Source organism: Pedobacter sp. NJ-S-72, from assembly GCF_053890575.1.
Genome location: NZ_CM132681.1, coordinates 1,510,493 through 1,568,163 on the forward strand (window position 1 = coordinate 1,510,493; position 57,671 = coordinate 1,568,163).

50 protein-coding genes, 1 tRNA gene and 13 pseudogenes (2 of these 64 running past the window's edge) are annotated in these 57,671 nt (G+C 38.6%); 44 read left to right on the plus strand and 20 right to left on the minus strand.

Going from position 1 to position 57,671, the window contains the following annotated elements; genetic code table 11:
* The 4 genes from ACWYN3_RS10060 to ACWYN3_RS10075 all read left to right on the plus strand — a co-directional run.
* A protein-coding gene (locus ACWYN3_RS10060; protein WP_456221033.1) for an aminotransferase-like domain-containing protein crosses the window boundary here: on the plus strand, nt 1–1,073 show its 3' portion. It extends 355 nt beyond the left edge of the window; 1,073 of the gene's 1,428 nt are visible here — the last part of the coding sequence; its start codon lies off the left edge, out of view; the stop codon is at nt 1,071–1,073.
* Nucleotides 1,074–1,343: 270 nt separating this feature from the next.
* On the plus strand, nt 1,344–1,892 hold the full coding sequence (locus ACWYN3_RS10065; protein ID WP_456221034.1) for a M57 family metalloprotease: 549 nt from the start codon (nt 1,344–1,346) through the stop codon (nt 1,890–1,892).
* A gap of 533 nt (nt 1,893–2,425) precedes the next feature.
* Nucleotides 2,426–2,554, plus strand: coding sequence for a hypothetical protein (locus ACWYN3_RS10070; RefSeq protein WP_456222949.1), 129 nt, complete (start codon nt 2,426–2,428; stop codon nt 2,552–2,554).
* Nucleotides 2,555–2,718: 164 nt separating this feature from the next.
* Nucleotides 2,719–2,868: an agmatine deiminase family protein gene (locus tag ACWYN3_RS10075; RefSeq protein WP_456221035.1), complete on the plus strand. Its 150-nt coding sequence runs from the start codon at nt 2,719–2,721 to the stop codon at nt 2,866–2,868.
* A gap of 55 nt (nt 2,869–2,923) precedes the next feature.
* Here the strand turns inward: ACWYN3_RS10075 and ACWYN3_RS10080 are convergent.
* Nucleotides 2,924–2,996: transfer RNA gene (locus ACWYN3_RS10080), tRNA-Lys, on the minus strand.
* A gap of 199 nt (nt 2,997–3,195) precedes the next feature.
* Nucleotides 3,196–5,483: pseudogene (locus tag ACWYN3_RS10085) on the minus strand (GH92 family glycosyl hydrolase).
* A 184-nt stretch (nt 5,484–5,667) separates the two neighbouring features.
* Between ACWYN3_RS10085 and mnmA the strand changes: the two are divergent.
* Nucleotides 5,668–6,761 (plus strand): annotated as a pseudogene (gene mnmA, locus ACWYN3_RS10090) (tRNA 2-thiouridine(34) synthase MnmA).
* A gap of 5 nt (nt 6,762–6,766) precedes the next feature.
* Here the strand turns inward: mnmA and ACWYN3_RS10095 are convergent.
* The 3 genes from ACWYN3_RS10095 to ACWYN3_RS10105 form a co-directional block, all read right to left on the minus strand.
* On the minus strand, nt 6,767–7,660 hold the full coding sequence (locus ACWYN3_RS10095) for a bifunctional metallophosphatase/5'-nucleotidase (RefSeq protein ID WP_456221036.1): 894 nt from the start codon (nt 7,658–7,660) through the stop codon (nt 6,767–6,769).
* 25 nt (nt 7,661–7,685) lie between these two features.
* On the minus strand, nt 7,686–8,450 hold the full coding sequence (locus ACWYN3_RS10100) for a 5'-nucleotidase C-terminal domain-containing protein (RefSeq protein ID WP_456221037.1): 765 nt from the start codon (nt 8,448–8,450) through the stop codon (nt 7,686–7,688).
* Between the two features lie 127 nt (nt 8,451–8,577).
* The gene (locus tag ACWYN3_RS10105) at nt 8,578–9,087 is read right to left on the minus strand and encodes a glutathione peroxidase (RefSeq protein WP_456221038.1); all 510 of its coding nucleotides are present in this window, start codon (nt 9,085–9,087) and stop codon (nt 8,578–8,580) included.
* A 226-nt stretch (nt 9,088–9,313) separates the two neighbouring features.
* Between ACWYN3_RS10105 and topA the strand changes: the two are divergent.
* From topA to ACWYN3_RS10165, 12 genes and pseudogenes are all read left to right on the plus strand, one after another.
* Nucleotides 9,314–11,927 (plus strand): annotated as a pseudogene (gene topA / locus ACWYN3_RS10110) (type I DNA topoisomerase).
* Between the two features lie 3 nt (nt 11,928–11,930).
* Complete coding sequence (locus tag ACWYN3_RS10115; RefSeq protein ID WP_456221039.1) at nt 11,931–12,335, plus strand: hypothetical protein; 405 nt, start codon at nt 11,931–11,933, stop codon at nt 12,333–12,335.
* A gap of 55 nt (nt 12,336–12,390) precedes the next feature.
* Nucleotides 12,391–13,230, plus strand: a complete 840-nt coding sequence (locus ACWYN3_RS10120) for an Ig-like domain-containing protein (RefSeq protein WP_456221040.1) — start codon at nt 12,391–12,393, stop codon at nt 13,228–13,230.
* 5 nt (nt 13,231–13,235) lie between these two features.
* A complete protein-coding gene (locus ACWYN3_RS10125; RefSeq protein WP_456221041.1) occupies nt 13,236–13,763 on the plus strand; it encodes a hypothetical protein in 528 nt (175 codons plus the stop codon).
* A gap of 191 nt (nt 13,764–13,954) precedes the next feature.
* Complete coding sequence (locus tag ACWYN3_RS10130; protein WP_456221042.1) at nt 13,955–15,733, plus strand: alpha-2-macroglobulin family protein; 1,779 nt, start codon at nt 13,955–13,957, stop codon at nt 15,731–15,733.
* A 16-nt stretch (nt 15,734–15,749) separates the two neighbouring features.
* On the plus strand, nt 15,750–17,285 hold the full coding sequence (locus ACWYN3_RS10135; protein WP_456221043.1) for an alpha-2-macroglobulin family protein: 1,536 nt from the start codon (nt 15,750–15,752) through the stop codon (nt 17,283–17,285).
* A complete protein-coding gene (locus ACWYN3_RS10140) occupies nt 17,221–17,976 on the plus strand; it encodes an alpha-2-macroglobulin family protein (RefSeq protein WP_456221044.1) in 756 nt (251 codons plus the stop codon). Before ACWYN3_RS10135 ends, ACWYN3_RS10140 begins: the two co-directional genes overlap by 65 nt.
* Before the next feature lie 4 nt (nt 17,977–17,980).
* Complete coding sequence (locus tag ACWYN3_RS10145; protein WP_456221045.1) at nt 17,981–18,778, plus strand: transglycosylase domain-containing protein; 798 nt, start codon at nt 17,981–17,983, stop codon at nt 18,776–18,778.
* Entirely contained in the window at nt 18,775–19,245 is a 471-nt protein-coding gene (locus ACWYN3_RS10150; RefSeq protein ID WP_456221046.1) for a penicillin-binding transpeptidase domain-containing protein, read from the plus strand. Before ACWYN3_RS10145 ends, ACWYN3_RS10150 begins: the two co-directional genes overlap by 4 nt.
* 20 nt (nt 19,246–19,265) lie before the next feature.
* Nucleotides 19,266–19,796 carry a hypothetical protein gene (locus ACWYN3_RS10155; protein ID WP_456221047.1) on the plus strand — a complete coding sequence of 177 codons (531 nt, stop codon included), beginning with the start codon at nt 19,266–19,268 and terminating at the stop codon, nt 19,794–19,796.
* 5 nt (nt 19,797–19,801) lie between these two features.
* Entirely contained in the window at nt 19,802–20,233 is a 432-nt protein-coding gene (locus tag ACWYN3_RS10160; protein ID WP_456221048.1) for a hypothetical protein, read from the plus strand.
* Between the two features lie 44 nt (nt 20,234–20,277).
* Nucleotides 20,278–20,376, plus strand: a complete 99-nt coding sequence (locus tag ACWYN3_RS10165) for a hypothetical protein (protein WP_456222950.1) — start codon at nt 20,278–20,280, stop codon at nt 20,374–20,376.
* Here ACWYN3_RS10165 and ACWYN3_RS10170 read toward each other — a convergent pair.
* The 5 genes and pseudogenes from ACWYN3_RS10170 to ACWYN3_RS10190 form a co-directional block, all read right to left on the minus strand.
* Nucleotides 20,373–21,079: pseudogene (locus ACWYN3_RS10170) on the minus strand (lysoplasmalogenase). The gene ACWYN3_RS10165 and the pseudogene ACWYN3_RS10170 overlap by 4 nt on opposite strands.
* Nucleotides 21,080–21,188: 109 nt before the next feature.
* A complete protein-coding gene (locus ACWYN3_RS10175; protein WP_456221049.1) occupies nt 21,189–21,506 on the minus strand; it encodes an RNA recognition motif domain-containing protein in 318 nt (105 codons plus the stop codon).
* Between the two features lie 100 nt (nt 21,507–21,606).
* Nucleotides 21,607–21,750, minus strand: a complete 144-nt coding sequence (locus tag ACWYN3_RS10180; RefSeq protein WP_456221050.1) for a hypothetical protein — start codon at nt 21,748–21,750, stop codon at nt 21,607–21,609.
* Nucleotides 21,751–21,901: 151 nt separating this feature from the next.
* The gene (locus ACWYN3_RS10185) at nt 21,902–22,330 is read right to left on the minus strand and encodes a queuosine precursor transporter (RefSeq protein WP_456221051.1); all 429 of its coding nucleotides are present in this window, start codon (nt 22,328–22,330) and stop codon (nt 21,902–21,904) included.
* A 23-nt stretch (nt 22,331–22,353) separates the two neighbouring features.
* Entirely contained in the window at nt 22,354–22,572 is a 219-nt protein-coding gene (locus ACWYN3_RS10190; RefSeq protein ID WP_456221052.1) for a VUT family protein, read from the minus strand.
* Between the two features lie 192 nt (nt 22,573–22,764).
* Here ACWYN3_RS10190 and ACWYN3_RS10195 point away from each other — a divergent pair.
* The 7 genes and pseudogenes from ACWYN3_RS10195 to ACWYN3_RS10225 all read left to right on the plus strand — a co-directional run.
* Nucleotides 22,765–23,895 (plus strand): annotated as a pseudogene (locus tag ACWYN3_RS10195) (methionine aminotransferase); the annotation flags it as partial.
* 28 nt (nt 23,896–23,923) lie between these two features.
* The gene (locus ACWYN3_RS10200) at nt 23,924–24,730 is read left to right on the plus strand and encodes a nitrilase family protein (protein WP_456221053.1); all 807 of its coding nucleotides are present in this window, start codon (nt 23,924–23,926) and stop codon (nt 24,728–24,730) included.
* A gap of 112 nt (nt 24,731–24,842) precedes the next feature.
* The gene (locus tag ACWYN3_RS10205; protein WP_456221054.1) at nt 24,843–25,307 is read left to right on the plus strand and encodes an isoaspartyl peptidase/L-asparaginase; all 465 of its coding nucleotides are present in this window, start codon (nt 24,843–24,845) and stop codon (nt 25,305–25,307) included.
* Nucleotides 25,258–25,881 carry an isoaspartyl peptidase/L-asparaginase gene (locus ACWYN3_RS10210; protein ID WP_456221055.1) on the plus strand — a complete coding sequence of 208 codons (624 nt, stop codon included), beginning with the start codon at nt 25,258–25,260 and terminating at the stop codon, nt 25,879–25,881. Before ACWYN3_RS10205 ends, ACWYN3_RS10210 begins: the two co-directional genes overlap by 50 nt.
* 11 nt (nt 25,882–25,892) lie before the next feature.
* Entirely contained in the window at nt 25,893–26,633 is a 741-nt protein-coding gene (locus tag ACWYN3_RS10215; protein ID WP_456221056.1) for a copper homeostasis protein CutC, read from the plus strand.
* A gap of 30 nt (nt 26,634–26,663) precedes the next feature.
* A pseudogene (gene lepA / locus ACWYN3_RS10220) lies at nt 26,664–28,453 on the plus strand (translation elongation factor 4).
* A 28-nt stretch (nt 28,454–28,481) separates the two neighbouring features.
* Entirely contained in the window at nt 28,482–29,363 is an 882-nt protein-coding gene (locus ACWYN3_RS10225; protein ID WP_456221057.1) for a bifunctional 5,10-methylenetetrahydrofolate dehydrogenase/5,10-methenyltetrahydrofolate cyclohydrolase, read from the plus strand.
* A gap of 49 nt (nt 29,364–29,412) precedes the next feature.
* On the opposite strand, the gene ACWYN3_RS10230 is transcribed toward ACWYN3_RS10225, so the two are convergent.
* Nucleotides 29,413–29,781, minus strand: coding sequence for a Rieske (2Fe-2S) protein (locus ACWYN3_RS10230; protein ID WP_456221058.1), 369 nt, complete (start codon nt 29,779–29,781; stop codon nt 29,413–29,415).
* A 98-nt stretch (nt 29,782–29,879) separates the two neighbouring features.
* Here ACWYN3_RS10230 and ACWYN3_RS10235 point away from each other — a divergent pair, with 98 nt between their 5' ends.
* The 4 genes from ACWYN3_RS10235 to ACWYN3_RS10250 all read left to right on the plus strand — a co-directional run bounded on the left by ACWYN3_RS10235 (nt 29,880) and on the right by ACWYN3_RS10250 (nt 32,502).
* Complete coding sequence (locus ACWYN3_RS10235) at nt 29,880–30,503, plus strand: 7-carboxy-7-deazaguanine synthase QueE (protein ID WP_456221059.1); 624 nt, start codon at nt 29,880–29,882, stop codon at nt 30,501–30,503.
* Between the two features lie 108 nt (nt 30,504–30,611).
* Nucleotides 30,612–31,775 (plus strand): hypothetical protein, encoded by a 1,164-nt coding sequence (locus ACWYN3_RS10240; protein ID WP_456221060.1) that lies wholly within the window; start codon nt 30,612–30,614, stop codon nt 31,773–31,775.
* Nucleotides 31,772–32,275, plus strand: a complete 504-nt coding sequence (locus ACWYN3_RS10245; RefSeq protein WP_456221061.1) for a hypothetical protein — start codon at nt 31,772–31,774, stop codon at nt 32,273–32,275. Before ACWYN3_RS10240 ends, ACWYN3_RS10245 begins: the two co-directional genes overlap by 4 nt.
* A 56-nt stretch (nt 32,276–32,331) precedes the next feature.
* Nucleotides 32,332–32,502 (plus strand): OmpA family protein, encoded by a 171-nt coding sequence (locus ACWYN3_RS10250; RefSeq protein WP_456221062.1) that lies wholly within the window; start codon nt 32,332–32,334, stop codon nt 32,500–32,502.
* A 119-nt stretch (nt 32,503–32,621) separates the two neighbouring features.
* Here the strand turns inward: ACWYN3_RS10250 and kdsA are convergent, their stop codons facing one another.
* Nucleotides 32,622–33,437, minus strand: coding sequence for a 3-deoxy-8-phosphooctulonate synthase (kdsA, locus tag ACWYN3_RS10255; protein ID WP_068398138.1), 816 nt, complete (start codon nt 33,435–33,437; stop codon nt 32,622–32,624).
* A gap of 8 nt (nt 33,438–33,445) precedes the next feature.
* Nucleotides 33,446–35,634 (minus strand): annotated as a pseudogene (gene recQ / locus ACWYN3_RS10260) (DNA helicase RecQ).
* Between the two features lie 49 nt (nt 35,635–35,683).
* Here recQ and ACWYN3_RS10265 point away from each other — a divergent pair.
* The 3 genes and pseudogenes from ACWYN3_RS10265 to ACWYN3_RS10275 form a co-directional block, all read left to right on the plus strand.
* Nucleotides 35,684–36,301 carry a KpsF/GutQ family sugar-phosphate isomerase gene (locus ACWYN3_RS10265; RefSeq protein ID WP_456221063.1) on the plus strand — a complete coding sequence of 206 codons (618 nt, stop codon included), beginning with the start codon at nt 35,684–35,686 and terminating at the stop codon, nt 36,299–36,301.
* Nucleotides 36,302–36,309: 8 nt separating this feature from the next.
* Nucleotides 36,310–36,687, plus strand: coding sequence for a CBS domain-containing protein (locus ACWYN3_RS10270; RefSeq protein WP_456221064.1), 378 nt, complete (start codon nt 36,310–36,312; stop codon nt 36,685–36,687).
* Between the two features lie 12 nt (nt 36,688–36,699).
* Nucleotides 36,700–37,780 (plus strand): annotated as a pseudogene (locus ACWYN3_RS10275) (mannose-1-phosphate guanylyltransferase); the annotation flags it as partial.
* Nucleotides 37,781–37,813: 33 nt separating this feature from the next.
* Here the strand turns inward: ACWYN3_RS10275 and rlmB are convergent.
* Nucleotides 37,814–38,584 (minus strand): 23S rRNA (guanosine(2251)-2'-O)-methyltransferase RlmB, encoded by a 771-nt coding sequence (gene rlmB, locus ACWYN3_RS10280; RefSeq protein ID WP_456221065.1) that lies wholly within the window; start codon nt 38,582–38,584, stop codon nt 37,814–37,816.
* Between the two features lie 207 nt (nt 38,585–38,791).
* On the opposite strand from rlmB, the pseudogene dnaB reads away from it, so the two are divergent.
* A pseudogene (gene dnaB, locus ACWYN3_RS10285) lies at nt 38,792–40,368 on the plus strand (replicative DNA helicase).
* 20 nt (nt 40,369–40,388) lie between these two features.
* Here the strand turns inward: dnaB and chrA are convergent.
* Entirely contained in the window at nt 40,389–41,594 is a 1,206-nt protein-coding gene (gene chrA / locus ACWYN3_RS10290) for a chromate efflux transporter (protein WP_456221066.1), read from the minus strand.
* 8 nt (nt 41,595–41,602) lie between these two features.
* Nucleotides 41,603–41,902, minus strand: coding sequence for a tetratricopeptide repeat protein (locus tag ACWYN3_RS10295; protein ID WP_456221067.1), 300 nt, complete (start codon nt 41,900–41,902; stop codon nt 41,603–41,605).
* A 163-nt stretch (nt 41,903–42,065) separates the two neighbouring features.
* On the opposite strand from ACWYN3_RS10295, the gene ACWYN3_RS10300 reads away from it, so the two are divergent.
* The 7 genes and pseudogenes from ACWYN3_RS10300 to ACWYN3_RS10330 all read left to right on the plus strand — a co-directional run bounded on the left by ACWYN3_RS10300 (nt 42,066) and on the right by ACWYN3_RS10330 (nt 47,984).
* Nucleotides 42,066–42,803: an electron transfer flavoprotein subunit beta/FixA family protein gene (locus ACWYN3_RS10300; protein WP_456221068.1), complete on the plus strand. Its 738-nt coding sequence runs from the start codon at nt 42,066–42,068 to the stop codon at nt 42,801–42,803.
* Between the two features lie 44 nt (nt 42,804–42,847).
* Nucleotides 42,848–43,817, plus strand: a pseudogene (locus tag ACWYN3_RS10305) (electron transfer flavoprotein subunit alpha/FixB family protein).
* Between the two features lie 47 nt (nt 43,818–43,864).
* A pseudogene (locus tag ACWYN3_RS10310) lies at nt 43,865–44,483 on the plus strand (bifunctional nuclease domain-containing protein).
* A gap of 68 nt (nt 44,484–44,551) precedes the next feature.
* A complete protein-coding gene (locus ACWYN3_RS10315) occupies nt 44,552–44,812 on the plus strand; it encodes a Na+ dependent nucleoside transporter N-terminal domain-containing protein (protein ID WP_456221069.1) in 261 nt (86 codons plus the stop codon).
* Entirely contained in the window at nt 44,769–45,818 is a 1,050-nt protein-coding gene (locus tag ACWYN3_RS10320; RefSeq protein WP_456221070.1) for a NupC/NupG family nucleoside CNT transporter, read from the plus strand. Before ACWYN3_RS10315 ends, ACWYN3_RS10320 begins: the two co-directional genes overlap by 44 nt.
* 11 nt (nt 45,819–45,829) lie before the next feature.
* Nucleotides 45,830–46,807, plus strand: coding sequence for a DUF3667 domain-containing protein (locus ACWYN3_RS10325; protein ID WP_456221071.1), 978 nt, complete (start codon nt 45,830–45,832; stop codon nt 46,805–46,807).
* A 229-nt stretch (nt 46,808–47,036) separates the two neighbouring features.
* Nucleotides 47,037–47,984, plus strand: coding sequence for a ketopantoate reductase family protein (locus tag ACWYN3_RS10330; protein ID WP_456221072.1), 948 nt, complete (start codon nt 47,037–47,039; stop codon nt 47,982–47,984).
* Nucleotides 47,985–48,286: 302 nt separating this feature from the next.
* Here ACWYN3_RS10330 and ACWYN3_RS10335 read toward each other — a convergent pair whose 3' ends face one another.
* The gene (locus ACWYN3_RS10335; protein ID WP_456221073.1) at nt 48,287–48,643 is read right to left on the minus strand and encodes a hypothetical protein; all 357 of its coding nucleotides are present in this window, start codon (nt 48,641–48,643) and stop codon (nt 48,287–48,289) included.
* 75 nt (nt 48,644–48,718) lie between these two features.
* Between ACWYN3_RS10335 and ACWYN3_RS10340 the strand changes: the two genes are divergently transcribed.
* Nucleotides 48,719–49,351, plus strand: a complete 633-nt coding sequence (locus ACWYN3_RS10340) for a 2OG-Fe(II) oxygenase (protein WP_456221074.1) — start codon at nt 48,719–48,721, stop codon at nt 49,349–49,351.
* Nucleotides 49,352–49,443: 92 nt separating this feature from the next.
* Nucleotides 49,444–50,301, plus strand: a complete 858-nt coding sequence (locus tag ACWYN3_RS10345; protein WP_456221075.1) for a retropepsin-like aspartic protease — start codon at nt 49,444–49,446, stop codon at nt 50,299–50,301.
* A 497-nt stretch (nt 50,302–50,798) separates the two neighbouring features.
* Here the strand turns inward: ACWYN3_RS10345 and ACWYN3_RS10350 are convergent.
* Nucleotides 50,799–52,089, minus strand: a pseudogene (locus ACWYN3_RS10350) (citrate synthase).
* A 159-nt stretch (nt 52,090–52,248) separates the two neighbouring features.
* Nucleotides 52,249–52,749, minus strand: coding sequence for a DUF3347 domain-containing protein (locus ACWYN3_RS10355; protein ID WP_456221076.1), 501 nt, complete (start codon nt 52,747–52,749; stop codon nt 52,249–52,251).
* 355 nt (nt 52,750–53,104) lie between these two features.
* Here ACWYN3_RS10355 and ACWYN3_RS10360 point away from each other — a divergent pair, with 355 nt between their 5' ends.
* From ACWYN3_RS10360 to ACWYN3_RS10370, 3 genes and pseudogenes are all read left to right on the plus strand, one after another.
* Nucleotides 53,105–55,537, plus strand: a complete 2,433-nt coding sequence (locus ACWYN3_RS10360) for a TonB-dependent receptor (protein WP_456221077.1) — start codon at nt 53,105–53,107, stop codon at nt 55,535–55,537.
* Between the two features lie 10 nt (nt 55,538–55,547).
* Nucleotides 55,548–55,829 carry a hypothetical protein gene (locus ACWYN3_RS10365; RefSeq protein WP_456221078.1) on the plus strand — a complete coding sequence of 94 codons (282 nt, stop codon included), beginning with the start codon at nt 55,548–55,550 and terminating at the stop codon, nt 55,827–55,829.
* A 193-nt stretch (nt 55,830–56,022) separates the two neighbouring features.
* Nucleotides 56,023–56,418: pseudogene (locus ACWYN3_RS10370) on the plus strand (DUF4249 family protein); the annotation flags it as partial.
* A gap of 6 nt (nt 56,419–56,424) precedes the next feature.
* Here the strand turns inward: ACWYN3_RS10370 and ACWYN3_RS10375 are convergent.
* Nucleotides 56,425–57,671: the 3' portion of a PAS domain-containing sensor histidine kinase gene (locus ACWYN3_RS10375; protein ID WP_456221079.1), read on the minus strand. It continues 133 nt past the right edge of the window; only the last 1,247 of its 1,380 coding nucleotides appear in the window; its start codon lies beyond the right edge, outside the window; the stop codon is at nt 56,425–56,427.

Here is a 57,671-nt window from a genome sequence, read left to right on the forward strand (position 1 = left end):
CGTCCGGGGATCTGCTCCCATTGGCAAAACTAAAAAAAAAGGAGATCATTCAGGCAACTCGCGAGCTTAGGGAAGGTGGCACAGCATATGAGCCATTACAGGGCAATTTAAAATTGAGAAGAATGATCGCTATCCGTTCCTTATCCTGGGGAGGAGACTTACATGAAAATGATCTGATTACTACCAACGGTGCCATGAACGCAGTCTCCCTTTGTTTGATGGCTCTGGGAAAACCCGGGGATACTATAGCTATGGAAAGCCCTTGTTATCCCGGTACGTTACAACTAGCCATTAGCCTTGGATTTAAAATACTGGAGCTACCAACACATCCTACTACAGGCTTAGAGATCGCTGCCTTAAAGGAGGCTATTCCAAAAATCAATCTTTGCCTGCTGGTGCCCAATTTCAATACTCCTCTGGGAAGTTGCATACCTGATGAGAATAAAAAAGAAATAGTCGCACTTTTATCAATGCATAAAATTCCTTTAATTGAAGACGATATATATGGCGACCTGTATTTTGGTACGCAACGTCCAAAATGCTGCAAATCATTTGATAAAGAAGGGAATGTTTTATGGTGCAGTTCTGTTTCCAAAACCCTGGCACCGGGCTATCGTGTCGGCTGGGTTGCTCCGGGAAAATATAAAGAAAAGTTACTCCGGCTAAAGCTGATCCATTCTATATCTTCTGCTTCTATCATTCAGGAATCAGTTGCTAATTTCCTGAAGACGGGTAAATATGAAAATCATTTGCGTCAACTTCGCCGGACGTTACAGAGCAATTATCAAAATTATGTCCAGTCGATAGCCGAATATTTTCCGGAGGGGACAAAGACGAGCAGACCTCAGGGCGGACTTGCACTCTGGATTGAATTCAGCAAAGGAATTGATACTAAAAAGCTATATGATCTGGCCATTAAACATCAGATCAGCATTGCACCCGGACGAATGTTTACCCTGCAAAATCAATTTGGAAATTGTGTGAGGCTCTGCATTGGCTTACCCTGGTCGGAGGAGATAAATTTTAAGTTAAAACAGCTTGGGAATCTTGCGAAGATGATTCTATTGAAATAAAACAATGTATTTTATTTGATATATTAATACAGTAATTGTTAAATTACAGAATCATTACGATATGCCTAAAACCTAAACCATGAAAAACTTATTTAAAAACATTCACTTGCTGCATCATTCTCGATTTTAATTCTCTCGTGTTCAAAGAAAAATGAAACTCCTTCAAATCAAGACATTAAAACAGACAAAGTTCTTGCTTACATCAAAAATCTTGGCTTTACAGACTCACAAATAGTCCAGAGTGGAGATAAATATATCGTTGATGGAGATATGGTCTTTGACAAAAACATGCAAATTCCTGATGATAACGGGAAGCCAAAAACAGAGCAATATTATAATGGTTATCTTGTAACCAATAGTTCTAATATTACCGTTAAAGTTGACGCTTCTATAACAAGTATGGCTGCTGAAATTGATTCAGCAATTAAGCAGTGGAATACTGTACCTAACTCTAAAATTAAATTCGTCCTTACCACAGGCAGTACTTATGATATTTTGATAAAAGTAGATAATACTATTGGGAGCAGTACATGTGGACAAGCATATCTATCTACCTCAAATGGTAAAGCTGGTAATACGGTTTGGATTAATCAGAACCTGATCAAAAAAATTTTTTTTGCACAACGCCAAAGAACTATTGCACATGAATTTGGACATACTATCTCATTTAAACATACCAATCAATCTACTTCAACTGATGTACCAGGGGTTGGCGGAACTGATGCACTATCGTTAATGAATGGTGGCCAATGCGGAAGCGGAGCTTCTGTTTTATCAGCGAAAGATAAACAGGCAACTGCTGTATTATATCCTTTATAAAATAAAAAATCACTCATAAAAATCGTAATGTAAAAAGAAGCTGTCCTTTTGAGACAGCTTCTTTTTTGTTTGTACTTATACATTCTGTCTTAGTTCGTATTCAATGCTCTCATCGTCTAAATCTGCAATTTTAATGAAGTTAAGTCGCTCCAGAAGAGATTTTGTCACCAATGATATCCGGGAGAATGCTGTAGGGTGGTAATTTCATTTTGCGATCTTAATTGCCTGTTTAAGCAGATTGCTAAATTGTCAATATAGATTACAAGGTAGCATTTGCAAAGATTACAAGGTAGCATTTGCAAAAGAAATGTTTAAATTGATAAATATATTCTAAGCGTAACATTGATCAGGAGCATATTTTATTGATATGGGTTTGGAAAAGATTCAGCATATAATCAAATACATTGAAGAAAATTACAATCAGGATATTTCAATTCAAAAATTAGAACAATTATCTAATTATTCATATAGGAATGTTCAACGCGTATTTAAAAATATTTTCAATGAATCATTAGGAGCATTTCAAAAAAAGACTGAAGCTTGAAAATGTTTATAAAAAACTAATTTACACGTGTGACCCGATTACTAATATTTCTTATGCAGTAGGTTTTGATAATTTACAATCTTTTTCTAAATCATTTAAAAAACAGTTTAATGTCTAAACTGCTAAAGCCAGGAAGGAAAAGATAATTGTTTTCGAAAATTTTATTAGTAGCTATCGTGAAGAAAATAAAAATATAGATTACGAGGTAGTCTTTTTTAAAAAAAACAAGGTGTTTTATATTGGCATTCAAACAAAGGATTATAATAACGATGATATAGAGATTTGTTATGGGATAATGATCCTAATGATGAGGTAGCAAACAAAATTATACAAGGTCTATATCCTGATAGAACTGTAGTCAGGATAGATATAAGAAACCTGTATGCAAATGGCGGAATGATACATTGCATAACCCAACAACAACCTAAGTAAAAGAAAGGGGTGAAATGTATAAAAAAAAGCCTCACATCTTCCGTGAGGCTTTTCGTGATCCCGCTGGGATTCGAACCCAGGACCACTACATTAAAAGTGTAATGCTCTACCAGCTGAGCTACGGAATCAATTCCTTTTTTGAAGGACTGCAAAGGTAGAAATTAAATATTAGGATGCAAATCCATATCAAAATAAAATGCCTTTAAATAGTCAATATGCTGTTTTTCAACCTAATTAATTTATATCGCCCCCAAAACTTATTGCCTTTAAACTAAAACAGGGCAGGATAATACAACCCCCTGCCCTGTTCAAATCCTTTAACAAACCTTATTTTGCAGGTTTACTGCTCATATAAAATGTCAATTTTCCTCCATCAGTGATATCAGCATGTTTAATCGTATGTGTTGTTATCGCTTTACCATTTAATAAAACCTTTTGTACATACACATTTTTATCACTCTGATTAATTGCATCAACAGTAAACGTCTTCCCATTCTCCAATTTCAGGACAGCTGATTTCACAGCCGGGCTACCCAATGAATATTCATCAGAACCAGGTGATACCGGGTAAAAACCCAATGAAGAGAATAAGTACCAGGCACTCATCTGTCCGCAATCATCGTTTCCACCCAAACCATCAGGTGCATTCTTATATTGCATTTTTAAAATCATTCTGATTCTTGATTGTGTTTTCCATGGCTGATCAGTCCAGTTATATAAATAAGCCACATGATGTGCAGGCTCATTACCGTGTACATATCCTCCTACAATTCCTTCTCTGGTAATATCTTCTGTATCGGCAAAAAATTCATCAGGTAAGTGCATCGTAAATAAGAGGTGTCTAACCTGTTTGCAAATTTCTGCTTCCCTCCCATACGTTCAATCAGCAGTTTTGGGTTCTGAGGAACAAAGAAACTATAGTTCCATGAATTACCTTCAATAAAGCCCTGACCATGTGTACTCATTACATCAAATTTCTTTTGAAAAGTACCATCAGCCATTTTAGCACGCATAAATCCTGTAGAAGGATCAAAATTATTCTCCCAGTTTCCAGAACGTTTCATGTATTCCTGGTAAATATCTTGTTTATTCAGTTTTTTAGCCAGTTGGGCGATACACCAGTCATCATAAGCATATTCCAAGGTATTTGAAATAGAAACACCACTTTTTTCTGCCGGAATAAAGCCTTTATCGATATAATCTCCAATTCCTTCATAGTCTCTGTGATTAGATGTCGCTATACAAGCCGCAAGTGCCGCTTCAGGATCACCATTGTACACGCCCTTGATAATTGCGTCAGTAACCACGGATACGCTGTGATAACCGCTCATACACCAGTTGTCATTTGCATAATGTGACCAAATCGGCAACATTTTCAATGAACTCTGATCATAATGAGCCATCATAGATTTCACCATATCATTATTCCGTGAAGGCTGGATCAAGTTGAAGAAAGGATGTAATGCACGATAAGTATCCCAAAGCGAGAAAGTCGTGTAATTGGTAAAACCTTTCGCTTCATGTATTCCCTGATCCAACCCCTTATATTGACCGTTTACATCGGTATAAACCGTTGGGTTAATAAAAGCGTGATACATAGCTGTATAAAAATTCACTTTATCATCTTCAGAAGTGTTAACAGTGATTTTGTTCAATTCTTTATTCCACTCTGCTTTTGCCTGTGCTTTGACCTGGTTAAAATCCCATCCCGGTATTTCGGCACGCATATTTTCCAATGCATTTTCCTGACTTACCGGTGAAAGCGCAAATTTGATCTTCACTTTTTCCTGATCCTCAGTTTTGAAGTCAAAATACATTCTTAACTGCTTCCCGGCAATCTCTCAGGGAGTTTTTTTTGTCTGATCGAATTTACCCCAAAACCCTTTGTAAGCCTGTTTACGATCATAGCTTTTCTGTCCGTATTTGACAAAAGGCTTAGAAAATGACATTGCAAAATAGACTGTTCTTGTTCTTGCCCAGCCATTGGTCTGACGATAGCCAGTTACTAAAGAATCATTAACCACCCGCACATAAGTCCAGACGTTTTTGTCTTCGTAATTATAAATTCCAGACATTAAATCCAGAATAATATGCGATTGATCTGATTTAGGGAAAGTATACTGATGCATCCCTACCCTTTTCGAAGCCGTTAATTCTGCAAGGATCTGATCATCGTCCAATTTCACTTTGTAGTAACCAGCTTCCGCCACTTCATTCTGATGAGAAAATGCAGAGCGGTATCCGCTTTTTGGGTCAGAAGAAACACCTGGATTTAATTGCAGTTTCCCCTGTGTTGGCATAATGAGAAAATCACCGAGATCTGAATGTCCTGAGCCACTGAAATGCGTATGACTGAATCCAACAATTGTTTTGTCTTCGTAACGATAACCTGCGCAATATTTATAAACGTCACCGTTATATTTACCATTTAGTTCATAAGAAAGCGTATCGGTTTCCGGGCTTAACTGCACAGCACCAAAAGGCACGACTGCTCCCGGATAGGTATGCCCCATTTTTTGCGTTCCGATAATTGGCTTTACGTATTTAGCAAGATCTTGCTGCGCATTTGCCAGAAAAGGAATAAATAAAACACTGTAAAATAGAAATTTCTTCATTGATTGGTCTGTTTTGGTTTATTTTTTCAAAGCCCTAATATATCATATAAATATCGTAAAGCGCTGTAACGTATATGCTATATCGTTTAATCATAATTATCATTTGTCTTTTTACAAGGATCTGACGGCTTAAAAAATGAATCTTTAACTAAAATCAGTTATTTTTGTATCATATTAAAATACAATGAGTAAAAGGGGTAGAATTCTGGTAGCCATGAGTGGCGTGTAGATAGTTCAGTAGCGGCGGTAATGCTACACGAACAAGGGTATGAAGTTATTGGCTTAACAATGAAGACCTGGGACTACGCAACTTCTGGTAGCAGTAGTAAAGAAACCGGTTGCTGCAGTTTAGACAGCATCAATGATGCCCGTACATTAGCAGTAAATTATGGATTTCCACATTATATATTAGACATCAGAGAAGAATTTGGTGATTATGTAATTGATAATTTTGTTGACGAATATCTTGCAGGACGCACACCTAATCCTTGTGTACTTTGCAATACCCATATCAAGTGGGAAGCTTTGTTGAAACGCGCAAATAAACTGGACTGTGAATTTATTGCTACCGGTCATTATGCAAATGTCAGACAACATGAGAATGGCAGACACGTAATTTCTAAAGGACTGGACGAAAACAAAGATCAGTCTTATGTTTTATGGGGTGTTTCTCAGGAAAATCTTGCCCGTACGCAATTTCCATTAGGGTCTTTCGCCAAAGCTGACATCAGACAGACAGATGGCACTGGATATGGGACAGGAAGAACTGGCAAAAAAGAGCGAGAGTTACGAAATCTGTTTCGTTCCTGAAAATGATTACCGTTCTTTCCTTAAACATAAAGTTGAAGATCTGGAAGACCGTGTTGCAGGTGGAAACTTCATCACCAGTGATGGGATGATAGTCGGACAACATAAAGGTTATCCTTTCTATACAATCGGACAGCGTAAAGGCTTGGGTATCGCTTTCGGCGAGCCGATGTTTGTAACTCAAATCCTTCCTGAAAGCAATACGGTAATGCTTGGAAGAGCAGAAGAGTTAGAAAGAAGTGAAGCAATGGTACGTAACATTAACCTGATCAAATATGATAACATATTCGAACCAATGGATAATGTGATTACCAAAATACGTTATAAAGATGCAGGTATGTTAAGTACCATCGTTCAGGAAAAAGACAGAATGCGTGTGGTATTTGATCACAATGTATCTGCGATTGCTCCTGGTCAACTGCTGTTTTCTATGAAGGAAACGACCTTTTAGGTGGCGGTTTCCTTGTTTAAATAATTTAGCTATCCAGCTGATCTGAAATCATATAGGGTGAAGAAGTTAATAGTTTCTTTCCTCTATATGATTCAAAATAATAATCCACACGCCCTAAGTTTATCCCTGCGAAACCAACCTGGTTGATCGTGGTAATTCTGCCAGCCCTGTTTTTAACATCCTGTGGTTTAGCCATAAAAGTATGCGTATGCCCACCAATGATTAAATCGATGTTATCATTGTTCTGAGCTAATATCTGATCGGATACTTTATGATCTGAATATTTATAGCCCAAGTGTGAAAGACATATGATTAAATCACATTTATGCTCATTTTTCAATAAACCTGCAACTTCATTTGCTTTTAGAACAGGGTTCTGATAAATAGTATTTCCGTAGTTCTTCTCTCCTACTAAACCTTTTAATTCAATACCTATTCCGAATACGCCAATTTTCAGACCTCCTTTATTGAAGATCTTAAATGGTTGTGTCGATTTGTGCATAATGGTATCAGAGAAATCATAATTGCTGACCAGAATTGGGAAGTTAGCATGTGGAAGCTGTTTATAGAACCCTTCTACTCCATTATCAAAATCATGGTTGCCCATCGTCGCGGCATCGTATCCCATATCGCTCATGAGCTTAATTTCAAGTTCTCCGCCATATAATTTAAAGTAAGGCGTACCCTGAAAAATATCTCCGGCGTCAAGCAAAAGAACATTCGGCTGTTCTGCTCTGATCTTTTTAATCAGGGCCGATCTGCGGGCTACCCCACCCAACCCCTGGTTTCTTGATCCGTCCATAGGAAAAGGTTCAATCCGGCTGTGAACATCGTTGGTATGTAAAATAGTCAGCCGTTTCAAGCTTCCATTTGCAATCGCATCTAATGAATCAATACTTAATGCTGTGGCAACTGCCACTATACTTCCTGTTTTTATAAATTTTCTACGATTTATCATTGGTCATCCCCCCATCTAATTTTGAACTGATCTTTTTTCCCTGCTCCTTATTTTCTTTGATGTATTGAATTAACGCATCACGGATTTTAAGACCCAATACTTTACTGGATAAAGGGTTTTTGAAACTGCTGATCCCATCACCACCGCCTGCGATATAATCAGAAGTAAGGACATAGTAATTTTTAGTACGATCAAATGGCTGACCATTGATCATCACATCAACAGGTTTAGCTGCGATAATTTTCATGGTTAATCCGCCAACTGGCTGCCCGCCTGTACGTGAAATATAATCCAGTAAAATCTGGACTGCTGTTCCTTTAATCTCGAAAACAATCAATTCATTTTCAAATGGCATTAGCTCAAAAACGTTGGATAAAGTGATAGCGCCTAAAGGCAGATCGTTACGTAATCCGCCATTTGTACTCGGCATAGTGAAATCAATTTGCGGAACTTTTTTTCGGGCTTCAAACAAAGCTGCGTCAGAAAAAAAGTTCCCTAAAGAAGATTCTCCGCCTACCAGTTTTTTAGTCAGTTCATTTTCTGAATAACCCAAAACCTCATCCATTTGTGAATCAAGTTTCAATTTGTAAGGCTGATAAGTACGGATAATAGAACTGTCTGCTGCTATATCCTTCGTGACTGCATATTCAGCACGAGTTGATTTAACGAGTTGATAATTGCTGCTGCAAGAGCATAAAAAGAGTGAACCCAGAATAAAAAGAGCTGCTCTGAGCTGTGCTGAATTGTGCATAGTTGTAATTGAGTTGCAAATGTAAATCAAATCAACATCATTCAGAGGCAAAAAAAAGAGAAATCCCGTTTAGAAGATTTCTCTGAATATTGTATAAATAGCCCCGGGGGACTTTGTATGGTAATTGTTACAAGTTTTTAGTCAGCTCAGGACTCATAGGAGTAACCTTAGAACGGAAACGGTGAACCAGCTCTCCTTTTTCATTAATCAGGAATTTTTCGAAATTCCATTTGATATCTCCTGTAAAATCAGAATTACTCGCCGAAGTCAGGTATTTGAAAAGCGGATTGATATCATTTCCCTTTACACTTACTTTTTCACTTAATAAAAATGTAACGCCAAAATTCTTTTTACAGAAATCCTGGATCTCCGAATTGGTAGCTAATTCCTGACCGCCAAAATTACCTGCGGGAAAACCAATAAGGACTACATCCTTTCCATATTTCTGATGTAATTTTTCTAAATCTTCGTACTGTGGAGTATATCCGCATTTGGAAGCTGTATTTACAATAAGAATTTTCTTACCCTTGAATTTCGAAAGCTTAACCTCTTTACCGTCAATTGTTTTAACGGTAAAATCATAGATACTTTGTGGTGGGGTAAATAACAAACTGAATAAAATAAGTAGGGTATTCATAGTTTTAAAATTTATGTTAGAACGAATATAGGGACAATTTTTTTACACGTATATAATAGGAAGGTAAACTTAATCCATTACTATCTATAATTCACAGTATTTAAGCTCGCAGATTTAAGAAATTGGCAATATTTTCAACGTCCAAATTATTCTTTTTGATATTTATTCTTGGTAGAATTTTGATTTTAGGCTTATTTATAGTTTTATTTGCAGAAAAACCTTCTAGATGGCCAAAAATTTATTAATAGTTGAATCACCTGCAAAAGCGAAAACAATAGAAGGGTATTTGGGTAAAGATTTCCTTGTTAAATCGAGTTACGGACACATCCGGGACTTAGTCAAAGGAGATATGGGAATTGATACGAATAATGATTTCGCCCAAACCTATGAAGTACCCGCCGATAAAAAGCAGGTGGTAGCTGAACTTAAGAAATTAGCAAAGGAAGCCGAGATGGTATGGCTCGCCTCCGATGAGGACCGTGAAGGGGAAGCAATTTCCTGGCACTTGTACGAGACGCTGGGACTGAAAGAAAACAAGACTAAACGTATTGTTTTTCACGAGATCACCAAGCCTGCAATTTTAAAAGCGATTGAATCTCCAAGAACAATTGATTATAATCTGGTTAATAATGCACAACAGGCAAGACGGGTGTTAGATCGCCTGGTAGGTTTCGAACTTTCTCCGGTATTATGGAAAAAAGTTAAACCTTCATTATCTGCCGGCCGTGTACAATCGGTAGCTGTACGTCTTATTGTAGACAGAGAACGTGAAGTAAATAAGTTTAATGCTGCCGCTGCGTATAAAATCACAGCGAGATTCAGCACAGGAAAAGCAAGGGAATTTGTGAAAGCAGAATTACCTCAGCGATTTGAACAGGAAGCAGATGCAGAGAAATTTGTACGTGACTGTATCAATGCTGGTTTTAAAATCAGCAGCCTGGAAACAAAACCTGCTAAACGTAATCCTGCGGCCCCTTTTACGACCTCCACTTTACAACAGGAAGCTTCCAGGAAACTGGGGTTCCCGGTATCACGTACCATGCAGGTTGCACAGCGTTTATATGAAAGTGGAAAGATCACTTACATGAGAACGGATTCTGTAAACTTATCTGAAACAGCTTTTACAGCTGCAGCAAATGAGATCAATTCTGCTTACGGACAAAAATATCATCACCCAAGAACGTATAAAACTAAATCTGCGGGTGCTCAGGAAGCGCATGAGGCCATCCGCCCTACTTACTTTGATCAGCATACCGTAACCGGAGATAGTTCTGAGCAACGTCTGTATGAGCTTATTTGGAAACGTGCTATCGCTTCTCAGATGAGCGAGGCTTTATTTGAAAAAAAACAACTGCACAGATAGCTGTAAGTACACGCAGTGAAAACCTGGTTGCTGAAGGTGAAGTCATGAAATTTGATGGCTTCCTTAAAGTTTACCTTGAATCCAGCGATGACGAAGAAATTGAAGAGAAAGACAATGAAAACATTCTTCCTCCATTAGCTAATGGTCAGGAACTCTCTTTAAATATAATGAATGCAACAGAACGTTTCTCCCGTCCGCCTGCAAGGTATACTGAGGCAAGTCTGGTTAAGAAACTCGAAGAGTTAGGTATCGGCCGTCCGTCAACTTATGCACCTACTATTTCTACGATTCAAAATCGTGGTTATGTAGTCAAAGAAGACCGTGATGGGCGTACACGTTCTTTTGGTTCGATCATCCTTGAAAATGGTCAGGTAACTAAAGCTATTAAAACGGAAATTACTGGTGCAGAGAAATCTAAATTGTTCCCTACTGATATTGGTGAAGTTGTAAACGATTTCTTAGTAGAGCATTTTAAAGGTATTGTCGATTTTAACTTTACGGCTAAAGTAGAAAAGGAATTTGATGAAATCGCCCAGGGCTTACAGAACTGGACAAAAATGCTTCATGCTTTCTATACTCCTTTCCATAAAGAAGTTGAAGTGACTACTGAAACTGCCGACAGAGCAAACGGTGAACGCTTATTGGGTATTGACCCGGTGAGTGGTAAAAACGTGTATGCTAAAGTTGGTAAATTTGGTCCTCTGGTACAAATCGGTCAGAATGACGATGAAGAGAAGCCAAAATATGCAAGTCTGATGAAATTCAGTCAGTTGGTACGGTTACACTTGAAGATGCTTTAGAGCAATTCAGATTACCTTTCCAATTGGAAAACTATAAAGATAAAGAAGTTGCTGTGGGTGTTGGCCGTTTCGGACCTTATGTAAAATGGGGTGAGACTTATATCTCTATTCCTAAAAACGAAGATCCACTGACTGTTGATCAGAGCCGCGCCATTGTGATCATTGAAGAAAAAATCACAGCTGATGCTCCTGTAGCTCACTATGAGGGCTTACCAGTGACTAAAGGAACAGGACGTTTCGGACCATTTATCAAATGGAATGACTTGTTTATCAATGTACCTAAGGCTTATAATTTTGATGAATTATCTGATAGTGATATCACTGAGCTGATTTCTAAAAAAGTAGAGAAAGAAGCAAATAGATTTATTCAGCAATGGGCAGCAGAGAAAATAGCGATCGAAAATGGCAGATGGGGACCTTTCATCCGTTTCGGAAAAGATATGCTCAAACTGGGTAAAAACTGGGTAAAATACCCTGCCACTACAGAGAAATACACACCAGAAGATCTGGCTGTACTCTCACTGGAAGATGTTAAAAAACTGATTGTTGAACAGGTTCCGAATGCTTTTGAGCCAAAAGCGACAAAGAAAAAAGCAGCTGGTACTAAAGTTGCCGGAACTAAAAGCGCAGCCGCTAAAGCTCCTGCAAAGAAAAAAGCCCCAGCTAAAAAGAAATAATATATGAAGAAAGACCTGCCAGAAAATATAGTAGAAGACCTTGCCATGGCAGTCGTGCTGATCAGTGAAACACCAGAAGTTAAAAACTGGACTGTTTACCTGATCAACCTGAAAAATGTGCAAATCGACAATGTCCTGATCAGCTCTAAAGGATATGGTGAAAAGGATGGCAGATTAGTAAAAACCTCAGTATTGCGCCATTTTTTGGGCGATATCCCTGCTAACTCTTTTAAAGGAGTTGAAGCGATAGACACGGAAGTTTTCGGACTGACCAATGAGTATTGGCTGAGCTATTACATTGACGGTACGATATATGATAAAAAATTCATCTTTCTGCCGGAAAGTATAGTTGATGATAACCTGATCAGAATCCCGCTGGTTAATAAACCTGGGGTAATGATTAAATAGATTTCCAGTTCAATAATTTTTCGTAATTTCCCTCACATCACTTTGTAAAGGAAATATGAACACTGAACAAAACGTCTTCTTCAAAAATAAAAAACCAGTCTTAATTGGTTCAATTGCAGTTATTCTGATAGGAATAGCTGCTTTTTTTATTTTCAGAAAACACAAGCCAGCTGAAAATCAGCAAGTTTACGCTAAATATATTGAAGGATATACCTCTGGTACGGTCTCCAAAAAGAGCTTTATCAGGGTACAGCTGGCAAGCCAGGTAAAAACAATGGGTGAACTGGGTAAACCTGATGACCGCGATTTGTTCAGCTTCTCCCCTTCTGTGAAAGGAAAAACTTATTGGATTGACGCGCAGACAGTAGAATTCAGACCTGATGAAAAACTGGAATCCGGAAAAACCTATACGGCTACTTTTAATTTAGGTAAAGTAACAGAAACTGAGAAAGATCTGAATGAGTTTGATTTTGAATTCAGGGTGATTAATCCGGGATTGGTATTAAGCCAGAATGGATTGATCTCACAGAATAATACGTCTTTGGCTTATATGAAGCTAACGGGTGAAATCAGCACTGCGGATGAAGAAGACCCGAAACTACTGGAAAAATGTCTGGAACTGGATTTCAATCAGCACCTAAAGATCAAATGGCAGCATAATCCTCAGAAAAACTCTTCGACTTTCCTGATTGATAGTATCAAAAAAACATCAAATGAAGAAAAGCTGAGTCTTAAATGGTCTGGTGATCCGATAGATGCTAAAAATAAAGGAGAAGAAAACCTGGCTGTACCAGCTAGTGGTGTATTTAAGGTACTGGCCACAAAAGCGGTACAGGAGCTGGAAGATTATGCGTTGGTACAGTTTTCTGAACCGGTGGGTATCGGGCAGATTTAACAGGTTTGATCACACTGGGAACGGGATCAGATTTAAGATATACCATCGACGGCAGTCAGGTTAAAATTTATACTCCTGAACCCCTTCTGGGAAATTATACTTTAACAGTAAACAAAGGAGTTGTCAATAGTAATGAACGCATCTTGAATGCGGGGATGACAGCTAATCTGGTATTTGAAAACAAACTCCCTACGGTAACCATTGCAGGAAGTGGTACGATACTTCCTAATTCAGGAAAGCTGGTTCTCCCTTTTGAAGCGGTTAACCTGAAAGCTGTGGATGTCACTATTATTAAAGTATATGAGAATAACATCCCTCAGTTTTTCCAGAACAATAACTATAAGGAAGCAAATGAATTAAGACGCGTTGGTAAACCTCTGCTTCAGAAGAAAATCCGTCTGGATGAAGACAAGACACTTAATCTGCATAAAAAGAACAGGTTCGTACTTGATCTGGATAAGATTATCAAAGCTGAGCCTGGGGCTATGTACAGAGAGTTACATTCAGTTTCCGTCAGGCTTATAATATTTTAAATTGTGCGGAAGGGACTAAAGAAAAAGCAGAATCTGAGAATAGTGAATATTATGGGGAAAAGATAGATGAGGATGATGATTTCTGGCAAACCTATAATAACTATTATAGTGCTGGTTATAACTGGAGTGATAAAGATAATCCATGTACTCCATCCTACTATACGAGTGATAAATTTGCCAGCAGGAACCTTTTGGTATCTAATATCGGGCTGGTTGCCAAAAGAGGAAATGATAACAGCATGCTGATTGTCGCCACTGATCTGCTTACAGCTAAAGGAATGAGTGGCGTGACACTGGAATTATTGGATTATCAACGCCAGGTTATCCACACAGTAAAAACTGATGGGGACGGAATGGCTTCTTTTGATTTGAAAAAGAAACCTTTTCTGCTTGTTGCCAAACATGGTGAAGAACGCGGATACCTGAAACTGGATGATGGAAATTCACTTCCCTTAAGTCGTTTTGATGATGTTGGCGGTGATGTGGTACAGAATGGCTTAAAAGGATTGATCTATGGGGAACGCGGGGTATGGAGACCAGGAGATTCACTTTTTCTATCTTTCATCCTTGAGGATAAGCTAAAAAAACTACCTGCTGCTTATCCTGTTACTTTTGAACTATACAATCCACAGGGACAACTTGTTAAAAAAACTATCAGCGGTGCTTCTTTAAATGGATTTTACGCTTTCAGAACTACAACTGAAAGTACTGCACCTACCGGAAACTGGACAGCTAAAGTAAAAGCTGGCGGAGCTTTATTCCAAAAAACAATAAAAATCGAGACCATCATGCCTAACCGGTTGAAGATCGGTTTTGATATTGGCACCCGCAAATATTTAGGCACAGGTGCAGCAGCTACTGCCGCCCTCTCTGCGAACTGGTTATTTGGTGCCGTTGGAAAAAATCTAAAAGCTAAAGTGGATGTGAACCTGAATACCATGACCACTACATTCCCTGGTTTTGATGGGTATAACTTTGATAATCCGACTGTAAATTTTGTTTCACAAGTCAAAACCATATTTGAAGGCAGGCTAAACGAAAACGGAATGGCTTCGGTAAATACAAACCTGAATGACAACGCAACTGCACCGGGTGTACTGAAAGCTAATTTTACGACAAAGGTATTTGAAGCTGGCGGAAATTTCAGCATTGATAATTTCTCTATCCCCTATCACGTGTTTACCGATTACTATGGTATTAAAGCACCAGAGGGAGAAAAACTAAGTGGAATGCTGATGACTGGCAAAGATCATAACTTTGCTATCGTTAACGTCAACCGCGAGGGAAAACTGTTAAGCGGTTCTAAAACTGTTCAGGTAGAATTATATAAAGTACAATGGCGCTGGTGGTGGGAACAGGATACACAAAATTCTTTCGCCAATTTCACACAGAACGAATATAATAAGCTGGTTCAGAAAGAAAATGTGGTCTTGCAAAATGGTAAGGGTAACTGGACATTACGAATTGATGAACCTGAATGGGGACGTTACCTTGTTCTTGTCCGTGATTTAAATGGAGGTCACGTAACCGGAAAATCTGTTTATGTAGATTGGCCGGGATGGGCACAGCGTGAACAATCTGCTAATCCTACAGAAGCTTCCATGCTTTCTTTCACTGCCAATAAAACGAAATTCAAAGTTGGTGAAGACATCACATTAACCATCCCTACCGGTGAAAATGGCAGAGCTTTAATTTCTATAGAAAATGGCAGCAGGGTATTAAAAACCTATTGGACAGACACAAAAAAAGGTCAGACCCAGTTTAAATTCAAAGCTGAGAAAAACATGGCCCCTAACGTGTTTGCCAATATTACTTTATTACAACCGCATGCACAAACAGTGAATGATCTTCCGATAAGAATGTACGGAGCGATCCCATTAATCATTGAAGATCCGGAAACTATATTGAAGCCTGTAATCAAAATGGCTGATAAAATTAAACCGGAAACAGAAAATACGATTACTGTCTGAACAGAATGGAAAAGCAATGACTTATACCATTGCCCTGGTAGATGAAGGGCTACTGGACTTAACAAGATTTAAAACACCTGATCCACATGCTGTATTTTATGCACGTGAAGGTCTGGGGGTAAAAACATGGGATCTTTTTGACTATGTATTAGGCGCATGGGGCGGAAACCTGGAACGTATATTAAGTATTGGTGGTGATGGTAGTGCAAACCGTAACCTGAATCCTGCTAAAGCAAACAGGTTTACCGCAGTTGTGAAATATATGGGGCCATTTGCATTAGGTAAAGGAGGTAGTCAGACTCATAAATTTAAATTGCCTCAATATATTGGTGCAGTAAGAGCGATGGTCATAGCCGGACAGGATGGTGCTTACGGGTCTGCTGAAAAATCTGTGCAGGTAAAAAAACCATTAATGGTACTGGCTACCCTGCCGAGAGTAATCGGGCCAGGAGAAAGTTTCATTTTACCAGTAACTGTATTTGCGACAGAAAACAATCTCAAAAATGTAGCTATACAACTGCAAACACAGAATTTACAGGTAGCAGGGCTTAAAACCAGACAATTAACGTACGGACAACCGGGTGAGCAAATGGCTTATTTTGAAGTCACAGTTCCACAGATAACCGGAATTGCTAAAGTAAAGATTGTAGCCCAAAGCGGTGCCGAGAAAGCCGTATACGATCTTGAAGTGGATATCAGAAACCCGAATCCTTACGTGACGAATGTAGTTTCGGCTATTATTCAGCCGGGGCAGAGCTGGACAGCAGGTTATCTTCCGTTAGGAATAGCCGGAAGTAATTCTGGTAGTTTAGAATTATCGGCTATCCCTCCCGTTAATCTTAAAAAACGATTGAGTTACTTAATGCAGTATCCTCATGGTTGTGTGGAGCAAACGACGTCAGCTATTTTCCCGCAATTATTTCTGAATAAATTAAGTCCGCTAACTGAACAGCAAAAAGCACAGACAGATAAAAATATCAAGGCTGGAATTAACAGGTTACGTTCTTTCCAAACGCCGGAAGGTGGTCTTGCTTACTGGCCTGGTGAGCCTGCAGCTGATGAATGGGGAACAAATTATGCAGGACATTTCCTTGTAGAAGCACAAAACAGTGGCTATAATATCCCGGTAGGAATGCTGGATGAAGTATTGCGCTATCTTAAAGTTAAAGCAGCTGGCTGGGCTCCTAACAGTAATAACTTTTATGGTGGTGATCTTTCACAAGCTTATCGTTTATATGTACTGGCTCTTGCCCGTAAACCAGAAATGGCAGCAATGAACAGATTACGTGCTTTTGAATATTTGTCAGTAAGTGCGAAATGGAGACTGGCGGCAGCTTATCAGCTTGCCGGACAAGCATCTGCTGCCAATGCGCTGATAAAAGGTCTTGATATTACAGTTAAACCTTATATACAACTGGGTGGGACTTATGGTTCTGACAGCCGTGACCAGGCGATGATCCTGGAGACCTTAACGCTGATGGGACAAAATGGGACAAAAAGGAAAAGCTGCACAGGTATTACAAACTCTGTCAGCAAAATTAGGTACAGATGACTGGTACAGTACACAGACTACAGCTTATAGCTTGTTGGCTGTAGCTAAATTCTGCGGACAAAATTCTGCCTCTGCCAAATTGAACTATACCTATCAGCTTGATGGTAAAAAAGGTGCATTTAATGGGAATCAATACTTAAGCAGTTTGCCTATTAATTTTAAAGGAAAAACAGCAGCAGTGACCAACAACGGCCAAACTGTACTTTTCGCAAGGTTAATACTGGATGGACAGCCGGCTGCTGGTCAGAATAACTTTAAACCTAATAATCCGGATATACTGGATATGTCTATCAGTTATAAACTACTGAACGGAAAACCAATAGATCCGTCTGTATTGAAACAAGGTTTAGATTTTTATGCAGAGGTTGTGGTGAAAAACCCAGGTAAAATGGGCTTGTATGAGCAAATGGCGCTTACACAGATATTCCCTTCTGGCTGGGAGATTATCAATACAAGAGTAAATGATAATGAAAGTATCATTGCTTCGTCTCCTTATACTTACAGAGATATCAGAGATGATCGTGTATTTACTTATTTCAATCTGAGGGAGAATGAGACTGTGACTTATAAGGTATTGCTGAATGCATCCTATATTGGTAAATATTATCTTTCAGCGGTTCAATGTGAGGCAATGTATAACAATACAATTAGTGCGACGCAAGATGGGAAATGGGTGCAGGTGATTAAATAAAAAGATGAGCATAAAAATAAGTGCGGTATCAAAACTGCTTATTGGCGATGGTATAGTATGCCTGTTATTATGTTGGTTTTTGTTTGCTCTGCCTTCCAGACTGTTTGTATCACCCACTTCTTATGTGGTGGAAGCTGCAAATGGTGAACTTCTGAATGCTGCCATTGCCGCTGACGGGCAATGGCGTTTTCCTGCTGCTGATTCTGTTCCCGATAAGTTTTCGAAATGTATAATCGCCTTTGAGGACAAGCGTTTTTATCAGCACCCGGGGATAGATTTTTTAGCCATGGCAAGGGCTATGAGACAAAATTTCCGTGCTAAGGGAATTGTAAGTGGTGGCAGTACGCTGACGATGCAGACCATCAGACTCAGCCGCAGGCAGGATCGCACTGTAGCTCAAAAACTATTCGAAATATTCCTGGCTGTACGTTTAGAGGTTAGATGTTCGAAAAAAGAGATACTTAAATTATATGCTGCTAATGCTCCATTTGGAAGTAATGTAGTTGGATTAGAGGCGGCGGCATGGAGATATTTTGGGCGTAGCCCGCAATCTTTGTCGTGGGGAGAGATGGCTACGCTGGCTGTTTTACCTAATAGCCCCCGCTTAGTCCATCCGGGCCGCAATGTTACGCGCCTGATTACTAAAAGAAATAACCTGCTCGATCAGCTCGCCAGGCTAAAGCTCATCGATCAGGCTACTGCTAATCTGTCAAAACTGGAACCTGTTCCCGGAAAACCAAGACCGTTGCCACAAAATGCTCCCACCTGCTCAACAGATTCAAAACTGAACGGGCTGGTTTGAAAATCGCTACTACAAGGGTAAGATCAACTTTAGATGAGGCATTACAATTAAAAATCAATGGCTTATTAAAAAGATATAATAACCGGTACAGGGCTAATGATATTGACAATATTGCTGCATTGGTACTGAATGTCAGAACTGGTACTGTGATGGCTTATATTGGAAATATCTATCAGCCTGAAAATGCTGCACTGGAAAGTCACGTGGATATGATTAAAGCTCCCCGCAGTCCGGGCAGTACTTTAAAGCCTCTGTTATATGCGAGTATGCTCAATGATGGATTAATCCTTCCTAAAACCTTAATCCCGGATATTCCTACTCAAATAGGTAATTATTCACCGCAAAATTATGATCTCGGTTATGACGGTGCTATAGCTGCCGACCGTGCCCTGAGCCGCTCACTGAACATCCCTGCAGTTCGTTTATTGCAAACCTATAAATATCCTCGTTTTTATGATCTCAGCTGAAAAAATTAGGCTTTTCTACATTGAATCAGCCGGCAGATCATTATGGTTTGTCTTTGATTCTGGGTGGCAGTGAGGTCACCATGTGGGATCTTGCTAAAACTTATATGGGAATGGCCAGATCGCTCAATCACTATAATGATTATAAAGGGTATTATAATCCGCATGACTATGACGCTCCAAGCTATGTACAACAAAAACAATTAGAAAAACAGGACGAGAATGAGCTTCAGCGTAATTCCTTTCTTGATAATGGATCTATCTGGAGCACATTTAACGCGATGGAAGAACTGATGCGCCCTGGTGATGAAGGATTATGGGAACAGTTTTCATCTTCACAGCGTTTAGCCTGGAAAACAGGAACAAGTTTTGGTTTCAGAGATGCCTGGGCAGTTGGTCTTAACCCCGATTATGTAGTTTGTGTGTGGGTTGGAAATGCGGATGGGGAAGGCAGACCAGGACTAACTGGAATTGATGTTGCTGCGCCTGTATTATTTGATATTTCAGGCAGCTCCCGGCGGGTAAATGGTTTCAAACGCCTAAGAACAAATTAAAGAAAATGAGTATCTGCCGCCAAAGCGGCTATAAGGCTGGAGAATATTGTCTTGACCGCATTGATGAACTGGTTCCTTTTGCTGGAGAAAAAACTGTTGTTTGCCCCTATCACAAAATCATTCACCTTGATCGTAGCTCAAATTACAGAGTGACGGATCAGTGCGTAAGCCCGGCTGATATGATCCACCAATCCTGGTTTATCCTGCCCCCGGCAATAGAATACTACTATAAAGTAAAACATAGTGATTATAAGCCTCTGCCCCCATTTATGGAAGGATGTGCAGATGCGGGTAATAACTATGTAATGGACATGATTTATCCAAAAAACAATGCTGCGATCTATATTCCTTTAGAATTTGACGGTAAAAGAGGAAAGGTGGTTTTTACAGCGACTCATAAAAATTCTGCCGCTCAGATTTACTGCATATATAGATGATGAATATGTAGCTAGCTACAACCGCGCATACACATCAGCTTAGCCTGAGTCCGGCTCCCGGAAAACATACGTTAACCCTTGTAGATGATAAAGGAGAAAGGTTTGTACAGCAATTTACTATACTGGATAGGGAGAAGCATTAATCTGCCGATAAAGGGCGGATCAGTTTCCGCTCAATACCCCCCATAACGATCAGATACTGAGCAATCATATAGAGTGTACAAATCAATAAGTCTGAGGATTTAAAGGAGTTAATGAAATAAGCATGTGCTAAAATCGCATCAGCACCTATAAAAAACAGGACGCCTGCAAGAATTAGTTTAAAACTGGTTTGATTTACACGCTGATTTCTAAAAGCGGCCATCATAATAAGTAGCGCAACGATAAAAATGCAGCCCAATACTGGCAGTCTTAGTGTACCTAAATGTGGTCTGAGATAGAAATAGAAAGCTGTAAAGGTAATGGCACTACTGAATATAGCTATTCTGGCCCCCTTTTTATCCAGTTTCTGGGGGCAGAACGAAAATCGAGGTAGAAAGCACCAATATAGAATAAATGGCAAATCAGAAAGGCAATAAGCCCATACGAAAAATAGGACGGATCATACCCCCTCAGCAGAAACAATGTACTGCCGGTAAGGGCGAAAACCAACCCAGTAAATAACCTTTGATGGAAACGACCGCTTAATTTTGTAGTTAAGCAGAAAAACACGAGTAATACCAGCGTAATGCAAGGTATTAAACCGTAGTTTAAAAGCGAATATTGCTCGTATCCGGAGACCAGCACCAGTATAAATAAAAGTGCATAAGCCAGGTTAAATAGCAGGTATTTTCTTATCATACGCATATATCCAGCATAATCTGTAAATCATCTGAAATAAGAACCAGGGATTATTGTATAAAAACCTGGTTCTCTATGTGATGATAGAAAAATCGATCCAATAGAAAAAAGCTAATTAATAGCTTCTTTCTCTGTTGTTGTTGTTGCGTTTGAAACCACCGCCACCACCACCAGCAGCACCGCCAGTATTAGGTTTTTCTTGTGCTTCAGCAACTTTGATACGGTTACCATTGTAATCGCCACCATTCATTCTCTTGATCGCTTCTTTAGCCTCTTCGTCTACTGGCATCTCTACGAAACCAAAACCACGACTCTGACCAGTTTCACGATCTTTGATAATTCTAAGTGATTTTACCTGACCGAAATCACCAAATACGGCTGTTAATTCATCTTCCCCTACTTCTAACGGAAGGCCTGTAATAAATATCTTCATTAATGTCTAAAAATTTCCTCAAAGGTACAAAAATCATACCTTTAATTTGCAATCAGATTGTAAGTAATCGATAAAATATTTATTTAATTGTAAACAACTGTTATGAAATTGCGCCTGGCAGCTCAATTATCCTTTCCATACAGAAGTCCCGATCATCGTAATTCCATTCCAGCAATAGTTTCCAGACACCTTTAGGGGTACCATCAACCGGAACATGAAGCAGTCCATACTCATCACTGCGCACAAATTTTATTTCGTGTTTAAGCTCGGGATTTGACAGGCAGCTAAAAAAAATTTTGACTGCTACCGGATGATCGAAAGAAAAAGTCACCGTTTTCATAACCATACAACAATAACTGATTATCAATGTTTTAAAAAAATCAACAGACACCTTCCTATCCCCTGCCTGCCATTTTAATCAATTTATGCGCGAGGTCTTTACCCAGATAGTTATCAATGATGCCATGCACAAGATAAAGTATAGGGGTCATTAAAATAGCGACCAGGAATTTATATGTATAATTAACCAATCCTATTGCAGCCACCATTTGCCAGCTCCAATGGTATTGAGGGTTTAAATAAAAAGCAATAAAAATGACGACAAAACTGTCTATCAATTGTGACACTAAAGTAGATCCGGTAGACCTAAGCCATAAAGCCCGCTCCCCGGTAATCTTCTTGATTTTGTGAAAAATAAGCACATCCGCAAACTGACCGACTAAAAAAGCGACAATAGAGCCTACTATAATCCACATTCCCTGTCCAAAAATACCTGCAAAGGCATTATCCATATTCAGATTTTGCCCGTTAATCTTTTGGTTCACCCAAAAATCTGACGAATTCAGATTCATTGCCCCCCCCAGACAATAAAAAATGCATAACCAATGAGTATAGCTGTTAATATGGAAAGAAACCGGACTTGTTTCATCCCGAAGTATTCATTGATAATATCAGTCATAATAAAAATCAATGGCCATGTCAGCACACCTGCCGACATATGGAAGGATAAATTCGGAACGCCTAACAGATTAATATTAAAATGTTTAATTCCTAATGTCGCTTCCACGCTAAATATCTTAACACCAATAAACTCAGACAGAATAGTATTAGCTACAAAAAAACTCCCCAGTACCAGCAGTAATCTGCTCTCTTTTTTTTAAAAGTCATACGTATCGCAAATTATTAAATATAGATGAATTTTAAACAGGCTCTTAATTTATTTTATAATTTTGCCTGTACATGATAGCTACATACATACTCGAAACTTCCGGGAATATCCAACACTATTTTTTCAGTGATGTCCCAGTTAGCGGCTGAACACAACGCCATTAACCTTTCTCAGGGCTTCCCTGATTACGATTGTGACCCTAAATTGATTGACCTTGTTGCCGACGCAATGAGAAACGGGCATAATCAATATGCACCAATGATGGGTGTTCAATCTTTAAGAGAGCTGGTTGCCGATAAAGTAAATCTTCAATACGGATCAAATTATCATCCGGATACAGAAGTAACCATCACTGCTGGTGGTACACAAGCCATATTTACTGCTTTAACGGCTTGTATTCAGGCTGGAGATGAGGTCATTATTTTTGAACCTGCTTATGATTGTTATGCACCAACTATAAAAATGCTGGGCGGACTGGTCAAATCCTATGAAATGACCCCTCCTGAATATAGTATCGACTGGGAAATGGTTAAAAAACTATTTACAGCCAGTACAAAAATGATTATTCTGAATAGTCCGCATAACCCAACGGGTGCAGTATTAACAGATAAGGATATTAAAGCACTGATTAAACTGACAAAAGGTACGGATGTATTGATCCTGAGTGATGAGGTTTATGAACATCTGATTTATGATGGTGCAAAACATAATTCACTGGCTTCTTATCCTGAACTACGTGAACGAACGTTTATTGTGGCCTCTTTTGGCAAACTATTACATACAACAGGATGGAAAGCAGGATATTGCATTGCACCTGAACCGCTGATGAAAGAATTCAGAAAAATACATCAGTTTAATGTATTCAGTGTCAACACTCCTATGCAGGCCGGTATTGCAAATTATTTGAAAGACCCATCTGTTTACCTGGGACTATCAGCTTTTTTCCAGGAGAAACGTGATTTATTCAGGTCATTGCTGGATCAAACCAAGTTTAAATTGCTACCTTGTAAAGGTTCCTACTTTCAATGCGTGAGCTATGACCATTTTAGTGAGGAGGAAGATACTGTTTTAGCAAGACGGTTAATAACAGATATCGGTGTGGCATCTATCCCTGTTTCCGCATTTTATATCAGGAACACAGATCACCGGGTTCTGCGTTTTTGTTTTGCCAAAAGGCAAGATACACTGGAAAAATCCGTTGAAAGATTAATGAAACTATAATTTTACATGCCTATTACCTTATCAATATATGGAGAACCCAAACTATCTCAATATTAATAATCTAAAAATAACAATTTTTCAAGCTTATTTATTTTGGGAAAATGTAGACAAAAACCTGCAGAATATATCTCTGCGTTTGTCTTCTGGCGTAAAGGAAAAAACGGATCTTATTGTATTACCCGAAATGTTCAATACTGGTTTTAGTATGCATGCTGCAGAATTAGCAGAAGAGATGAGTGGTAAAACAATGACATGGATGGCAGCTTCTGCCGCTAAATACGATTGCGTAATTACAGGAAGTTTAATCATCAAAGAAAATGGTGTCTATTATAACCGGATGATCTGGATGTTGCCAACCGGCGATTATCAGCATTACGATAAAAGGCATCTTTTTGGAATGGGTGAAGAAGATAAAACCTATACAGCCGGACAGGATAAAATCGTTGTAGAATTGAAAGGCTGGAAAATCAGGCTTGCAATCTGCTATGACCTTCGATTCCCGGTCTGGTTAAGAAATAATGATGCAGCATATGATTTGCTATTAGTCATTGCAAGCTGGCCCGATAAACGTATTCCACACTGGAAAGCACTGATCCCGGCCAGAGCAATTGAAAATCAGAGTTATGTAGTTGCGGTTAACCGTGTTGGCCATGATGGCAATGAGGTTTACCATAGTGGCCACTCTATGTGTATAGATGCTTTTGGGAATACAGTTTACTATAAACCTGAAGATGAAGATCTTTATACTTTTAGTGTCAATCACGAAGATCTGGTGAAAATACGCCGTGGATTTCCATTTTTGAAAGACGCAGATGAATTTAAACTCATAAATTAACAGAAAACTATATTTAAATCCGGCTCAGTCAGTCCGGATTTTTCTGTTTAAATACCTTTTAAGAGTTGGATATTTAATGTAATCTTGTGTCTGAATAACCTAAACCGTTTTTATGTTTGACCGTAGAAAATTCATTAAATGTTCCGCATTGTCCGCTTCTCTGCTGGCGATTGATAAAAGCGGAATGGCTAACATCCTTCCTTCTTCCAGCGTAGCAGCAGCTGGAAAACCAATTGTAATTTCAACATGGGATTTTGGTATTGCAGCCAATCATGCAGCATGGGATGTATTATCATCAGGCGGCCGCTCCCTTGATGCTGTAGAAAAAGGAGTTCAGGTGCCTGAAGCAGATCCCAAAAATCAAAGTGTAGGTTATGGCGGATTACCAGACAGAGATGGAAAAGTAACCTTAGACGCCTGTATCATGGATGATTTAGGTAATTGCGGATCAGTAGCTGCTCTTGAGCATATTATGCATCCTATTTCTGTTGCAAGACTCGTGATGGAAAAAACTCCGCATGTAATGCTTGCTTGCAGGCGACGGAGCGTTACAGTTCGCCTTAGAGAATGGATTTAAAAAGATAAACCTGCTGACTCCCGAAAGTGAAAAAGTATGGAAAGAATGGCTTAAAACTGCAAAGTACGAGCCTATAATGAATATTGAAAACAAATTATACGATAAAGCTTCACCAACCAGATTACCAGGAAATCAATATAACCATGATACCATAGGTATGCTTGCCCTTGATGCCAATGGTAATCTATCCGGTGCCTGTACGACTAGTGGGATGGCTTTTAAGTTACATGGCCGTGTAGGTGACAGTCCTATTATTGGCGCAGGTTTATATGTAGACAATGAGATTGGAGGAGCAACTTCAACAGGTGTCGGAGAAGAGGTAATCCGTAACGTAGGCAGCTTCCTGGTTGTTGAACTAATGCGTCAGGGTTATCCGCCCGAAGAAGCTTGTAAGGAAGCCGTCATGCGTATTATTAAAAAGAAACCAGCAAAAGCTAAAGAAATCCAGGTCGGATTTTTAGCACTGAATAAAAAAGGGCAATATGGTGCATATGCAATTCAAAAGGGATTCAGCTATGCTGTTTGTACATCAGAAAACAAAGATCTATTGATTCCTGGAAAAAGTTACTACTAAAATTTACAGCTATGATTAAAATGGAGGTTTGCGCCAACTCTGTAAGCTCTGCACTGGAGGCACAGCGGGGAGGCGCAATAAGGGTAGAACTATGTGCAAGCCTGACAGAGGGTGGAACTACACCCAGCTACGCAGAAATTAAACTGGCGAAGCAAATACTTTCTATAGAGGTCTACCCTATCATCAGGCCACGTGGTGGAGATTTCCTGTATTCAGATCTGGAATTTGAACTGATGAAGGAGGATGTGAAAATCTGCAAAGAATTACAATGTGAAGGCATAGTAACGGGTATTCTTACTGCAGATGGCAAAGTAGATATGGCCCGTTGTGCCGAATTGATTGCGCTGGCAAAGCCGATGAAAGTCGCTTTCCACAGAGCATTTGATATGGCTGTAAATATGGAAGAAGCATTGGAAGATATAATTTCGCTGGGGATTATCCGTATTCTGACTTCCGGAGGAAAAGCTACTGCACTGGATGGTGCGGATAAACTGGCTTTGCTAATCAGGCAGGCAGGTCACCGGATCACGATCATGCCGGGAGCCTGTATCAACACTTCAAATATTAAACAGTTGATTACTCAGACTGGTGCCAAAGAATTTCATGGTTCAGCAAGAAAAAATCATACCAGTAAAATGTTATTCAGGAACAGTGAATTAAGCATGGGCGATGATACAGATGAATATAGTTCTTCATTTACGGATGCAGAACTGGTCAAAAATTTACTGGAACTGGCAAACAGTGCGGAATAATCAAGCTAATATTCTATATTTGCGGCACTGATGAAGCACATACGTAATTTTTGCATAATTGCACACATTGACCACGGTAAAAGTACTTTGGCCGACCGTTTACTTGAATACACGAATACAATCACCAGAGAGAGAGTCACAGGCTCAGCTTTTGGATGATATGGATTTGGAGCGTGAACGCGGTATTACCATTAAAAGTCATGCGATCCAAATGGACTATGTCCAGGACGGACAGCCCTATATATTAAACTTAATTGACACTCCCGGACACGTAGATTTTTCTTATGAAGTTTCCCGTTCAATTGCGGCCTGCGAAGGTGCTTTATTGATCGTAGATGCTTCACAGGGGATTCAGGCCCAAACTATTTCCAATCTGTATTTAGCACTTGAGCATGATCTTGAGATCATCCCTATCTTAAATAAAATGGACTTGCCTGGTGCTATGCCTGAGGAAGTGAAAGATCAGATTATCGAACTGATTGGTTGTAAACGAGAAGAAATCATCCCTGCTTCAGGAAAAACCGGTCAGGGTGTTCACGATATCCTGCGTGCTATTGTTGAACGTGTACCTGCACCTAAGGGAAATCCTGACGGAGAGTTACAAGCTTTGATCTTTGACTCTGTTTTTGATTCATTCCGTGGCATCGTTGCTTATTTCAAAGTGTTAAACGGAGAAATCCGTAAGAAAGACAAAGTGAAATTCGTAGCTACCGGTAAGGAATATATTGCTGAGGAAGTAGGAACACTAAAACTGAAACAATTGCCAAAAGATGTCATCAGAACTGGTGATGTTGGTTATATTATTTCTGGTATTAAAGAAGCCAGAGAGGTAAAAGTTGGAGATACAATTACGCATAAAGACCGCCCGAGTTCAGAGCCGATTAAAGGATTTGAGGAGGTTAAGCCGATGGTGTTCGCTGGTATTTACCCGGTAGATACGGATGAGTTTGAAGAATTGAGAGAGGCAATGCACAAATTGCAGCTTAATGATGCTTCCATTGTATTCGAGCCTGAGTCATCAGCAGCATTAGGTTTTGGTTTCCGTTGCGGATTCCTGGGCATGCTGCATATGGAGATTATCCAGGAGCGTCTGGAGCGTGAATTTGACATGACGGTAATTACTACCGTTCCCAAATGTGTCTTACCAGGCGATGACTACCAAAGGCGATCTTATTATTGTAAATAACCCTACTGATCTTCCTGATCCAAGTAAAATGGAATATGTAGAAGAGCCATATATCAAGGCAAATATTATTACCAAAGCCGAGTTTGTTGGACCTGTAATGTCACTTTGTATTCAAAAAAGGGGAGTTATCGTTAACCAGTCGTATTTAACATCAGACCGTGTAGAGCTTGTTTTTGAGATTCCTATGGGTGAGATTGTATTTGACTTCTATGATCGTCTGAAGACTATTTCGAAAGGATATGCTTCTTTTGATTATCATCAGATTGGTTACCGCAAATCTGATCTGGTCAGATTGGATATTTTGTTAAATGCAGAACCTGTGGATGCTTTATCCTCATTGATTCACCGGAGTAACTCTTACGATTTTGGAAAGAAGATCTGTGAGAAATTAAGAGAACTAATTCCACGTCAGCAATTCGAAATTATCATCCAGGCCTCTATTGGTGCTAAAATTATCGCCAGAGAAACTGTGAAAGCCTTACGTAAGGACGTAACAGCAAAATGTTATGGCGGAGATATTTCACGTAAACGTAAACTGTTAGAGAAACAGAAAAAAGGTAAGAAACGTATGCGCCAGGTAGGCAATGTGGAAATCCCACAAACTGCATTTATGGCCGTATTGAAATTAGATTAATCGTATAACACAAAATATAGCGTTTGATATGCAGTTACTGGACGGAAAATTCGCATCAGAAAAAATCAAATTAGAAATAGCAGCGGAAGCGGCAGATTTTTTAATGCAAAGTGGACGCAAACCTCATTTACTGGCTATACTGGTTGGTAATGATGGCGGAAGCGAAACTTATGTGGCGAGCAAGATGAAAAACTGCGAAAAAGTAGGATTTCAATCTTCTCTGATCAGATATGATGTAGAGGTAACTGAAGAAGAATTACTTCAAAAAATCCATGAGATCAATAGTGATGCAGGTGTTGACGGACTTATTGTTCAGCTACCACTTCCAAAACATATAGATCCTGAGAAAGTTACTGAAGCAATAGACCACCGTAAAGATGTAGACGGATTTCACCCGGTAAACCTGGGACGTATGATGCGTAATCTGCCTTGTTTTATTCCAGCTACCCCTTATGGTATTTTATTATTGTTAAAGGCTTATGGAATTGATACTGCTGGTAAACATTGCGTAGTTGTTGGACGCAGTAACATCGTTGGTAGCCCAATGAGTATTTTAATGGCACGTAATGCGAGTCCTGGCAATTGCACGGTTACATTGACACACAGTAAAACAACAAATCTGAAAGAGATTGCTTTGCAGGCAGATATCATTATTGCCGCTATCGGTAAGAAGAATTTTGTAACGGCAGATATGGTTAAACCTGGTGCTATTATTATAGACGTTGGTATTAACAGAGAAAATTCTGAAACAACAAAATCAGGGTACAAATTATATGGTGATGTTGATTTTGAAAATGTAGCTCCTTTATCTTCATGGATTACACCTGTACCCGGTGGAGTTGGTTTGATGACGATTGTTGGCTTACTTAAAAACACATTGGCTTCTGCTAAAAAAGAAATCTATTCTTAAAACATACAGGTAATTCAAATTGCCTATCTATCAAACCTGTAAATTATATTTACAGGTTTTTTTCGTTTGTGATATTAATTTTACCGAAAAAACGGCTAAACAGGCTTTGCTTAAATCCAGCATATAAACCATCAGGTTCTTCCCGCACAGGATATATATTGATATAATCTCCTTGTCCCTCTACTCCTCTTCCCGTAGTCAAATCATACTCATACCGATGAATCGGACAAATTAATTTCCCTTTTTCACACCAACCTCCACTTAAAATCCCCCCTGCATGAGGACAGGTATTTTGTACCAGATAGATTTGTTGATGGTGCCTGAGCAGGCATAATTTTTTACCCGCAACATGGATCTGCCGGATAAAATCCCCCTCTGGAATTTCTTCATCAATTTTATACCAGCGTAAATCAGCCATTGATGCTTTGCTTATTCATAGATTAGTCATTTAAATAGGGTCAATATACATATATTCCTATTTTCCATCCATATTTATTTAACTTTGCCAATTGATATATGGCACATAATATTCCAGCAGACGGCACATTGCTTCCATTAATGGAAGAATTTTACACTATACAGGGTGAAGGTTTCAACACAGGCAAAGCTGCCTATTTTATTCGTCTTGGAGGTTGCGATGTGGGTTGTCACTGGTGTGATGTGAAGGAAAGCTGGGATGCCGAACTTCACCCATTAACTTCGGCCGATGATATCGCCGAAAAAGCTGACACATTTCCTGGTAAAGCTGTAGTAATCACTGGTGGTGAGCCATTGATCTATAACATGGATTACCTGACTAAAAAACTGCAGGACAAAAACATTCTGACTTTTATTGAAACTTCAGGTGCTTATCCATTGTCTGGCAGCTGGGACTGGATTTGTTTATCTCCAAAAAAATTCAAGGCTCCGCGTCCTGACATCACTCCTTTTGCAAATGAGTTAAAGGTTATTGTCTTTAATAAGAGTGATTTTGAATGGGCAGAGAAATATGCAGAAACGGTATCCCCTACCTGTAAACTTTATCTTCAGCCAGAATGGTCTAAATCAAAAGAGATTACTCCAATGATTATAGATTATGTAATGGCTAACCCGAAATGGGAAATTTCCTTACAAACTCATAAATACCTGAATATTCCTTAGGGATTTAGAACCGGTAATCAACTGTCAGATTTTTTTTGCTAAGTTTATCCTGTGGCATGCTTTTGAGTGCCTGATACCTTGAAAAAAATAGCATGAGAAAGATTATAATTGTATTTTTTTTGTCTGTTCTTCGCAGGTCAGAGCTTTGTTTGTGCACAAGAATCTGCAATAAAAAAAGCACAGCAGAATTTTGAGTATGCACAAAAATTATTATTAAGCAAAGACTACGACGGAGCAGCTAAACTATTAGAAGATGCAGTTGCCGCAGATCCTTCTTTTCAGTTTGCCTTTGTTCAATTAGCCGATGTTTATAAACTCAGGAGATCTTTTGAAAAGGCCAAATTCAATTATTTAAAAGCAATTGAGATTCAAACAGTTCCCTTAGCTCCCAGAGTTTATTATTCTTTGGGCGAAGCAGAATTGAATACCGGGGAATACGCCAGTGCAGGGAAACACTTCTCTTCATTTAAAGAACTATACAAAGGCAAAGATCAGGAAATGATCCTGAAAGCTGACAAATATATCCGGGATTGTAATTTTGCAGTTATTGCTATTAAATCACCGGAGAAATATGATCCTGTTAATTTAGGCCCTGCTATCAACACTAAGGACAGGGAATATCTCCCAACAATAACCGCGGATGGATCAACACTTATTTTCAGTCGTACAGTAGATGGAAACGAGGATTTCTATGTTTCACGTAAAGTGAATAAAGAATGGAAAACTGCGACACCACTCAGTGATAAAATTAACACAAGATTTAATGAGGGTGCACAATCTATTTCACCAGATGGGATGTACCTTTTTTTTACAGGCTGTAACCGTCCTGATGGATTTGGAAGCTGCGATCTTTATGTGAGCCATAAAAGCGGAAATAACTGGGATACTCCTTTTAATTTGGGTGCAGTAGTTAACTCTTCTTCATGGGATTCTCAACCTGCGGTAAGCCCGGATGGAAATACCCTCTATTTTGTGAGTAACCGCCCCGGAGGAATTGGTGGTTATGATATCTGGAAAACCACTTTAAATGGTGAAGGTGAATGGAGCAAGCCAGAAAATCTTGGTCCGGGTATTAATACTATTTATGATGAAAATACGCCTTTTGTACACCCTGATGGTAAAACTTTATACTTCTCTTCTAACGGATGGCCAGGTATGGGAAGCATGGATATTTTTTATAGCCGTGCACAGACAGATGGAAAATGGGGCAAACCAGTAAACATAGGTTATCCGATCAATACTTTCAATCAAGAAGAAAGATTGATGTGGTGAGTCCGGATGGAACAGAGGGATATTTCTCTTCGGTACTCAAAGGCGGTCTGGGTCATATGGACATTTACAGATTTAAATTACCGGAATCGGCAAAACCATTGCCAATTACTTATGTAAAAGGTATCGTAAGAGATAAAGAAACCCGTGGATTTCTGGAAGCAAAAGTACAGGTCGTTAACCTGAAAACAAAAGAGACTAAATTCAATGACTTTACTTCTAAAGACAATGGTGAATTTCTGGCTGTAATGCCTCTTGGCAGCACTTATGCTTTTAATGCAGTAGCTGATGGCTATCTTTTTTATTCTGATAATTTCGAACTGAATCAGGCAAAAACTGGTCAGCCTTATGTGCTGGAAATCTATCTTGAAAAGCTGAAACCGGGTGCCAATATGGTTTTGAAGAATATATTCTTTGATACTAATAAATTTGAACTGCTCCCTCCTTCAATTACAGAATTAACAAATCTTTTGCAATTACTACAAGCAAATATATCTGTGTAAGCATTGAAATCCAAGGACATACTGATAATGAAGGAAATGCTGAGACCAACCAGAAATTGTCTTTACAGCGTTCTAAGGCAGTATATGATTACCTGATAGCAAATAAAGTAAATCCGGATCGCTTAACTTTTAAAGGGTTCGGAGCCACAAAACCAATCTCATCAAATGACACTGTTAGTGGTCGTCAGCAAAACCGCAGAACGTCATTTATTATTACTGGTATCTAATCAGATAGCAAATTGAGGTAGAAATATAAAAAGAGCACGATTATCTCAAAATATTTCAGCAAAAAAAAGCCGGTCAATAAAATTGATCAGCTTTTTTTTTAAGATGAATAAGGTGAATATTATACCACTGCTTTTCTAATTTTTATTAATTTCACTAATAACTGTTCCAGTAAATCAAGATGCAGCATATTAGCCCCATCAGATTTGGCATGTGCGGGATCCGGATGAGTTTCAATGAACAAGCCATCTGCTCCAACAGCAATCGCTGCTTTCGCAATCGTCTCAATTAACTGAGGTTTACCACCGGTTACTCCAGAACTTTGATTAGGCTGTTGTAAAGAATGCGTTACGTCCATCACTACAGGTACACCAAAAGACTGCATTTCAGGTAAGCCGCGATAATCAACGATCAGATCCTGATAACCAAAAGTATTTCCTCTGTCCGTTAGTATAACTCTTTTATTGCCAGCTTCGTAAACTTTGTCAACTGCAAACCTCATAGAACCTGCAGAAAGAAATTGTCCTTTTTTCACGTTAACTACTTTTCCTGTTTTTGCAGCAGCAATCAGTAAGTCTGTTTGTCTGCATAAAAAAGCCGGGATCTGCAATACATCTACATAAGCAGCAGCCATTGCAGCCTCAGCACTTTCGTGAATATCAGTTACAGTCGGAACACCAAAAGTCTTTCCAACCTTCTCTAAAATCTTCAAAGCTTTCTCATCACCAATACCAGTAAAAGAATCACCCTTAGAACGATTTGCTTTTCTGTAAGACCCTTTAAAAATAAAAGGAATTTCCAATTGATCAGTAAGGGTTACAATCCGCTCTGCAATTCTCATTGCGATCTCTTCACCTTCAATTGCACAAGGACCGGCCATTAAAAAGAAATTTCCGGAAGTAGTATGTTTTAATTTATCTAATTCAAAATTGACCATGCTTAAGCTTAATTTCCAAGTTCTGACATGAACTTAATTCTCATTAATTGTATCTCTTCACGCGTATAATCCGTTTCCCCCAAATCTTTCAAAGCTTCATCAATTGAATCATTTTCCGCCGCACGGAAGTAATCAAATACTTCGTCCTGACGATCATCATCCAGTATTTCATCCACAAAATAGTTCAGGTTAAGTTTGGTTCCTGAATTGACAATTGCTTCAATCTCTTTCAGGATCTCACTATAAGTGATTCCTTTGGATTTAGCAATATCTTCCAGTCCAATCTGTCTGTCTACATTTTGTATGATAGATACCTTTAACTGTGATTTATTAGCCTGTGTTTTAATAATTAAATCTATAGGACGCTCAATATCATTGTCTGTCACATATTTCTTAATCAGTTCAATGAAAGGCGTACCAAATTTCATGGCCTTACCATTTCCAACACCAGAGATCTGTTTCAGCTCATCCATAGCAATCGGATAATGCGTACACATTTCTTCTAACGAAGGATCCTGGAAAACTACAAAAGGAGGAACACTTTTCTGCTTTGCGATCTTTTTTCTCAGATCTTTCAGCAATAACAATAATTGCGTATCCAGTGTTCCGCTACCATGTTTTACATCATCTTCATCATCATCTGCCGAACTTTCGATAGGCACATTCAGAATGAATTTAAGACTGTAAGGGTTTTTGATAAAATCATTTCCTGAATTAGTGAGTCTTAATAAACCATAGTTATCAATATCTTTCGATAAAAAATTATTCAATACCGCTTGTCTGACTAAAGATTTCCAAAGATTTTCACCTTCTACCTTACCCAAACCAAACTCCTGTAATTTGCTATGCTCATAAGCAATTGTTTGTGCAGTCTCCATACCCAATAGCACGCAAAGGATATGTGCGTCATCAAACTTCTCTCCTATATTTTTAATCAGATTAAGCGCAACTCTTAACGGTTCCTCTGCATCAAAATAGGTTTTAGGCTTTTTACAGTTGTCACACATGCAATTACATCCTGTTTCATTGAAGTTCTCACCAAAATAATGCAGGATCTGCTTTCTCCGGCACACGCCTGATTCAGCATAATCGATAACTTCTTTCAGAATCTGTGTACCAATTTCACGTTCGGCCACAGGCTTGTCTTTCATAAATTTGGCCAGCTTATCGACATCCTTCTGCGCATAAAAAGCGATACAAACACCTTCTCCGCCATCACGGCCGGCTCTTCCGGTTTCCTGGTAGTAACCTTCCATACTTTTAGGAATATCATGATGTATTACAAAACGAACATCAGGTTTATCGATCCCCATCCCGAAGGCTATGGTAGCAACAATTACCTCGACATCTTCCATAAGGAATTTATCTTGTGTATCTGCTCTGACTTTAGGTTCTAACCCGGCATGGTAAGGCAAAGCCTTAATACCATTCAGATTTAACGCTTCGGCAACCTCTTCAACCTTTTTCCTGCTCAGACAGTAAATAATACCGGATTTACCTGTATTGTATTTAATGTACCTGATGATTTCTTTGATCACATCCCTTTTAGGGCGTATCTCATAAAATAAGTTGGGCCTGTTAAACGAGGACTTAAACAAGGTAGCATCAGCCATCTGCAAGTTCTTAATAATATCCTGCTGTACTTTTGGTGTTGCCGTTGCTGTTAAAGCAATAATTGGGATATCTGGTCCCAGGCCGCTAATCACCTGGCGAATCCTCCGGTACTCCGGACGAAAATCATGTCCCCATTCTGAAATACAATGAGCTTCATCAACCGCAACAAAAGAGATAGTAATAAGCTTCAGAAATTCAATATTATCCGGTTTGGAAATGATTCTGGCGCTACGTATAATAATTTAGTCTGACCACTTAACAAATCACTTTTTACCTGGGCAATTTCCGACTTATTTAAAGAAGAATTCAGGAAGTGTGCAATACTATCACTTCCACCAAAAGCTCTCAATTGATCTACCTGATTTTTCATCAGCGCGATAAGCGGTGATATCACGATAGCAGTACCTTCTGACATTAAAGCCGGCAATTGATAACAGATGGATTTTCCACCGCCTGTAGGCATAATTACAAAGGTATTTTTTCGCTCAAGAACATTGGTAATAATTGATTCCTGATCCCCCTTAAAATTGTCGAAACCAAAAAAGGTTTGTAAGTTGTCAAACAACGACTTTTTCACATCCATTTTGTGTATAAAATATTCAGTGCTATTTTTGATTCAAAATAACATAATTTTGCACCAATTAAAGCATCAATATACTAAATATTTCTCTTTGAAAAGTAAAAAATCTATTATCACAGCGGGGATCAACACTTTACAAGCGGAAGCGCAGGCTATACTAGGGCTCGTAAATCACATAAATGACGATTTTGTAGCGATTGTGGAGCGAATTATCGCCGGAAACGGCCGCGTAATTGTGACAGGAATCGGCAAAAGCGCCATTATTGCGCAGAAAATTGTTGCTACTTTGAATTCTACGGGCACTCCATCAAGCTATATGCACGCCTCGGATGCGGTACACGGAGACCTCGGAATGATACAGAAAACAGACATTGTAATCTGCATTTCCAAAAGCGGAAATACACCCGAAATAAAGGTACTTGCACCGCTCTTAAAACAGTGTGGCGCCCTGCTTGTGGGCATGGTCGGACAACTGGAATCTGAGCTTGCCAGACAGGCAGACCTGATCCTGAATACTACGGTAGAAAAAGAAGCCTGTCCAAATAATCTGGCACCAACAACAAGCACAACTGCTCAGCTTGCCATGGGTGATGCGCTTGCGGTAAGTCTTCTTTTAGCCAGAGAATTTAGTGCTGTGATTTTGCCCGTTTTCACCCTGGCGGATCTTTAGGAAAAAAATTGTATCTTAAAGTTTCTGATCTGGCAGAGCGGAATGCTAAACCAAGCATTCTGGCTGATGCTTCTGTGAAAGATGTAATAATTGCAATTAGTAAAAACCGTTTAGGTGCAGTAGTTGTTGTTGATAATAGCCAAATAATGGGTATCATTACAGACGGCGATATAAGAAGAATGCTGGAAAAATATTCAGATCTTGCAGATCTGACAGCAAAAGACATTATGAACAGTAACCCTAAAATGATTGATAAAGATACTTTAGCAGTAACTGCATTTGAGCTGATCAGACAATCCAATATTACACAATTATTAGTCACCGATGTCAATGGTTATTTTGGTATCGTACATTTGCACGACCTTCTTCACGAAGGTTTATTATAGTTTAATCCTAATATGAACAAAGATAATTACGCCCTAATCATGGCCGGTGGCGTTGGCAGTCGCTTTTGGCCTGTAAGCAGAGTTGAACATCCTAAACAGTTTATTGACTTTTTCGGTGTGGGAAAAACACTTATTCAAAGCACATATGACCGTTTTTTAAAAATATGTCCACCAGAAAACATATTTATTGTCACCAATGAAATCTATGTAGACCTGGTAAAATTACAATTACCTGGTATTCAGGAAAACCAGATTCTTGCAGAACCTATTATGCGCAATACAGCTCCTTGTATCGCATACGGCTCTATGAAGATCACTGAGATCAATCCTAATGCAACAATTGTTGTTGCCCCATCAGATCACACCATATCTAATCTGGATGCATTTATAGCAGCCATAGAGCAATCGCTGGACGCAGCAAGAGAAAACAATTGCCTGATCACCCTTGGGATAAAACCAAGCCGTCCTGATACAGGTTATGGCTACATACAATACATAGAAACTCCATTACCAACAGATCCTCAATTCAACAAAGTGAAATTATTCACTGAAAAACCGAACCTGGAACTCGCAAAATCATTTTATACAAAGTGGTGATTTCTTATGGAACGCCGGTATTTTCATCTGGTCAGCTCAAGCTATCAACGATGCATTTAACAAGCATTTGCCTGATATGTATGATATCTTCCATTTAGGTGCATCTTCTTATAACACACCTGACGAAAAAGCCTTTATCGGCAATGCGTATTTACAGTGTACAAATATTTCTATAGACTTCGCGATTATGGAAAAAGCCGACAATGTTTACGTGCTGCCAACCGATTTCGGATGGTCAGACCTTGGAACGTGGGCATCAATTTATGATATGGCCGAGAAAGATTATGTGGGTAATGCAGTGATTCCATCAGAGCAGGTAATGATGTTCAATTCATCAAACTGTATGGTTAATGTACCTGAGGACAAACTTGTTATCCTTCAGGGTTTACATGATTATATCGTAGTGGAATCTAACAATACACTGTTGATTTGTCCCAGATCTGAAGAACAGAGCGTGAAACAAATCGTAGCAGATGTAAAGTCCCAATTTTGGACAGAAATTTATCTAGAACCTGTAATTAACAGGTTCTTAATTATTAACGCGTTGTCTGATTGCTTCATACAGGATCACACCAGTAGAAACCGAAACATTTAGTGAACCGATCTCTCCAAACATAGGGATCTTCGCTAGATGGTTGGCCATACGCATAATATCATTTGATATACCTTCATCCTCCGCTCCCATTACGATAGCCGTAGGTGCAGTATAGTCAGGTGCATAAATTAAATCATTGGTCTTTTCAGTACAAGCAACGATCTGCAAACCACATTCCTGCAGGTAAAGTGCTGTTTTATGTAAGTTTTGCTGACGGCATACCGGAATCGTAAATAATGCACCAGCGGATGTTTTAATTGCATCAGCATTGATCTGAGCAGAATTTTTAGCAGGTACTACAATAGCATGTACACCAGTACAGGCAGCAGTTCTCGCAATTGCACCCATATTTCTAACATCAGTAATTCCATCCAGAATAAGGATCAGCGGAACTTCTCCTTTTTCATAGATCAAAGGAATAATATCTTCAATTTTCTGAAAAGTAATCTGAGAAATCACAGCAACCACACCCTGGTGATTTTTCTGAGTCATTCTATTCAGTTTTTCTACAGGAACATTATGTACTGGAATATCGGTATCTCTAAGCAAACCTTTAAGTTCAGGAATGATTTCTCCTGTAAGACCGCGCTGCATGTATATACTTTCTATATCTTTTCCGGCTTTAATTGCTTCAATTACAGCACGTATACCGAATACAAATTCATTATTTTCTTTAGGCCTGGGTGACCTTCTAAAGTTTTCCATTTATTTTATTTTACCTGCAAAAATAGCTGAAATAATGAGAATTGAGGAATCGTTTTTTTATGACTGATACACAGCACCTTATTAACAAGAGTTTGTTAATAAATAACAATTTTTTTCTCCCCGGCACAAAATTCTATGATCTGATACTGTTAGAATGTTCATAAAGAAATCTTTAGAGGAGTAAATTTTTTCTCTATTTTTGGGGCTATGAATACGGATAACGGAACACAAGGTCAGGATAGGCAGAACTTTACCTCTTCCAGAAAAAACAGAGTTGGTGCCCCCTTGAGCAATATGGGCAAAATACCCCCACAAGCTATAGATTTAGAAGAAGCGGTGCTTGGTGCACTCATGCTTGAAAAAGATGCCCTTTCTACCGTTATTGATATCCTGAAGCCTGAAGTTTTTTATGCAGAGGCTCACAAAAAAATATTTGAAGCCATCGCTATTCTGTTTCAGAAATCCAAACCAGTAGATATTCTGACTGTCACTTCCGAACTCAGGACATTGGGTACACTGGAGATGGTAGGCGGTGCATATTATATCACTAACCTGACTAACCGTGTAGCCTCAGCTGCAAATATTGAATACCACGCCCGTATTATTTCACAAAAATATATACAACGTGAATTAATCAGGATATCATCTGATATTATTCAAAACGCATACGAAGATACAACTGATATATTTGACCTGCTGGATCACGCAGAGAAAGGTCTTTTTGATATTGCTCAGAATAACCTGCGCAGGGATACCCAGAAAATGGATGAGATCATTAAACAATCTCTGGCGACACTGGAAGAACTCAGAACAAAGTCCGACGGCTTAACAGGGGTTCCATCAGGCTTTACTGCATTAGACCGGATTACCGGTGGATGGCAACCATCAGATCTTGTTATTATTGCAGCACGTCCGGCGATGGGGAAAACTGCCTTCGTACTTACCTGTGCGAGAAATGCAGCAGTTGAATTTAAACGTCCTGTAGTTGTATTCTCTCTGGAGATGTCCTCGGTTCAGTTAGTGAATCGTTTAATATCCGGTGAAACTGAGATTGAACAGGAAAAAATCCGGAAAGGAAACTTAGCGGAATGGGAATGGCAACAGCTCCACAGTAAAATTGGTACATTAACAGAAGCTCCGCTTTTGATTGATGATACCCCTGCCCTGAATATTTTCGAGTTCAGAGCAAAATGCAGAAGATTAAAATCACAATACGACATACAAATGATCATCATCGATTATTTACAATTGATGCATGGTAAAGGTGAAGGACAAAGCGGTGGTGGTAACCGTGAGCAGGAAATTGGTAGTATTTCCAGAGCCCTGAAATCAGTAGCTAAAGAATTAAATGTTCCCGTTCTTGCACTATCACAGTTAAGTCGTGCAGTGGAAACAAGACCCGGAGTAAATGGTAAACGTCCCCTTCTATCCGATTTGAGAGAGTCCGGATCTATTGAGCAGGATGCGGATATGGTACTTTTCCTTTACCGTCCTGAATATTACGGAATCACAGAAGATGAAAGCGGAAGATCACAGGCAGGTGTTGGCGAGGTTATTATCGCGAAACACAGGAATGGTGAAACCGGTATTGTACCGTTGAGATTTATCGGTAAGTACGTTAAATTTACCGACCTTGAAGAAGACTTTATGCCACCTAACTCCTTCTCTATGGATAGTCCTGGTGCTGGTATATGCTGCCATCAGCAGATTTTGACAGACCAGCAGGTAATGTCATCATTAAACCATCCCGTATGGATGATTTTGATGATGACGCACCATTTTAAATAAAGAATTTTGTACTGGGTTACATGAAGTAACCCAGTAATATTCCTGCAAGAACAATCAGCGGAGGGCTGATCCTCGTGAAATTTAAGATCAGAAAGGTAACAGCAATCAGAGAAATTGACAGGATATCAAATCCGACAGGCTTTATCAATAATACAAATGCAGCAATAATAAACCCTACGCTAACTGCATTTATCCCGGACAAAGAGTTTTTTATCCTTGTAATTTTCTTCAAATCTTCCCAGAAAGGAACGATAAACAAGACTAAGATCAATCCCGGAAGATTAATACCCAGTACTCCTACTATTCCTCCCAGGACCTGTCCATAAGTTCCATAACCAAAGTTTTTCATACTTAAAGCCCCAAGGTAACTGGTAAAAGAGAATGTCGGCCCGGGTAAAGCCTGCTGCTGCAATGCAAAACCTGATAAAAACTCTGAAGAACCGAGATAATGCTTCATTTGCACAAACTCTGTGAACATCAGAGGAACCAGAACCTGCCCGCCTCCGAAGATAAATATCCCGTTACGGTAAAAGTTTTCAAAAAGCCTGATTGGTAAACTAAATGGAGAAGTCCTGTTGATGATAGCCCCTAGTGCAGCTAAAAACAACATTACCCCAAAAAAATAAGCCAGTTTTTTCGGATTTATGTTTGCAAAAAGCTTAACTCTGATCTCACTTTCTTCCTTCGGGGTTTCCAAAGCGGATGAAATCATCCCGCCAACAAGGATTGCTAAAGGAAAAACATATGCATTTCTTAATACCAATGTCACAATTACAGCAGAAACCGCTAAAAATATGGCCGTCTGGGTAACCAGTACTTTCCTTGAAAGTGTATATGCACCGAATGCAACAATACCTAATGCGATTGGCTGAATATATTTCAGGATCAGCACAAATTGTACTTTATGATGATCAAGCTGAGCGAAGCTGAGCGCTGCAAAAGTCATAATCGCAGCCGAAGGAATAATCCAGATCAGAAAAGTAATCAATGCCAGTTTAAGGCCACCAACTTTATGTGCTATTCCTACCAGGGTTTGCGTAGATGCCGGCCCGGGCAGAATTTGCGCCAGAGCATTCAGCTCTAACAAATCCTCTTCTGAAATATAATTAGTTTGCTTAACAAAATACTTTAGCAAAAGTGACATATGTGCCTGAGCGCCACCGAATGCTGTAAATGTAAAAAGGAAAACATCTTTGATAAATAGTAGTTGCCGTTTTTCCATTCTTTTGATTAATCGTCTTCGTAATCCAGGCCGGCAGCCATATTATAAGCGCCCTGCAATTCAGAAAAAGCATGAACATCGCCCTTTTCCCTCGCCCGTTTCATCCCTAGCTGATAGATCTCAACAGCCTTATCAGTTTGCTCCTGTTTCTGATACAATTTACCCAAATGATAATATGTGCCAACATATGAGGGATGATCTTCAACTAATTTGAGATAATAATGAAAGGCCTGTTCAGTATCATTTAATGAGTTATACTCTGTTGCCAGCGCATATAGGATAAATGGATCATTGGGTTCTGTTGCCAAAAAAGATAATAACTTGTTTAATCGGGTACTTTGCATTTTAAATCCCTGCTTTTTTAATTAGATTTGCAAAAAGACATTTTTTTTAAACCGTTATATTTTAAGAAGATAAAAACCAATAACTTTTATATAAAGGCTTCATCAATTTAAAAAACAACTTATTCATATGAAAATATTAGTTTGTATCAGTAACGTGCCCGACACAACCACAAAAATAACTTTTACTAATGATAATACCCAATTCAATACTGCGGGAGTTACGTTTATCGTGAACCCATATGATGAAATTGCATTATCAAGAGCAATCGAACTTTGTGCAGACGGAAAAGGAACAGTAACGGTGGTTAATGTTGGAGAAAGCAGTACAGAGCCTACAATCAGAAAGGCATTGGCAATTGGAGCAGATGATGCTGTCAGAATTGATGCAGCACCTCGTGACGCCTATTTCACAGCTTTTCAGATAGCTGAATACGCTAAAGCTGGTGATTTTGATATAATCCTTACCGGACGTGAATCAATTGATTATAACGGCGCGCAGGTAGCTGCAATGGTAGGTGAGTTTTTAAACATCCCTTCTATCTCTATTATTAAAAAATTAGACTATGACGGTACGACTGCAACTCTTGAAAGAGAAATTGAAGGTGGTAAAGAAGTAGTTACTGTTACTGGTAAATTTGTAGCCAGCTGTGCTGAAGGTGTAGCTGTACCAACAATCCCTACCATGAGAGGTATTATGTCAGCAAGGTCTAAACCTTTAGTTGTTGTAGCTGCCGGACCAATCGAAGAAGTAATTAAAGTAGTCCAGTTTGAGACTCCTCCTGCCCGCGGAACTGTTAAATTGATCCCGGCCGAAGAAGCTGCAAACCTGATCAGCCTGCTGCATACCGAAGCTAAAGTAATCTAAGGTCTGTTTTAAAAAATTAATTATAAAAATCTAAGCAAAAAAATATGTCAGTTTTAGTATATGTAGAACAAGTCGACGGTAAGTTTAAGAAATCCGTATTTGAAGCGGTTTCTTATGCAAAAGCCATTGCAGATAAAACAGGGACTAGCCTTACCGCAGTATCTATCGGTAACGTTGCAGATAGCGAATTACAAGAACTAGGTAAATATGGTGCTGCCAAAGTATTAAACGTTGCCAGCGCAGAATTAAAGAATTTCGTAAACCAGGCATATGCTGCTGTAATCGCAGAAGCTGCAGGTAAAGAAGGTGCTGATGTCATCGTACTTTCAAACTCTTTCACTGGAAAAGGTCTTGCTCCACGTGTAGCTGTTAAATTAAAAGCAGGTTTAGTTGACGGTGCTGTTGAGCTTCCACAATTAGATGGCGGTAAATTCCTTGTTAAAAAAGGAGCTTTCTCAGGAAAAGCATTCGCGTTACCGAACTGACTTCAGCAATCAAAGTAATTGCCTTGAACCCAAATGCTTTTGGTGTAAAAGAATCAGCAGTTACAGCTGCGATCGAAACCTTCTCTCCTGCTGTTCAGTCTACTGATCTTGCAGCGATTGTAAAAGAAATCGTTAGAGCTACAGATAAAATTTCATTACCGGATGCTGAATTAGTTGTTTCAGCAGGAAGAGGTTTGAAAGGCCCCGAAAACTGGGGTATGATCGAAGAACTGGCTGGCTTATTAGGTGCAGCTACAGCTTGCTCTAAACCAGTTTCAGACGCAGACTGGAGACCACATTCAGAACATGTTGGTCAGACAGGTATTGCCATCAGCCCTAATTTATACATTGCTATAGGTATATCAGGAGCTATTCAGCATTTAGCTGGAGTAAGTTCTTCTAAAGTAATTGTAGTCATCAATAAAGATCCGGAAGCTCCTTTCTTTAAAGTTGCAGATTACGGAATCGTTGGAGATGCCTTTGAGTTGTTCCTAAATTAATTGAGGCTCTAAAAGCACACCAGGCTTAATATTAATATTTGGCGGAGATGAGAGTTTCCGCCAGATATTCATAAATATGAAAAAAGTAAAACTAGATATTGTTGGCTTATCCTATAGCCAAACCCAATCCGGAGCCTACGCACTGGTACTTGGAGAAGTAAACGGCAGAAGACGTTTGCCTATCATCATAGGTGCATTCGAAGCTCAGGCTATTGCAATAGAGATTGAAAAAATGACCCCAAGCAGGCCGTTGACTCATGACTTGTTCAAAACATTTGCGCAGACTTATAAAATTGAAATCAAAGAAATTCTAATCTACAACCTTGTAGACGGTGTCTTCTTCGCGAAGCTGATCTGTACAGACGGTGAAAGAACAGAAGAGATCGACGCAAGAACATCAGACGCAATTGCGCTGGCCGTTCGTTTCAACTCATCAATTTACACATACGAATTTATTTTATCCTCAGCAGGTATCGTTATCGAAGGGTAACGACTTTGTTTTTCTCGAAAACATGGACAACCTGAATAAGGAACAAGGACAGGACGATATTGATACTTCAATTCCCGGAACTGGCTTTGGAAGTCTTAGTATTGAAGAACTTAATCAAAAACTTCAGGAAGCTATTGCTGAGGAGGCTTATGAAAAAGCGGCCCGTATCAGAGATGAACTAAATAAAAGAAATTCATCCCAATAGTTATTTATTTGCAAGTTTATACACATCTTTATTTTTTCTACCCAAATTTTTTTATTTGAATATTTTTTATGGAGCGTTTTCACGGAGTAATTGGCGTCATTTTTATACTGGGCCTTGCTTATCTTTGTTCTAACAACAAGAAGAAGATTAATTTTAGACTTGTAGCAAGTGGGCTTACGCTCCAGATCGTCATAGCAATTCTCGTTTTAAGAGTTGCGCCCGTACAACACTTCTTTGAATTCCTTGGAAAAGGAATGCAGAAAATCGAGCAATTTGCTAAAGTAGGTGTGTTGTTTCGTCTATGGTGGCGTTGCTGTAATCGGTTTTGATGGTAAAACACATGCCTATGCTGCACCCGAAAGTTTTATTTTTGCCTTTAACGTAACAGCTACGATCATCCTGGTATGCGTGCTTGTAGCTATATTTTATCATTTTGGCATTATGCAGCGTATTGTTTCTGTCATTGCAAAAGGTATGAACTTTATTATGCGTGTGAGTGGTGCAGAAGCATTAAGTAACGTAGCCAGCGCATTTGTTGGCCAGGTTGAAGCACAGGTAATGATCAAGCCCTATCTTAAAGGAATGACTAAAAGCGAACTGCTGGCCTCTATGAGTGGTAGTTTAGCGTGTATTGCTGGTGGTATTCTGATTGTTTACGCCAATATGGGTGCACAGGCAGGAATGAACCTTGCCCCAAAATTGATCATGGCCAGTTTAATGGCAGCTCCTGGAGCACTGATCATTTCTAAGATAGTTTTCCCTGAAACAGAGGTATCACAAACTATGGGTAAAGTAAAACTTGAAGTAAAAAGTGAATATACTAACCTGATTGATGCCATTTCGCATGGTGCAGGAGAAGGCTTTAAGATTGCTATGAACGTCATCGCAATGCTGATTGGTTTCATTGCTTTAATCGCATTAGTAGATTATACACTTGTTCATATAGGACACATTTTCAATCCAAACTTTAATTTATCACTGGACTGGATCTTTGGCAGATTGTTTTATCCATTTGCATGGTCAATGGGTATCCCCGATGTTGACGTAAGTAATGCAGCTACCCTGCTTGGTCAGAAGCTAACAGTGAATGAGTTTTTAGCTTTCAAAAATCTAACGACTAAAGCAGTTCCGATCGTTACCGAAAAAGGTGTATTAATTATCAGTATCGCTATTTGCGGTTTTGCTAACTTTAGCAGCGTTGGTATGCAGATTGGCGGAATTGGAGAGCTTGCACCAGAACGTCGTGCAGACCTGGCTAAACTAGGCTTAAAAGCACTGATGTGCGGAACATTAGCTTCATATCTTTCTGCTTCTATTGCAGGCGTATTGATGTAATTTATTAACAGATGTCTGGAGGAACTTATCGTCACGAAAAAAACTGTCTGAATTGCGGCAGCCATGTTGAAAAACATTACTGCAGTCAATGCGGTCAGCCTAACCTGGAATTGAAAGAACCCTTCTGGGGCTTTATTTCACATAGTATAGGTCATTATTTTCATTTTGACTCTAAGTTCTTCCACACACTTATACCCTTGTTAACTAAACCGGGGCAGCTTACACTGGACTACCTCGCAGGTAAAAGAGCGAGATATATTCATCCGGTCAGTCTCTATATTTTCGTTTCTATAGTTTATTTCCTGATTGTCCCCCATGCGATGGAATATGGGCATCATCAGGAAAAAACACCTGCTGAAAACGCACGCGAATTAAAAGATAGTATTTTACTTGATAAGAAGGAGTATAAAGGTGTTCCTGATCTCTTGCTGGACCAGGTTACCAAAACAGAGTTCCGGGAACTTGATTTTCAAGATCAAAAGCTTATTCTGGATAGTTTGAATAAGATCTATCAGAAAACGCCATCTAATTTTCTACAGAAAAAAATTGATAAATTCAACAATATTCATGCTGAACGCCTGGACAGTACTTATGAGGCCTACACAATTCGCCAGAAGACTTTACCTGAACGAAATCGTGATAATTGGATCGAACGGCAATACAAAAAGAAACAAATCTATCTCACTCTAAAAAAAGATAAAGATCACTGGGATATTAAAGAAGAAGTTAAAAAATATCAGCCCAAACAATTCTTCTTGTTAATGCCTTTGCTTGCTTTCTTTATTATGTTGAATTTCAGAAAAAACAGGATCTACTATATCGATCATCTTATTTTCACAATTCATGGAATGACTGCATTTTTTATAGTCTCTTCAATTACTGTTCCTCTTAAACAGTATGTGTTCGGCGAAGCATCTTTTACCAGTATGCTTATCAGCTGTGCCGTACTTGCGGGGATCGCATGGTATGGTACTTATATACAGGCTTAAAATTATTTTATAACCGGTCTGTTAAAATGACCCTAAAAAAAACACTTACACTAATTATCCTGTATTACCTTACTTTCAATTTGTCTGAATGGGTAATAGTGGTAGTCATTAAGTACTTGATAGCTTAGTTACATCATTTCATTTTCTTTACTAGGATTTACACCTGATAACATGTAATTTGCCCGCCTTGCGAATTATTAATTACATCAGTTAAAATTTTAATAGAAAAATGAAAACAACAGAATTTGCTATAATTGGGCTTGGTGGTGTTGGCGGTTATTTTGGATTTAAACTTGCGCAAAAGTATGCTTCAGATAACGCAGTCAATGTAACTTTTATCGCCCGCGAAAAGACTTACGAAATAGTTAAAGAAAATGGACTTACTTTACTTTCTGCTGAGCATGAGGACAGTATTGCCAGACCGCATCAAATATTTAAAGATGTTGCTGAATTAGGTCAGGTTGACGTATTTGTAATAATCTGTGTAAAAGAATACGACCTTGAAAACATCTGTAACCAATTAAAAGACAAGATCAAAAATGATACAGTTATCCTGCCTTTAATGAATGGTGTTGATATATATGAAAGAATACGCAAAATCATAACTAATGGCATTGTCCTTCCGTCATGTGTTTATGTAGCCTCCCATATCAAAGAAAAAGGAGTTGTTGAACATAAAGGAAATCCTGGAAAAATTATTGTTGGAAAAGATCCGGAAAACAAGCAATTTGACCCGCAGTCTATAGTTGATTTATTTAAAGACGCGCAAATTGACATCGAATACAAAGAAGATTCATTTCCCTCCATCTGGTCTAAATACTTCTTTATAGCGAGCTTTGGATTGGTTTCCGCCAGGTATAACAAGTCTATAGGACAGGTTAATGAAGAGCCGGAATTACATGAAAGAGCTTTAAGAATCATGCAGGAAATACAGGCAATAGCTTTAAAAAAAGGAATACATACCCCTGAAAACATCATTGACCTGACATTTCAGAAAGCCGCATCTTTTCCTTTTCAAACGCCAACATCTTTACAACTAGACGTACAATCACGAAAAGAGCATACAGAATTAGAGTTATTTGCCGGAGCAATCATAGCTTATGGGGATGCTTTAGACATTCCTGTTTTGGAAACCAGTGCTATTTATAACGAAATCAGTGAGGGTATCCTCGCTTAACTTTTGTTCTTGAAATAATTAAGGCCGAATAAAGTAAGTGAACAGCCAATCAAACCCGATAATACAGGAGATGAAAAGCCATTGGTCAATAAAAGCCATGCATCACCAAGGATAAGTATGATTAATAAGATTGATATTATTTTAATTCCGTACTTTTTAAAGAAATCTGCCATAGTTATTGTGAAGAATTGCAAACGTAAATATTTTTTCCCGGCTAAACGGAATAAGAATCATAAGGAAGAGATTTCATAAAGAAATCTTTTCCTTTTAGGCTAACATCTCCTGTAGCATATCAAATAAGGTCAGGTTTTTTTAGCACATCCAAAATAATTATAATCCAGGATCAGGTATATAGTACGCTTTGCATCCCCATTATTAGTTACAATTCGCAATGGCTGACATAGCAAACCAAGGTTTTTGACAAAATTACGCTGATAACTTTCATCAAACCCCACGTATGCCTCTTCTATATCTGCTAGTGAGATAATCAGATCTTCATCTCCTTTGATATTTATTCCATTTTTTGTTAAAGATAAAACTCCTGTATGATTATGCACCGGAGGAGTGCCTCTAAACTGGGCAGCAATGTTATTAATTCCCGTTTGTGATTCCAGTTCATAATCATAACTCCATAGTACTCTTGCTTCCAATAAATTCATTTGATAAAATTGAGCTATTATTTTAGAAATGCAAAACTAGCATTTTATTGATTAATTAAACCTACCTTCACCAACATGCTGGCGTTTTGTCAGCTATTATTCCTTCCCCCCTCCTTGCAAAACACCTTCAATGTCCTAATTGACAGTTTTATAGATAATAAAGTTGGTATTACAGAAAATTTCTTAAGCGTCGCTTTAGCAGCCAGACTCAAAGAAAATCTCTATGATTTATATAAAGATCAGTTACTGCTGTTTGCCGGAACAGGCAACGAGACCCTGGTTGCTCACAATAAATTAGTAAGAAGTGATAAAATTTACTGGCTGGATAAAAAGCACAATAATGTCCATGAAAACAGTTTTTTTGAGCTGATGGATAGTTTTGTCAGTTATCTGAACAGCACTTGTTATACAGGTATAACGGGTTATGAATTTCATTATACACTATACGAGGAAGGCAGTTTTTATAAAAAACACCTCGATCAGTTCAAAAACAATGATAGCAGACAATATTCAATGATTATCTATTTGAATACAGACTGGCAGCAAAGCGATGGCGGAGAACTTTGTATCCATCATCCTGATCATTTACAAAACATCTCGCCTGATAATGGCAAAAGTGTTTTCTTTAAAAGCAGTGAGCTGGTACATGAGGTTTTGGTTACGAATAAACCAAGATTAAGTATTACAGGCTGGCTAAAGATTAACTAAACTGCGAGTTCTTAAAAAATGTTAAATCCCATGCATCCTGTTAGCGAAACATGGATAAAACGTTTAAATTCGGGCTATCTAATCATTTTTAAATGAAACTCATTTTTAACCTCTATTTGCTGCTAGCTATTTGTTCCGGAGCCTATGCACAGAATCTTACCTACAACCAGGGAGGAACATCAGCTAAAAACTATTACGAAGAGATCCCCTATCAAACTATCAATGGAAAAATGTTCATTCAGGTAGAGTTGAATAGTAAAAAACATAAGTTTTTATTTGATACTGGCGCTCCTGTGGCTATCGGCCCAGAGCTTGTTACCGAATTGAAAGCCCGGTTTCTTGATGAAGATACACTTTCGGATGTTAATGGGGTTACTGATACGATGGGTGTTGTTCAAATACCCAAAATCAAAATAGGCAGCATTCAATTTAATCATATTCCTGCGATTCCTGCGATTACCTTCTTTCCTGATTTTTATAAATGCTGGAATATAGATGGCGTAATTGGAAGTAATATTCTGCGCAACTCTATTGTTAGTATCGATGGGATCAGACATGTAATTATCCTGACCGATCAGCTGGAGAAATTAAAATTAAATGATAGCTACAGTTCGGAAATGGTGACCAACACAAGTTATCAGAGTAACCCGATTATCAAAGTAGTATTGAAAGATAATATTACTTTAAACCTTGGATTTGATACTGGTGATAATGAATTTTTGAGAATTTCTGAAGATATCATTAACCAGCTGCCCGATTCTGGCGTTTACCAAACTCTTGCAAAAGGTTATGGAGCCAATACCATAGGTGGGTTAGGATTACAGCAAAGTGCAGAAAAATACTTACTAAGATTCCCCGAAATGAAAATTGGCAACAGCCTGTTTAACAACATCATTGTTGAGACCAATAAAAGTGGGACTTCAGCTATTGGATCAAAAATTATTAAGTAGTACGGAATAGTCACACTAGACTTCATTCATAACCGGTTTTATTTTAACAGTCAAAAAAAAAAATAACAACGAAGTCAAAGAGAAACAATGGCCATTCATACCTACTGTTATTAATGACAGGCTGGCTATTGGTGTAGTCTGGGACAAATATAAAAACGAGGTAAAACCCGGACAACAAATTGTAGCAATAGATGATGTTGACTACTCCAAAGTAACCCTTTGTGATATGTTGAACCGTCCGCATATACTTGCTGGTAAAGAAACAGCGAACATTACCATAAAAGACGATCAGGGAAATTTACAAAGGATACAGATCAGTAAAGTGGAATATTAAATTCAAAGCGCATAAAAATCCTCTGCTAAATTTGTTTATTGAAGGGATCCCAATCACATCATCCTATTTTTAAACACAAAAAACCCTCTTTAGATTTCGCTAAAGAGGGCTTCAAATATATCTGATCTAAAAATAAGGTATTTCTTAAACCAGGATATAAATACTATCGTTTTTCTATTTCAACAAAAGCTCTGTTCGTATGTCCAACATAAATTTGACGGGGACGGCCGATTGGCTCTTTATTTTCGTGCATTTCTTTCCACTGTGCAATCCATCCTGGTAAACGACCCAATGCAAACAATACAGTAAACATATCAGTAGGGAAACCTAAAGCTCTGTAAATAATACCTGAGTAAAAATCTACATTAGGATATAATTTACGCTCTACAAAATAAGGATCGCTTAAAGCAGCTTCTTCCAGTTTTTTAGCAATTTCAAGGACAGGATCATTAATACCTAATTTTTCAAGGATATCATCACATGCTTTTTTGATAATTTTAGCACGTGGATCAAAGTTTTTATATACTCTGTGTCCAAATCCCATCATACGGAAAGGATCATTTTTATCTTTTGCTTTATTAATCCACTTTTCAGTGTCACCACCGTCTTCTTTGATCAGTTCAAGCATTTCAATTACAGCCTGGTTAGCACCACCATGAAGCGGCCCATAAAGCATCAAAGCATCAATACCAGCAGAAACTGAAGCATATAAATTACAATCTGAAGAACCCACCATTCTTACTGTAGATGCAGAGCAGTTCTGCTCATGATCAGCATGTAAGATTAATAAAGTATTCATTGCTTTCACTACTACCGGGTCAATTTCAACCTCTTCTGTACGCTGACCAAAAGTCATGTTCAGGTAGTTACTTACATAATCATATTTATTTTTAGGATAGATCAGTGGATGACCTAAAGATTTTTTATAGATAAATGATACGATCGTTGGGAATTTAGCCAGTAATTTGATCATAGTCAGATCCATTGTTTCAGGCGAAGAATTAGCCTGAAGTGACTCTGGGTAGAATGTTGACAATGAACACACCAATGAAGCTAACTGAGCCATCGGATGAGATTTTGAAGGATAACCATCCAGGAATTTCTTCATATCCTCATGGATCAGCGTATGCTTAGTAATCTGAGCCTGAAAATCTTCAAGAGCCTTAGCTGTGTAAATCGCCATAAATCAATAGAAAGGCAACCTCAAGGAAAGTAGATTTTTCTGCTAACTCTTCGATCGAATACCCTCTGTATTTTAAGATTCCTTTTTCGCCATCTAAAAAGGTAATTGCACTTTTTGTAGATCCTGTATTTTTGTAGCCTAAGTCCAGCGTAATGTGCCCCGTTAAATCCCTTAATTTTGAAATATCAATTGACTTTTCACCCTCGGTTCCAGTTACAATGGGAAATTCGTATACTTTACCATCGATCTTAATTTCTGCAATATCTGACATATATCTTCTAATTTATAAATAACAAATTTAACTATTCTAATTAAATAGCTTACATATAATGATAACAAAGCTGTTAAATAATTGTTAACCGCAGGTCATCATTAAGTAAGAATTGAGCTTATTTTTTTGCTTTAATAACTTCCAGCACTGCGCCGCAAGTCAGCATCTCTTTTCCATAATATGGATTACTGATCTTCTTTTCAGAAGATAACCAATCCCCCCCCCCCCATCGCCATTATTGGCCATCGGGCAATGCTGTACATAAATGGATCCTTGCTGAATATCAGCGTGTTTAAAGAGCGCGATCACATCAGAGCTCAATGCAGTGAATTCTTTACGCTGCAATTTAATATCCTCAGTACCAGCAATTTTCTCTGCAATTAACGCTGTATTTTCGCAACCTTCAAAAGCTTTAAGTGAGGTAGCCAGATCCAGGGCTGTCTGGTGAGCAGCTGCGGCATTATCAGCAACCAGCGAATTTTTCAAGCTGATATAGCCCTTATATATACTTTCCGTTTTAGGGTCGGCAAGTTTAACATCATTCACCTCTGCTGCCTGATCAGTAGTAGCTTTGCTGTCTGTTACAGCAGTTTCTTTTTTCACCGAGCCAGTACAGGCCATGAGAGTTGACAAAACTGCTATTCCAATATATTTCTTCATCAATTTCGTTTTTTGCTCAAAATACTATTTTAATTTTAAATACTTAAAAAACCACAAGATAAATGAACTTTTTTTTTTTAAATATTGCAATTAGTTGAGATGTGGATAGCCAGCGAAATCAAAAAACAATTTAAGCTATGACCTTAGTTTCCCCCTGCAACACAGGAGCATAAATCTAAGTAAGTGAAAACATATCTTCATATTATAGTTAAAAAGAGGATTAATAGATAAAAAATCGTTATCAAAAGGTAAAACGTATATCAGCTTCATAATGCTACAATCCTTTTAAATAATATTTACTAATCCGTAGGGGTATGCCTGTTATGTGCGTCTTAGCTGTGAATTTAATTTATTTATGAGCACACACAGTTTCAAAAATTTACTACAATTAACCCTCCTCTTTTTTCTACTGACCAGCTTCAAAAACAATCTTGCCTTAGCACAAACCCATTTAAAACCTATTCCCGCGCAAAAAAACAACCCCAAAACACTAAACGGAAGAATAACTGACCAGGCTACCGGCGAAACGCTAATTGGTGTGAGTATAAACACCAGAGGTACAAAAACTGGTACTACGACTAATAATTATGGTTATTTCAGTATTACTGTTCCTGCTGATACTGCGACATTTCGTATCTCTTATATTGGTTATCAAAGTATAGATACATTGATAAATCTGTCCTTAAAAAGTACGGTCGCATTCAGGTTGAAACCGCTGCAAAACGAATTAAACACGGTAGTTATCAAAGGGACTCATAATCAGCCTATTCAAAACACGTCACAAATGGGTAAGATTAATCTTCCTATCAGCCAGATCCAGGCGCTCCCTAAGTTTTTTGGTGAACCGGATTTATTTAAAGCATTGCAAACATTACCGGGTGTACAGCAAGGCAGTGAAGGTACAAGTGCAATGCTGGTACGCGGTGGTTCTCCAGATCAAAACCTGATTTTACTGGATGGTGCTCCTCTTTATAATCCATCCCATTTACTGGGAATATTTTCAGCATTTAATACTTATGCGATTAAAAACGTTGATCTCTATAAAGGGGCATTCCCAGCCCGATATGGGGGTCGTTTATCTTCAGTAGTAGATATTTCTATGAATGATGGTAATATGAATAAAGTACACGGACAGTTTACCCTTGGTTTACTAGCCTCACAATTAACAATTGAAGGACCTATCAAAAAGGATAAAACTTCTTTTATCATTTCAGGACGCAGGACATATCACGATTTATTTATAGAGCCTATATTAAAGAGTACGAATCCCGATGTAGAAAAATTTAAACTTTATTTTTACGATTTAAATGCCAAAATCCATCATAAGTTCTCAGATAAAGATCATCTGTATTTAAGCTTTTACAACGGCCAGGATAAACTCCAGACCAAAGTAAGACAAGGAGCTATCAATGACGGCACTACTACCCTGGGTGACTTTGGTCTGGGATGGCGTAACACGACCGGCGCAGCGCGCTGGAATCATATTTTCTCCAGCAAATTATTTGCAAATACAACGCTGACTACTTCACAGTATAAATTCAATACCACCATGACCTCATCGATTTTCGGTTCAAAAGCAAATGTGAATTCAGATGATATATTAAGTATTAACTCAGGAATTACAGATTACACAGCTAAAATTGACTTCGACTATCTGCCATTACCTGCACACAGCATAAAAATGGGAGGTTCTTATACCCTGCATACTTTTACTCCCGGAAGCAGTCTTTCTAAACAGACTTTCAATAACGAAGTTTTAAAAGATGAAAATATCAACTCCAAAATCAGAGGAAAAGAGATGGATTTATATGCAGAAGATGACTGGACAATAACAGACAGGCTAAAAGCAAACATAGGTCTTCACGCTAGCGGATTCAACGTACAAGGCAAGCTCTACACCTCTGTGCAACCACGGATTAGCGCACGTTATCTGTTACCGGGAGACTGGGCATTAAAGGCATCCTATGCTAGGATGACACAATACATGCACTTGCTGGCCAGTAATTCTGTTTCCTTACCTACCGATTTATGGGTTCCTGCAACAAGTAAAGTACTTCCGCAGCAATCTAATCAATTTGCATTGGGCGCGTCACGTAATATTTTCAATGATCAGTTTGAATTCTCAGCCGAAGGCTATTATAAAACAATGAATAATATTATTGAATACAAGGATGGCGCAGACTATGTGGTGACCAGCCAGGATAATGATTGGGAGAACAAAATTACTACTGGTAAAGGAAAGGCTTATGGACTGGAGTTATTTCTTCAGAAAAAAACCGGTCGTTTAACTGGCTGGGCAAGTTATGCGCTTGCATGGACAAACCGCAGTCTGCCAGAAATAAACAATGGAAAAACGTTCCCTTATAAATACGACCGCAGAAATACGCTTAACCTGGTTGGTGTTTATAAATTAAAGCCAGGTATTGAGCTCTCAGCAACTTTTGTTTATCAAAGTGCATCACCATTTACCATGGCTACTACCCAGTTTGAAGGTATTGGTCCTGAACAAGATAAACAACATGATAATTCTGATAAAAAACTAGAATACATAGAGTCCAGAAATAATATCCGCATCCAGCCTACACACAGGCTGGATCTTGGTGTCAGCTTTATAAAACTCAAAAAGAGCGGAAAGGTGCGTACCTGGAATGTTAGTATTTATAATGTTTACAACAGACAGAATTTATTCTATTTCAACATCAAAGATTACAAAGGCAATACAGCTAATCTAACTGGAAATAGCTTATTACCAATCATGCCTAGTGTCTCTTACAGTCTTAAATTTTAATATCAAAACAATGAAAACACTTAGTTTCCTTCCTATATTAACTATTTTCCTCTTCACATCGTGCGAAAAAAAATTGAATATCGACTTGCCGGCAGATGCTGACAGACCAGTTCTTAATGTGCTCATGAATGAAAATAGTCTCCTGAAAGTCCGCTTTTCTTTATCTGGCAGGTTATCCGGGGGGCAATCATTCAAAGAAGCAGATAATGCCGAAACAAAACTTTATGAAAATGATATTTTCAAAGAGTTATTAAAAAAAAAAAAAGTAATAGATGGTAAACTTATTACGTAAGTAATACCGTAGCTCTTAAAGATAAAAAGTACAAAATAACAGCCGCGCTCCCAGGCTTTAAGCTGGTTGAGGGCAGTGATGTAATCCCGGATATATCTACCATAGAAATCAATAATCAATCTGTTATCGAATCTAATAGCGATAGTTATAAACTAAAATTCAACTTCCTGCTTAAAAAAACAATAGTAAGGAAAAACAATATTACAGATTCAGGATTTTATACGAAGACAATGGAACGGGAAATACGGGATCTAAAACACCATTCTATATTCGTCCGGTAAATACAAGTGATATTTTTGGAAGCGGTAATTCAGAAAAGAAAGCCTGGTTTGTAGATAAGGCACAGCCAGCTGGCGAAACTATATTTTATTCATTCACTACTGATCAGAATTCCAGTTCAAAAAAAATGTATATAGAAGTCTCTTTACTGACTGAAACAAGCTTCAAATATCTGAAGAGCGTTTCAAAAGCAGATGATAGTGAGGACAGCCCTTTTTCAGAAAAAGTTATTATACACAGTAATATAGAAAATGGACTGGGTATAGTTGGCGGGTTATCCTATAAAGAATTTCCCATACCAACTAAATAATATTGATCAGGAAATTGGTAAACGGAAGTAGAAAGTAGAGCCCTTACCGGGCTCACTTTCAATCCAAAAATTCCCTTTATGTCTTCTCAAAATCTCTGAAGAGATAAATAAACCAAGTCCAAGTCCTTCAAACCGCATGGCATTGTCGTCTACCCTATAATATCGTTCAAATAACCGTTTGCTGTCTTTTTCTGCTATACCGATCCCGAAGTCCTGGAAAGAAACAATGAGATTATTATCTAGTATCACAGATCTGACAATTATCCTTTTACCATTTGGAGAATATTTCACTGCATTGGTCAAGAAATTATGGACTACTTGTTCAAGCCTGTACTGGTCACCTAAATAGGTAATATCAACTGCATTTTCAAACACGATTTCATGTGCTGGGGCGGTCAGCTGAACATTACAGATACTCTCTGCAACCATTTTCCCGAAATCGAAAGGCTCCATTTCGTATGTTATTTTGCCCGCATTGATTTTAGTAACATCCAATAAATCTTTAATCAATCTTTCCAGCCTGGTTATATTTTGAGCTGACTTTAGGATAAACCCATCCAATGAATGCTCACTATTTTTACGCTGGATCAGCTGATTAAATGCTTTAATACTCGTCAAAGGTGTTTTAAGCTCGTGACTGGCGATGGATATAAACTCATCTTTCCGTTGCTCATTATTTTTTTGAAGGTCAATATTGGTATTTGTTCCTATCCACAAAAGAATTTTGTCATTTTCAATTAACGGAATAGCTCTGGCTAAAAACCATTTATAATTTCCGTCTTTAAATAACAGCCGAAATTCAGTTACATACTCACATCCCGTTTCCAGTGCATTTGCCCATCTTTCCAGAGACTCGGCTAAGTCATCCGGATGAACAAATTTCTGCCATCCATGACCAACCACAGTCTCAATATCAAAACCAAAATCATCACAAACCACCTGATTGACGTAGTCAAGCAGCCCTATTGAGTTAGCTGTCCAGACTTGTTGTGGCAATGCATTCAGTAAAAATCTGAATCTGGATTCGTTTTCTGCCAGTTCCAGGTTGGAAGCTGTTAAATCTTTATTGATAACTTTCAGCTCTTCAGTTAACTGCTGTTCACGCTGCAAACCAAGTATGTTATCAGTTACATCATCAGCCATCACTAAAATACTATCAATGAAACCTTCATTATTCCGCAGAGGCGTATAAGAGAAATCCATATAAACTGTTTGCATGTATCCTCCAACCATGAGTTCTACCGCAGTTCCTT

Bases quoted from the DNA above. Each gene is read 5' to 3' on its own strand.
- ACWYN3_RS10215 (WP_456221056.1), top strand. From the start codon at position 25,893: ATGATTAAAATGGAGGTTTGCGCCAACTCTGTAAGCTCTGCACTGGAG.
- ACWYN3_RS10330 (WP_456221072.1), top strand. From the start codon at position 47,037: ATGAAAACAACAGAATTTGCTATAATTGGGCTTGGTGGTGTTGGCGGT.
- ACWYN3_RS10160 (WP_456221048.1), top strand. From the start codon at position 19,802: ATGAGTATCTGCCGCCAAAGCGGCTATAAGGCTGGAGAATATTGTCTT.
- ACWYN3_RS10205 (WP_456221054.1), top strand. From the start codon at position 24,843: ATGTTTGACCGTAGAAAATTCATTAAATGTTCCGCATTGTCCGCTTCT.
- ACWYN3_RS10225 (WP_456221057.1), top strand. From the start codon at position 28,482: ATGCAGTTACTGGACGGAAAATTCGCATCAGAAAAAATCAAATTAGAA.
- ACWYN3_RS10175 (WP_456221049.1), bottom strand. From the start codon at position 21,506: ATGAAGATATTTATTACAGGCCTTCCGTTAGAAGTAGGGGAAGATGAA.
- ACWYN3_RS10360 (WP_456221077.1), top strand. From the start codon at position 53,105: ATGAGCACACACAGTTTCAAAAATTTACTACAATTAACCCTCCTCTTT.
- rlmB (WP_456221065.1), bottom strand. From the start codon at position 38,584: ATGGAAAACTTTAGAAGGTCACCCAGGCCTAAAGAAAATAATGAATTT.
- ACWYN3_RS10355 (WP_456221076.1), bottom strand. From the start codon at position 52,749: ATGAAGAAATATATTGGAATAGCAGTTTTGTCAACTCTCATGGCCTGT.
- ACWYN3_RS10065 (WP_456221034.1), top strand. From the start codon at position 1,344: ATGGTCTTTGACAAAAACATGCAAATTCCTGATGATAACGGGAAGCCA.
- ACWYN3_RS10235 (WP_456221059.1), top strand. From the start codon at position 29,880: ATGGCACATAATATTCCAGCAGACGGCACATTGCTTCCATTAATGGAA.
- ACWYN3_RS10105 (WP_456221038.1), bottom strand. From the start codon at position 9,087: ATGAATACCCTACTTATTTTATTCAGTTTGTTATTTACCCCACCACAA.
- ACWYN3_RS10140 (WP_456221044.1), top strand. From the start codon at position 17,221: ATGGGACAAAAAGGAAAAGCTGCACAGGTATTACAAACTCTGTCAGCA.
- ACWYN3_RS10300 (WP_456221068.1), top strand. From the start codon at position 42,066: ATGAAAATATTAGTTTGTATCAGTAACGTGCCCGACACAACCACAAAA.
- kdsA (WP_068398138.1), bottom strand. From the start codon at position 33,437: ATGGTCAATTTTGAATTAGATAAATTAAAACATACTACTTCCGGAAAT.
- ACWYN3_RS10365 (WP_456221078.1), top strand. From the start codon at position 55,548: ATGAAAACACTTAGTTTCCTTCCTATATTAACTATTTTCCTCTTCACA.
- ACWYN3_RS10230 (WP_456221058.1), bottom strand. From the start codon at position 29,781: ATGGCTGATTTACGCTGGTATAAAATTGATGAAGAAATTCCAGAGGGG.
- ACWYN3_RS10315 (WP_456221069.1), top strand. From the start codon at position 44,552: ATGGAGCGTTTTCACGGAGTAATTGGCGTCATTTTTATACTGGGCCTT.
- ACWYN3_RS10200 (WP_456221053.1), top strand. From the start codon at position 23,924: ATGGAGAACCCAAACTATCTCAATATTAATAATCTAAAAATAACAATT.
- ACWYN3_RS10345 (WP_456221075.1), top strand. From the start codon at position 49,444: ATGAAACTCATTTTTAACCTCTATTTGCTGCTAGCTATTTGTTCCGGA.
- ACWYN3_RS10100 (WP_456221037.1), bottom strand. From the start codon at position 8,450: ATGCACAATTCAGCACAGCTCAGAGCAGCTCTTTTTATTCTGGGTTCA.
- ACWYN3_RS10340 (WP_456221074.1), top strand. From the start codon at position 48,719: ATGCTGGCGTTTTGTCAGCTATTATTCCTTCCCCCCTCCTTGCAAAAC.
- ACWYN3_RS10325 (WP_456221071.1), top strand. From the start codon at position 45,830: ATGTCTGGAGGAACTTATCGTCACGAAAAAAACTGTCTGAATTGCGGC.
- ACWYN3_RS10335 (WP_456221073.1), bottom strand. From the start codon at position 48,643: ATGAATTTATTGGAAGCAAGAGTACTATGGAGTTATGATTATGAACTG.
- ACWYN3_RS10135 (WP_456221043.1), top strand. From the start codon at position 15,750: ATGACTTATACCATTGCCCTGGTAGATGAAGGGCTACTGGACTTAACA.
- chrA (WP_456221066.1), bottom strand. From the start codon at position 41,594: ATGGAAAAACGGCAACTACTATTTATCAAAGATGTTTTCCTTTTTACA.
- ACWYN3_RS10120 (WP_456221040.1), top strand. From the start codon at position 12,391: ATGAACACTGAACAAAACGTCTTCTTCAAAAATAAAAAACCAGTCTTA.
- ACWYN3_RS10115 (WP_456221039.1), top strand. From the start codon at position 11,931: ATGAAGAAAGACCTGCCAGAAAATATAGTAGAAGACCTTGCCATGGCA.
- ACWYN3_RS10145 (WP_456221045.1), top strand. From the start codon at position 17,981: ATGAGCATAAAAATAAGTGCGGTATCAAAACTGCTTATTGGCGATGGT.